The sequence below is a fragment of the Nocardia neocaledoniensis genome, assembly GCF_003182135.1.
Lineage (GTDB): Bacteria > Actinomycetota > Actinomycetes > Mycobacteriales > Mycobacteriaceae > Nocardia > Nocardia neocaledoniensis.
The window spans coordinates 1-50,708 of record NZ_QGTL01000022.1; the positions used below are offsets into that span (position 1 = coordinate 1).

The window sequence follows — 50,708 nt, forward strand, 5'->3', positions numbered from 1 at the left end:
GAGGGCGCTGATCAGTGACGGGATCGCGGTCAAGGCCATGGTCCCGGCCATCAGCGCGCTGGGTAGCACCTGCGCGACCAGATCGGAGTCGATGAGCGGTGCCGACGGACCCGGATCGGGTGGGGCGAGGGCCCTGCCTTGATCGGTCGGGACAGGACCAGGTGGCGGAGCGGAGACTGTTTCGGGTGCGGGAGCGCCATCCGGCGGCGACTGAGTAGGCGGGGTACCTGGAATATGCGCGGGGGGCGTTGCACCCGAACTGGGTGTGACGCCAGGAGTTTCCTTCGCCTTGGCGTCCTTGTCGGACCGGGAGCCCTGTGCGGGGTCTGGACCGCCCGACGTCGGATGGGCCGACTGTTGGTCCAGTGGACCGAACCGGCGTGGCGCCTGTTGCTGCTGGCGCTCGGACCACGGGGTCGAACGTGTGCTCGCAGGGTGACTGGGCGCGAGCTCGTCATGATCTTCGCTGGCCACAGCCGGCATAGCTTCCGGCACGCTCATTGCTGAGCGCCTGACTGCCGTGCGCGGTGTGCGGTGGCGATGCATCTCATATTCGAGATCATCGCGGGGTGCGTTGCGGGTGCCCTCCCATCGTTGGGAATCCTCGATACTGGGATCGAAACAGGAGGTGGTCTGGCGATCGGTCTTCTTTCGATAACCGATCCGAGCCACGACCATCAATGGCACCGGGCGGCCCCATCCAAGAGCGACCGCCCGACGGAATTCAGGTGAGGCGGGAACCGGATGGGCCTTTTCGGGGTGCCGTGGAAAGATGTCGTCACCGGCGTCGCAAGCGGCGTTGCTTTTGCCGCCGGAGGCCCGGTCCTTTCAGGGATCGTCGGTGGAGCGGTCAATGGGGTTTGGACCGGAATCGAGACAGGCGATTGGGGGAAGGGTCTGGAGTCGGGACTGATTGCCGGCGCGGCAGGAATGATTCCGGGCGGGATCCTCGGTGGGGCAACCTCCGGCTTGTGGAAAGGTGGGGTGCGGGCTCTCGGGAAATCGTTCGAGAATGTTCCGGGTTTGGTGGCCAAGCGGGGGTTCGGAGGACCACTGGACCGTCTAGTGGCCGCCCGTGCGCAGATGACTAGGCCAGCGATCGGTGCCGTCGCCGCGGGCGTTGGTTCAGCCACTGCGGGTGCAATGTGGGACGCTTGGAAACCTACGCTGAACTACATCCCGACGAAGGTGATCCCCTATGCCTGAGTCGGAACAGGCCCTCAACAGTGCCACGGCATCCAAGGTAGTTCTCCAGAACATGGAGATGCCCGACATGGCCGCCGAGGGCTATCCCGACCAATACAGATTCGATCCTGCGATCGAGAAGTTCCACCTCGAGCTGCCCGAGAGGATGATGGCGTTCTTCAAGTGCTTCGGCGCCGGCGATGGCACAGAGCCACCGGCTGGCGCGATCGTTCCTCAGATCAGCCCTGACGTCGCTGCCGGAATTCCTCAATATACGGCGTTGGTGTCGGCGTTGAGGAAGTCCTTTGATGAATTGCACGCGACCGGTGCAAAGCTTGTGCCACTCCTGCGCGAGGCGGAGGTATTGCGAGAGCAGGGGCAGCGCGCGATCGATGGCCTAGTCGCGTCTGTGAATGCCGCCGCGCGAATGCCCCCGAAGGACCTGCTGTCGGAGAACGAACACATCATGGGCTATGTCACCGCCGCCATCGATGGCGCTGAAACAGAGATCCGAAAGCGCACAGACGGATTCAGAGGTGTGGGGAAGGAGATCGACGCACAGACCAAAGCAATCGAAGACGCGGTGAAGAAGCAGCGAGAGGTGGACGAGAAGCAGCTCAGCCCGCCAGAGATTCCAAAACCGAAAGATGAGATCAGGGATATCCCGACGCCGATCACTGCGCCGATGCCGCTATTCGACGAGGATGTTCTCGACACCGATCGTGACGACCCCGCCCCGTCGAAATCTCGCCTCAGTTCTGAACTGTCCAGCGCGATCGACAGCCTGAAGAACTCTGCCCAGGCGCCCGCGCCGGCCGCCATGCCGAACGCAGGTATGGGCATGGGCACGGGGTCGGGCATGGGGTCAGGCATGGACATGATGAGTTCGATGCTGCCGCAGATCATGCGGCAGCAGTATGACCGCAGCCTCGCGGATGACGGAATGAACGACCGTCCACGCGACATCGAACGACCTCGGCAGCAGCAGGATTCGCTTCCGGCGCCGACACCGATCATGCCGCCGACGGCAGCAACGGCCACTCAGCCTTCCCCAACAGCCGCGCCGCAGACTTCCTCGCCGTCAGCCTCCCACCCGGCGACGGCCGTGCAATCTCCGACCGGCGAGACGAACCAGCCACCAGCGACGCCAGCGCGCACCGTGGCCTCGGACGGCAGCGTCCTGTACACCTTCCCCGACGGACGAACACAGAAGGTGTCCGAGATGGTCGCGCAGGTCCTCGACGCGGCCTTCTCGAATGCCAGCAGCACGAACGCGCAGGAAGCGTTCGGTAAGACCGAGGCGAAGTGGACCGACAGGAAGAAGATCGGTAGGCCAGTCGATCCGTTCGAACTGATGACCGGCGATGTGGCGATCTGGGACCGCCGGACCGCGGTCGTCGTGGTGTTCGGCTCGGACGAGGGGGGAACTCTCGAGGTGATCGTGCACGGTGAACTGAAGGAGTTCGCCGCGGAGATGTCTGATTCGGCGGGCGAGTTCGGGCAGTTCTCCGGATTCGCTCACCCGAACGGCATCGAGCTGAGATCCAGACGCGGCGCGGACACCGCCACCGGAGGTACTACGCCGGGTGACCAGTCGACGGCACAGCCGAGCGCGGCACTGGCCGCGCCGGTCGGCTGATAAGACGGAAAGTGAGTACTGGAGACAACGATGGTGCTGCAGGTCGAACCGCATGAGCTCGTCGGCATCGCCCGGCAGATCGCGGACTCAGGGGTGGGGGTCGGCCGGGCGATTCCCAGCGGCCGGGTGGTGCCCGCGGGTTCCGACCCGATCTCCGCCACGGTGGTGCCCGCCCTGAACTCGGAAGCGGCGACGCTGTTCAATCGCGTCATCCGGACGATCGAGGACATTCAGCAGACCGGGCGGAAGGTAGGGCTCGCCGCTGAGGAATTCAGCGCCGCCGATCAACGCGGTGGGCGGATCATCGGTGGCAGTGGCCGCGGCGACCACGTCATGAACCCAGTCACCGAGATTCTGCTGCCGGACCCGCGGCGCGAGCCGCACGTCGTGACCTTGCCGGACAACGGAGCCGTCGACTCCCTGACTCTGGCCAAACAGTTCCGCGCGGGCGTCGGCCCTGCTCCGGCAAGAGGATTCGCGGAGTCGGTGCGTGCATACGGAAACGCTGTGATACCCGCAGCCACAATGGGTCTGTCGCGACTGTCGGGCGCGCTGCAGCAGTGGACGCCGGCCGGGAAGGACGCGGCAGCCGAAGTCGGTAGGCATCAACGTGCGCTGGAAGGGATTGGCGCGGAGCTGCGGAGGTTGGCGGATCGCATCGACGCCTACGCCGAGTCGTTCCGGACGGCCAAGGCCAAACACCCCACTCCGGAGGAGATCGTCGCCGCGAGAAAGGAACTCGTCGCCGCGCTGCGCTCGAAGAATCCGATCAGGACGCAGCAGGCCCTCGCGGCGCTCGAAGACCAGAGTGCCCGTTCCACGGACGCGCTGACCGGATACGCCGCAGCCACCGCGCCCGACGCGAAGCCGTCATCCGGTGCGGCCCCGAGTTCCGGGGGCGGTGGCGGGCAGAACTCCGACACCAGTGCGCTGACATCCATGCTGCCCTCGCTGATGAGCGCGCTGTCTTCGGCGGTCGAACAGATGCAGTCAGCGGCTGTGGACGACGAGGACTACGGACTGGACGAGTACACCGATGACTACGGGTACGGTGATGATGTCGGGATGGCGGGCGGCGCCGGGATGCCTCTCGGGACGGACATCCCACCAATGGACGGTGGCGGGGGATCGGGGTCGGCCGATCCAGGGGCGCAGCCCGTCCCGGTCGGCGCCATGCCGACCGCGAGTCCTGTCGGTACGGCGTCGACTGGAACGTCCCTGCCGCGCACGCCGGTTGTCGAGGCGCTCGGGGCGTCGGCTACCGGTTCCGGTGCGGCGCGCTCTGCGGGTACCCCGATGATGCCGTATATGCCGATGGCGCCCGGTGTCGGTGGTCCGGGTGGGGCGGGTGGTGGCGGTGACCGCAACCGCATCGTTGCCTGGCACCCCGATCGACTGATGTATGTCGACGACACACCCCACACCGATCTGGTCATCGGCGAACGCCCGACGATCGCGCCGACCGTGACACCGCCGACCCCGGCCAATCCGGCCCCGATTCCCCCCGGAGGTACGTCGTGACCGATATTCACCCCGATGTTCAGGCAGCGCTTGATGCGGCGCGCGACGTCAGACACCGGATCGCGGATCTGCGCGAGCGCATCGATGGCATTCGGGCGCGCCGTCCATCGCCCAGCGGCCTCGTCATTCCCGAGGTCGACGCCATGGGACGGCTGATCAGCCTGTACATCGCTCCGGGCACAGCCGACCGGTTCTCCGGTCCGGAGTTGGTGGCGGAGATCATGGCGGCCGTCCGTGAGAGCAGCGCCGACGCCGGACGGCAATACCAGGCGCTGATGGACGCGACGATGAATTCGGCGGCGGGAGAGCTGGTTCCGCCGAGTGCTCGAAAGGCAGGCGCGTGACCGAAGAAGGCGCCGCGCAGGTCACCGTCGAGGAGACCTTGCGCTGGCTGCATGAGGAGGGCTTGGTGCGTTTGGCCGGGTTGTCCGGCCGGATGGCCGACGCCTTCGCCGCGTACACCATCGATGTCGGCACCGGTTCGGTATCCGCGCACCCCGCGGTCGGGGTCGGCCTCGCCTCGGAGGTCATCACGCTCACAGCCGACGACCTGCCGAACCCGGTCGGATCGCCGAAACGACTTGTCGCAGTCGGTATTACCGACAGCCAGGCGGTACTCGTCGTCGACCTCGCGGTTGCCAATTCAGTCTCGATCAACGCCGACCGGCCGGTGAAAACGGTGCGGTCTTGGGCACTGCAGTTGTTGCTGAACAGCGAAGTAACGATCACGACCAATTCCGCCGACCTGGCGATCGACGCGAGTCCGCGCCTACGGCACAGCTTCATTCCCGGTGGTGGTGCCGCAGTCGTGAAGGTCGAAGACGGCAGGCCACCGATATCCTCCGTGGCCCTGAATGCCTCTGACGACAGGCCCGACCACCTGGACGCTGCCCTCGACGGTACCGGCGAGATGTATCTCGGCGCCCGATATTGGCGCCTACGTCGGGTGCTGTCGATCGAGGACGACGTGTGGGATGCGCTGGTGGACAGACTCGTGGCCACCGGCCCGCACCTGACCGAATCCGCAGAATCCCCGGGAGACTCCTGATGACCCAGCCGAGCCTGAGCGACGACGAAGAGTACGCACACGGTCCAGAGAAGGACGAGAACCCCTCGGTGTTCGAGGTGTTCCACCCCGACCACACTCTCGGGGTCGCCTGTGACCGCGACGGCGAGATCGTCGGCATGTATATCGCCGACGAAGCGCGGGAGAACGGTGAAACGTGGTTGTCGGCCGAGATCCTGCGGCTCACCCGACTTGCCCACCTCAAATCACGAGCGGGCCTGCGCAAGGAGATGGAGCGCCAGGGCACCAGCCGCTCGACGATAGATTCCTTCGACTTGCCGACCGACGCGTCCTACCAGGAAACCGAGGATCTGGAGTTCGGGAGGACGGCCCGTGACCGGAATCGATGATGGTCCATCGCGCGGAGTTCCGCCGACATTGGACATGGACGAGCCGCTCGACGTGATCGCGGCGGCCCTCGTCTACACCGACACCGCCGGCGCCTTGACCCGGCGGGTTCGTGAAATCATGGAGACACTGATTCCGCCGGTACACGGCTCGGAGTCAGGTCTGGACAAGGTCGCCACCGCCGAGCTGGAACGGATCAGGATAGCTCTGGGGCACGCGGTCACCGTGCGCGAGAGGCGGATTCAGGAGACGTTCGACGCGATCGTCGCCGCCGTCACCGAGCTAGATGACGCCGATTCCGCAGGCGGTTCCGCGATCCGGCGGGCCGGGGCGGACTGACCGGGCGTGGAAGCGGAGCGGGACAGCGCCTACTGGGACGAGATCGTTGCCGGCCACTGGCCGCAGATCTCGTCGGCGGACTGGAATGCGCTGGCGCGCGCCGCGGAGAACGGGGCCGCGGGCCTGGACATCACCGCCGTCGGTGGCAGGCGTCGAGCGTTCGAGAACACGATGCGATCCGGGCTGATGGTCAATGGAGGAGCGAATTCGCTGCAGGGACACGATTTGTCGGGCTTCGGTGAGGCGCTGTCAGCCACTGCGGTTGCCCTCACCGCCATCGCTGACCTGGTGGACCGCACCCAGCACCGCATTCTGGATGTCGTCGACGACGCGACCGCGACGGCCACGACGCTCTCGCGCGAGACGCACGTCGACAGGTCAGACAACGGCATGCTCGGGCGAGTCGACGAGGCGCTCCGTTTCGCTCGATCGGAGGTCGAGGCAATAGCCGACGAATCTGTGCGAGCCGCACGGGAGATCGTGACTCCGCTCGTCGACATGATCACGGACCGGTTGGCCGGGGCCGCTGGACCGAACCCCACAGACAGCGGATCGGCAGGCCCACGGGAAAGCATCCTGCGGACTGGCCTCGACCGTGTTCCGGCCGATGAACGTCTGCAACAACGCCCACTGAGCGACGCCTCGGACACGTACTCGGAGGCAACCGCCGTAGCGCCGACCGATCGCGGGGCGTCGGAGGGGGCGTCGAACATCCGCGGCCTGGCCGCGAGCGCACCAGGAGTCCCGGCGCCGATGGGCCCCGGGCAGACGCCGATCGGCGCTCCCGGTGACGCCACAGGGGCGGACCTGCGCGATGCCATCACCGCGTCCGGCGATCGCACAGTGACGCGCGACAGCGGTGAGGCCAGAGAACACACGCCGCTTGCGGACCGCGCGGTCCACGACGGCGTGCCCGCGACAGGGGGATCGCCTACTCCGACGGGACGGGCGCAGCAACAGTCGGCGGTCGAGGCCCGAGAACCGGATGTAGAGCCGGCATCGGGGCCGGTTGCTTGGCCCATGCCCGCGTCCGGCACCGCGATGTCTTCGATCTCGCGGGCGTCAGCCACCACCACGTCCGCGGTCGGCAGCGAGCCGGGACACAAGGCCGCGGTGGTCGACGCCCGCCGAGTATCGGCGCGGACCTCGGCGACCACCGAAGCTCACGGACCGGCCACCACACCCGCGGGTCGCCCGGTGCTCCCCGCCACCGAATCAGTGCATAAGCCCACACCCGCGGGTCGAGCAGAAACCCGGACTCCACCGGAATCGGCCGACTCGGGTAACAGGGCACTGCGTGAGGTTGTCGGGTCGGCCATGGCCGCGGCAGCACCCCCCGCCTTCGAACTCGGCCGCCGAGTGGACGGGGACCTCGCCCTCGCGCAGACGCTCCTCGGGCGGGTATTGCTGGCCTCCCAGGACACCATCGGAGTGGACACGGCCGTGGCGATCCTGCGCTCGCAAGGCGGTGTCAGTGCGTTCGTGACGACGAACGAGGGACGGGGCTGGCTTCCCCGGGGCTTGTCTGTACCGCACGCGATGTCCTCGCCGTGGTTGTGGGACATCCCCGAAGCCGATGCGTGGGAAGGGTTGGCCGATCCAGCGCGAGTTCTGGCCGAATTCGGCATCGCCTGGGGCCGGCGGATCGGTGCGGCGACAACGGCCATCGCCTCCACCACCGAGGTTTCCGCGGAACTGGGTCGGCAACTGCCCGATACCGCGATCTCCGGAACCGAGTGTCTCGCGCCGGAAGCGGTGCAGCCGATGGGCACCGGATTCGTGGACCGGCTCGGCATAGCGGGTTCGCCTGAACTCAACGAGAAGGCCGACACGACACCGGTCTCCGCGATCGCGTCACGACGGCTGCAGCTGGTGGTGTCCGGACACGACAAGGTGCGCGACGCCGGGCTGGGCTGGGCGGAGTCCTTCGATTCGGCGGAGGTGCGTCGACAGATCCTGACCACCATTCGAGGGAACCAGACGGTCGATGCCGACTGCTGGCACCAGCTGCGCGAGGCCGACGAACTCGTGGCCGCCTCGGTGCTGATGATCAGAAGAGAAGTGAACGGCGTCGCACTGGGAGACCTGCGCCCCGCGAACAGAAATGACGCGACGCTGAAGGCGCTGCGCGGCATGGGTTTCGAACGGCGATGCAACGAATTGGTGTTGGAGCTCGAAAACAATCCAACTCGCCAGTCCTTGCGTGAAACCTTCTATTCCTACGCACAGATCTTTACGCACCCGGCGGCCGCGGGGATCTCCGCGACCTTCCCCAAGGGTGGGAACAGGTGACAATGATCTGGTCGGCGAGGGAAGGACTGAGCGGATATGCCGGGCGCTATGGACATCGATCTCGACGTATTGCGGGAGAAGGCCGATCAGCATGAGCGGGTTGCCCGGGACACCCGAGAATGGGCGAAACCTCCGACAGAATGGCTGGCGAAATTCCGGGACGCCTTCGGAACCATTGCCGCGCCAGTCGAGAAGGCGCTCAACGACTACTACAACGCCCGTCAACTGGCCGGTGAGAAACTGGCCAAGGAACACGACGACACCGCAGAGGCATTGCGCACTGCGGTACAGGAATTCGAAACTGCCGACAATACGGGTGGATCGGCGATTCGGCAGGCAGGCAACGGAGTGGAGGGGACTCCGTTGGCCCCGACGCAGCAGGGGCCGGTAGCCGGCCCGGCGTGGCCTGGCAACACGACATCGGACCCAGCGGACCCCGCGGCACAGGCCGTCGCTCCCACGAGCAGCGCCGCGCCAACTGTGACGGCGGGTGCTGGTCCCGGTGGGCCGGAAGACGTTGCTCCGGAAACAATCCCCGAAGGCACCGAGGCCGGGGCGCAGCCTGACGCCGCGGTCGAGGGAGTTGCACCGCTGGGACCGGGTTCGGGTATGCCTCCGGCATCGGCATCAGAGGTGGGCGCGCCCCTGGTTTCTGCGGCTGCACCGATGGTCGGCGCCGGACCGATGGCATCGACCTCCTCCGAGACACCGGCAGGCAGAGGAAACGACCAGACACCGGGTAGCACGACGGGCGGCCCGGTTCCACTCACTCCGTTCGCGGCCGCTATCGCCGCCGCGAAAGATCGAGCCGCTGCGGCAGATCCCGCGGCGGCGGACGCATCCGAGTCCGGTGACCTGCTGCTGGCCCGAACACTGCTCGCCGGGGTTTTGGCCGCGGTCGACTCACCCGCCGGGACGGTGTGGGCGGCGTCTGTCATGCGTGGCCCGGCCGGCATCGGAGTGTTCCTCACCTCGAACGAGGGGCGCGGGTGGTTGCCCGCCGGGCTGTACCTTCCGCGCGAAGTCTCCACACCGTGGCAGTGGGACGAATTGCTTGCCGGGACACCCGCGGCCGGCTCGCCGTGGGAAGGCATCGGTGATCCCGCCTGGGTGCTGGCCGAGTTCGGCTCGGCGTGGGGGATGAAGTCCTCTTCGGCGATGTCGGCGCTGGTTTCTTCCGGAGTTATCGACGCGGACCTGCGCGCGAGATTCGGCGACGTCGCCATGCAGGACAGGGTTGTCGCCTCGCGGGATGTCGACCTGCGGGTGCCGACCGCGGACACGGTCGACCGGCTCGCGCTGGCCGGTCCCCTCCCGGCGATCGAATTCGCGGCCGCCGTCCCCGATACGCAGATCCGGTCGCGAATCGTCGACCTGGTAGTGGAAGCCGAAAGCGAACTGGCAGGGCAGGCAGGACTGACTCCCGATATCGGTGCGGTCCGCTCTCTGCGGCAGGCGATCGTCGGCGACTTCCGTCTGGGTGTCCCGGTTCCGGAGGCGACCTGGGCTCGCCTCCGAGAACTGGACGCGAGAATCGCAGGCGCGGCGGGTTCAGGACCCAGAGATATCGATGCGCCGGAGGCCGGGCGAGAGCGGGCGAGCGGTGACGTGGCGCAGCTGCGTTCGGTCAGTTCCGAGCGCAGATGCAACGAGATGGTCCTGCTCCTGGCGAACGACCCGACGAGGCAGGTATTCCGCGATGTGGTGTTCGCGCACGCACAGGTCGTCGAGCATCCCCGATTCGGCGCCGTGGAGGCTCAGGTATCGGCCCCGGCTTCGCAACCTGGTCGCGCGACAGTCCCTGGCGCGCAACGCAGCAATGTCACTGCAGCACCTGACGTCGCGCCGCCCCAGCTCGGTGCGTGACCCGGATGGCCCCGACCACCACCACACAACCGGACGCTGCGCCGAAAGTCGATGCGGGCACCCAGACCAACGGCCTGGCGGCCGGTGCGTCCCTTGGTATCGGCCAGAAGCTCGAGTCGCAGAACGGCCAGTACTCGCTGCGAATCGACAACGGAAACCTAGTCCTGACCGGACCCGGCGGCACCGCCTGGCAGTCCGGCACGAACAACGACAAGGGAGCGATCGTCCACGCCGCCTTCGGCAAGGACGGCTCGCTCGACCTGAAGGCCAACGCCTATTACCAGGCGCTCAGTGTCTGGTCCACGGAACAGAAGCTGCCGGGGGCCGCCCGCCTGCAATTGAACAACGACGGCAGCCTCGTTGTCCTGGACGAGAAGAACGCTGTCCTCGGATCAATCGCGAAAGCCCCTGTGCGGGCGCCGTTGTCGATCCAGTTGCACCGCCCGTTGGGGGCGTCGGCGATGCTGCGCGCGGTCATCGACATGGTCGAGGAACGCCTGCGCGTCGCCGCGTCCCCGGAGGTGCTGGGCACCGGCGCCACCACCAAGGTAGTGAACCTGGACCAGTTGCTGACCAACGAAGGTCTCGCCGACACCAAGAACGTCTCCACGATGGTCACCAGCTACAACGGGAAGCTGGATCGGCTCCAACGCGTGAAGGACACACTGCACGCGATGACCACAGCCGTCGACGCCTCGACCGCCGAGGTCTCGGAACGACGAAAGCAAACACTCGACAAGATCGAGAAGATCGTCAGCGATCTCAACGACAAACTCTGGGAACCGAATCGCGTCTCCACCGCTACGACCGGGGGCGACGGCAAGTACGCCGATATCAGCTATGACGAACGAGGAGAACTGCGCTCGGCGAAACTGCGCCCACACACGGAGGAGGCCTTGCTGAGGACCTTGTTCGATGCGGTCGGCGCTGTCGAAACCGAGATCAAAGCGATGGTGGCGGCAGCGGACAACAGCGGGCAGAAAATCGGCCAGAACGTTCCTCACTACGAGAACGAACGCCCCCGAACCGACTCCGGTGTAGCCCCGGCAATCGAAACTACCGACTACTCGCCACTTTTCACGGATCTGCTCGGAGAAACCGCAGCCGACGACGACCGCGACACCGATCCGGCCGCACCCCGCGGCGGGGATTCCGGAGTGCTCACGCTACTGAACTCGGCGATCCGTGATCTGAAGGCCGGCGGCACAGCGAAGGCGGCTGGGACCAGCGCGCCCGGCGGCGGGCAGTCCGCAGGCGGCGGGAGTAATCCGTTGGCCGCGATGTCGCAGATGTTGCCACTGCTCATGTCCAGCATGATGATGAACAACTCGGCGAACTCGCGTGACAAGAAGCGGAAGCAATCCGACGAGCCGGACGAGACCAGACCAGAGCCAGCGCCCGCGCCGGAGCCGCAGGCCCAGGCGTCGGCAGTGCCCGCGCCAGGTGGTGGGCCGGAAGCGGCTCTCCCGCCACCGTCCGCGGTCACCGCCACCCCGGCTCGGCCCGCGACCATGGTCGATCTGAAGCTCGCTGGCCTCCGTTCCCAAGAGGTGAGCTCGGTGGTCGCCGAAGCGGTGCAGAAGGAACTGAACAACCCGAACGGCAGCGACGCCAAGACGGCGTATCAGGGCACCGCAGGCCAGGCCGACACTTGGACACAAGCGGACGGGTCGCAATTGCGCACCGGCGACATCGTCGAGTGGCGGAACGGAACCGGGCTTCTGGTTGTCTCGGAGAACGGCGTCCAGGTGATCGTCGACGGTCAATTGACACCGCTCGAACAAGATGGCCAGCCGAAGGACGGCCGCGGGAGATTCGGCGAATTCATGGCGTTCCGGCACCCCGGTGGTGCCGATTCCGCCCCCGCCCCCGTGATCGACCCGAGCGGCGCGCCACCGCCCATCCCTGCGCCCGTTCCCGCCGGAACTACGGCGGCCCGGCCCGTGCCCGGCAGCCGGACGACCTAGAAGGCGCGACAGCGATGGACACGAGCGAGGCGGCCAGATGACAGCACTGACTGGCGAGTTATCCGGTGCACTTGACCAGCTGCTCGGGCTGTACGGCGGGGGTTCTCCCGAGCCAGCGCATACACCAACGGCGCTGCGGCCGGTGGCAGCCGAGGCGGGAACGCGGTCCGGCGCGGCGCCAGCCGCTTACCAAGACGCGGAGGGAAAGCGGGCGGCGGTGATCGAATCCTTGGTCGGGAAGGACACCACGGTCGGTAAGGCGGTCCAGGACTCAGTGGACACCACGATCGCCGGACGAAACCGGTTGAAGGACCACATCGCGAATTTCCACGCGCAAGTCAAGGCCATCACCTCACTGGGTGACCTGCGGTTCGGTGGCCCGGCACTGCTCGACGCCGCGCAATCGGCCCTGTCGAGCGCGACGAAGCAGGTCGACAGCGATACCGGAGCCGCGCGGCAACAGGCCGCGCGCATCGTCCCGCCCGCCCAGCGCGCCCGCGGGGGATCCCGCCAGAGAAGCGCACGCCGCACCCGACAGGGATACCGGAGTTCCCGCGCCCGGTTTCGCCGCCATGCCGCGATCCGCTCCGACGGCACGAAGGGAAGCAATGCGGTGAGCATCGCCAGCCAGTGGCTGGGAACGCCGTACATCTGGGGTGGCGGCAACGCGAACGGACCGACGGGCGGCGGATTCGATTGCTCCGGCCTCACCCAATACGCCGTCGCGCAGGCGTCTGGGGGAGAGGTGCAGTTGCCACGGACCACCTACGAACAGATCTACAGCGGGGTCCGGGTGGCGCCCGGCGACGTGCGCCCGGGCGATCTCGTCTTTCCCGCCGAATCATTCAGCCACCGTGGCCCCGAACATGTGCAGCTCGCCGCGGGCAACGGCCTCGTTATCGAGGCACCGCACAGCAACGCGTCGGTCAGATGGAGCCAGATGCCCGACAGGGCGGTCGTCGTCAGGGTGTTGTGAGTAGTCACCGCAGAACAGGTCCAGGTCCGTGGCGATAGAGATCCCGTCGGAAGTCGCCTTCTTCCTCAACATGATCGGGGTCCCGTACCCCGACATCAACGAGGACCATGTGCGTGCGCTCGGCGACCATGTGCGCACTTTCGCCACGGACGTCGAGAACACTCACGCGGCGGCGTCCGGTGCGATCAAAGACATGAACTCGGTCTATTCCGGTGTCTCCTATGACGCCTTGGCCTACTCGTGGGCGGCGATGAGCGCGTCGAACATGGCGGATCTGCAGACCGCCTGCACGGTGGTCGGCAACGCGCTGGACGTCGCCGCGACGGTGATCACCGCGGTGAAGGTCGCAGTGCTGGCCGAACTCGCGGCCCTGGCGACAACGTTCGCAATCACGATGTTCACGCCGGGCCTGGCGGTGACGGGACCGGCGGTCGCCGCGGTCGCGCGCAGGCTGTGCACCGGGATGGAGGAGATGATCATCGGCTACATCGCCGCGGAGGTACTGGAACGGGCGATCGCACCGCTAGAGGACACGATCGACCGGATGATCAGGGGCGTCACGTCCGCCGCCGCCCACGACCTGCTCGGTATTCCTCCGCCGGACCTCAACGCCGTGAAGCCGTTGCACATCGAGCCGGACAAGGTCCTGGGCTACGCCCAACAACTCGACGACTACGCCGACGACATCCTCGGCCACGCCGACACATTCGCGAAGAACGTGGCGGCGCTCGACTTCACGACATCGGTGCCGGATTTCCCGGACCCGCCTGGGTCAGTCGCGCCACCCGGCCACAGCGCGCACTCGCCGGGGTTGCCGGCTGTACCGCCAGCAGGTCCCACCTTCGACGTGGACTCACGCGCTCCGTCGAGCCTCCTGTCATCTCCCTGTGAACTGCCGGAGGATAATACATGGACCGCGGACAGCGGCCTCACGGGAGGCGGCGCGAGATCTGCAGGAGCTGGCTCGGTCATCTCTTCCGGGTACGGGATGAACGATTTGGACGTGCGTCCTTCGGCGACCGGCGCTTCGCTGGCACCGCCACTGGACAGTCCTGTAGTGCAACCAGATTCAAACACGCGAGCAGAGCCATCGACAGCGCATTCACCGGCGACCGGATCGCCACTCGAACACACGCGTCCGGGGCCCGCCGAGGTAGCTCCGGCAGAGATCCCCCCTACCACGGCGAGCATCGCGGGCACGGGGGCCTCCATGGAGGGGGCGGCGCCTGCGGCTCGCTTCCCCGTGACGGGGTCCGCCGGTCAGTGGGGTGGCATGCCGAGTGACCCAATGGCTTCTGGTGCCGCGCCCACATCTTCCCCATGGGGCCGCCGAAAGGAGTCCGAAACACCGGCGACTCCATGGCGCAGCGCCCGCAGCGCCCCGGCGCGTCCGGCACCGGAGAAGCGACCGGAACCGTCGAGTTCGTCGACGAACCCCGACACGAGTCCGGCGGCCGGCTCCGGCGACACTCCGTGGTCCACGGATGCGGTCGCTGCACGTCCGCCTCTTGTGTCGGCTCGAGCGACTGACAAGCCGCCGGTGGTCGACGGCCGGGTTGCCGGCGATGCCGCGGCGAAGGGTCAGGTATAGCGCCGCACCTTGCCCCCGACGAGGGACGCTCGCGAGTGCGGGCCCGCGAGCTCGAGGTAGGGGCAATCGTTGACGGAGTCCCGCAGAGCCACGGTGTGATCGTCCGGAGCGACCCACAGCAGCCGCGCATCCCGAAGCCAGGGACGCAGATCGAAATCGAGTTCGGCGGTGGGGGACTCGTGACTGTTCCAGCCCAACCATTCGCCGTCTCGTCGAACGGGGTAGCAGCCCATTCCCCACGTGTTCTCGAGCGGAACTTCCGGCGGGAGCGAGCCGAAGTATGTGACCGCCCACCCGGTGTGCGGTCCGATCGCTACCTGGGTGAGGACCGCGCGCACCTCGGACTCGCGGAGGAGACGAGGGATCACGTAGGGGACGCCAGGCCCTGGTCGGCGTCGTCGTTCCGTGTGCGGGATCGGTTCATCCAGGCGCATGGCGCCCGTCATGGCCAACCAAGTGGGCGGAAGCTTGGGAGTCAGGCGGATCGGTCTGTCGTATTCCCAGAACCAGCCGTCCAAACCGACGACGTCCATGGGGTAGTGAACGACCGAGTCGGTATCGGGGCACCGCGCCACAGCGACCGGGCGGAGGAGGTCGCGGTAGCGGGCGTGTAGTGCGCTTTGTTCGGTTTCCGCAGCCAGCGCGGCATCCGAGTCGCCGCGTTGGTGGGCTGCTCGGATTGTGGTGTGCAGGCCGGCCTCGGCGTCGAGGATCCGACGGCGGACCGACACGAGATCAAGATTGTCTGTCATAGCCCAGCGTCCCCCGTCGTCTTTGAGTGTTGATAGACGGTCAAATTCGGACGGGCCACCGCTGCGGCGTCGCTCGCGTCGGTGAGGATCGGCGATGTGTGCGGTGCGAATTGGACCAAAGGCTCGCGTCCAGATGCATGGTCGTCGGCGATGGTCTGGAATATTTGCTGGTCGAATTGCGTCGACGGTTGCCAGTACATGTGGGGACCATGTTGCACGCCCATGTCGGCTCGTCGCATCTCCTCAAGGATAGGCCAGAACTCGTGTTCGTGAAGTATGGTGCCGTCCGTGTGCCGGATGTCGAAAAGGTCGTGGTCGCAGGTGAGGGGGCGAAGGATGTCGCGATCATCTCGCAGGTGGACGACGCCGTCGCGGATTGCGTAGTCCCCAGTTGCCACCAGCCGATTCATCTCGGGTCGTAGGATGTGAAATTCATTGCGCCGCATATCAAAGCGTTCGTGCAGCGCGGTTGAATCGACGCCGCTGGGAAGCCGCGTCGGCATGGTGGGTTCGAAGTGCCCGATCAAACCGACGTGGTCGGAGGAGGCACCCAGCGCGGTGTCGAGTTGGTTGATGCTTTTCGCTTTGATGCTAGTCGGTTTGGGTAGGGCACCGACCTCCAGCCAGTGCACAGTTGCTGGGTTGGCGGGTCTGACGTCGATGACGATGGCGTACCGGTCCGCGAATGACTGGAATCTCCGTTGGTTGGCCTCTGGAATGCCGAAGCGGGTTGCGATGCCGGTTGTGGAAATCGGCCCCGTGTTGCCGAGGTCTTTGCCGACATCTGTGACCATGTTGCGCCCGCGTAGTTCTGCTGCGCTCGCTTCTGACGTTGTCTGACGCAGCGCACCTGTCATCTCACTGGTCGTGGCCTTGTAGCCGTGGGTGGATTCCCGGATCGCGTTGACGATTCGCTCTGATCGGTCGCGGAAAGCCCGCGCTATCCACACAGTTCACCCCTTCATGCGACTGGTCGGCGCTTGCCGACGCCGGTACCACTGCGGCGCAGCAGTTCCACAGCGTGAGGTGAAGCAGCTTCGCGGCGGCCTCACGGTCTGCAAGCGCGTCGACCGCCGCGAAGTGCCGGTTACCGGGATGAGGACCGGAACCATCACGGACGGTACACACACATTGTGTGCCATGCAACTATGTGCACATAACCAACGGTATGAAGCGTGTCGTTGTATTCCACTGCGCCAGTGCGAGATTGGCACAGCATGATCAGGCTCCCCAGCGCCGGGAATAGTGCCCATTGGTCCGGGGTCGTGGGCTCTATGGTTTCGGCCGAAGCTGGATCGGTGGAAGGAGCCCGAGTGCCGGGAGCAGGAAACGCATTCGATGCCGGCACGCGCGGTACTGGGATGACTCCCGGTGAAATGCGCGACCATGGAGGGCACGGCATCGCGTGATGGTTCATGGGAGCTCCCAGCCGAGCATTCAGAGGGGTTCACACTGGCTCCGCACCCGGTTCGGCACCAGCGTGCGGACTCGCATCCTGGCCATCGCGCTGATTCCGAGCGTGGTGCTGCTGGGGACCGGGGCGGTCACAGTCACTCTGATCGGGTCGCGCGCACAGTCGGTCAAGGAATGGGCTGGCTACCGGGGCACAGTCATCGACCCCCTACTGGGGTTTGTGACGTCGGTTCAGGCCGAGCGCCTCGCCAGTCTCATCGAGTCGACGCCCGAGCCCGCCGACAGCCGCGATCTGCGGGCCAATCGTGCCGACACCGATCGGGCGATCGTGGAAGCCGCGCGAATCGCGTCGGTGGCGCAGGGCATGGATTCCGGTACGAACGCCGAATTCACTCGGGCTCTGAACGATCTCGTCGGTCGGCTGCCTGCTGTTCGAGAGTCGATCGACAGCCACCTGGCGACCATCGGCGAGGTGGACGGGTTTTTCACCGAACTCATCGCCACCGTATTGGGTGCCGGTGAGGCCACGGCGCGGTTCAAATCGTCGGACACCACGACAATGGACGCGGAGCTGACAGCCATCGAGCTGGTCAGGGCCGCCGAGAGCCGTTCCAGGGTGGTCGGCTTGGTCGCCGCGGGCGCGACGGCGGGTCCGATCCCGGTGGGTCAGCAGCGCGAACTCGCCCAGCACATCGGTGCCTACCGCACCCAGCTCGGCCTGGTCGAAGCCCGACTGTCCCCGAACGTGCTGACCGGCGTGCGCGCACTGACCGGCGGCACCGAGTGGCGAACCGGGACCGCCGGCGAGGATTCGATGTCAGAGCACGGCACGCTGACGATGCCCGTCGAGGCCTGGCTGGCGGCTGAACGGGCAGTGGACACTCGCCTGACCGCGGCGGTGCGCGACCAGTTCCGTGTGGCTGTGGACGCCACCGGCGCAGCCGCGGACCGAATGATCAACCGCCTTCTCATCGTCTCGCTGGTCATGCTGGTCGTGGCCGTCTTCGCGGTATCGGTGTCGCTGGTACTGGCCAACCGGCTGGTGCGTCGCCTTCGCCGGTTGCGTTCGGCCAGCCTGGATCTCGCGAATGCTCGATTGCCAGAACTCCTCGGTCGCATCCACCACGGCGAACAGATAGACGCCGCTAACGAAACCGCATCGGTCGACCACGGGCGCGACGAGATCGGCGAGGTGGCGGCGGCGTTCGCCATCGCCCAGCGCACCGCGATCGAAGCTGCGATCAGCGAGGCGCGGACGCGCAATGGCTTCAACAAAGTGTTTCTCGACATCGCCTTCCGCAGTCAGGCGCTGGTCCGTCGGCAACTCGACGTCCTCGATGTCGCCGAGGCCCGCCAGAACGATCCCGAGGATCTGGAACTGCTTTTTCAGCTCGATCACCTGGCGACCCGTGCGCGCCGGAACTCCGAAAGTCTGCTGATCCTCGGCGGCCGCGCACCTGGTCGCCGGTGGCGCGACGCGGTGGCGCTCGAGGAGATCGCGCGGAGCGCGGTGTCCGAGACCGAGGGCTACGCCAGGGTCAGCGCGGTACGGTTGCCCGCCGTGCGCGTGCGCGGGACGGCGGTGGCCGACATCATCCACTTGCTGGCCGAGCTGATCGACAATGCGACCGCTTTCTCGCCGCCGGACGCACCGGTCGCGGTGCACGGCAACAAGGTCGGCCGGGGAGTGGTCGTCGAGATCGATGACCAAGGTCTCGGTGTCTCGGGCGAGGAACGCGCACGGCTGAACGCCATGCTCGCCGAGCCGCCGCAGTTCCATGAGATGGCGCTGGCAGGACATCGCCATCTCGGCTTGTTCGTGGTGAGCAGCCTGGCCGCCCGCCACGGCATCTCGGTCACGCTGCAGGATTCCCCGTACGGGGGAGTGAAAGCCATCGTCCTCGTGCCGTGGGGAGTGCTCGACGCTGATGCCGACCACCCTGCCGCACTCGAACCGGTTCCCCCGCGCGATGTTGTCCATCGTGTGCCCCGCGCGGTGTCGCCCCCGGGGGTTTCGCTTCCCCACCCGCACCCGGTGTCGGTGTTGCCGGGCCCGGTTGGAAGTCCTGACGTCGGTCGCACCGCCTCGCCGCGGGCCGAGGTCGATTCCCGGCCTGCGCTGCCGAAGCGAGATCGGCTCACGCATCTGTCGCCACAGCTCAGTGTCGATGTCGGCGAGATCGACACTGACGCGCCGCGCACCGAACCGGCGGCGCGGGTCCGCGCGCCGGAAACGGTGCGGGCGGCGATGAGCTCGCTGCAACACGGTACGCGCCGGGCCCGGGCCCGATCCACCCATCTCCAACCGTAGAACGGTCGAAACATGAACGAAGACATGAGAGCTCAGTCGCCAGCGAGGACGCTGGACTGGTTGCTCACCGGTCTGGTGACCACGACCTCGGGTGCCGAACGCGCGGTCGTATTGTCGGCGGACGGGCTGGCGTTGGCGGCCTCCGCCGGAATGGAGCGAGAGGACGCCGAGCATCTCGCCGCCATGGCTTCTGCCCTGCACAGCTTGGCACGAGGGGTGGGCACACGATTCGGCAAGGGCGCGTTGCATCAGACCGTGGTCGAGCTCGACCACGGCTATCTGCTGGTCACCGAGGCAGGATTCGGTGCTTGCCTGGCCTTGCTGGCCGGCGCGGACGCGGATCTGGGGTTGATCGCCTACGAGATGAACGTGATCGTCGGCCAGGTGCGCGATCACCTGTCCGCCTCACCGAGAACGTCGATGTCGACGCGAGTGCCGTGAGTACGTGGTCTGACGGGCGGGGGCACGAGGAAGACGACGATCCGGGGCCACTGGTTCGCCCGTTCGCACTGACCCGCGGTCGTGCGGGCCGGGAATTGCAGGACCTGGACATCCTGACGCTGGTGATCTCGGTCGGCTACGACTCCGACGTCCACAAACTCGATCGTGAGTACGCCGAGATCTTTCAGCTGTGCCGGCATCGGCCTCTGTCGATCGTCGAACTCTCCGCTCACCTGAACCTGTTGCTGGCCGCGGTGAAAGTGCTGGTCAGTGACCTCATTGGCGCCGGCTACGTGATCTTCCGATCTCCCCCGAGGGCCGACGCGGCCCCCGACCCCGAATTACTGCAGGCGGTACTGGATGGCATACGGAATCTCTGAACGCCCCGGCGGGGGTGTCATGTCGGCAGAGCTGGCGGTGAAAGTTCTGGTGGCGGGCGGATTCGGGGTCGGCAAGACGACGATGGTCGAGGCGATCAGCGAGATCACGCCACTGCGCACCGAGGAACAGCTCACCGAACTGAGCAACTCGGTAGACGACCTGCGCGGCATCGAGGGCAAACGAACCACCACTGTGGCACTGGATTTCGGGCGGATCACCATCAACCCGCGCGTGATCCTGTATCTGTTCGGCACTCCCGGCCAAGACCGTTTCTGGTTTCTGTGGCCGGAGCTCTCCCGCGGTGCGCTCGGCGCGGTGGTGCTGGTCGACACCCGGAGGCTGGCCGACAGTTTCGCCGCGGTGGACTATTTCGAGTCGAGAAGGATCCCGTTCGTTGTCGCGGTCAACTGCTTCGACGGTGCGGATCGATACTCGCCCACCGAGATCAGTGCCGCACTGGGGGTCCCCACGCATGTCCCGGTCTTGTTGTGTGACGCGCGGGAGCGTGAGTCGTGCAAAGAGGTGCTGGTCTGCCTTTTCGAGTACATCACGACTGGTTCCCCCGCGGTTCGGCCGCGATTGCGCTGATGGTGGTGGCTCCCCACTGGCGGGAAGAGTGCGCCGGTGAGGTCGATCGCGGCGGCCTACGGTTGCCGCCAAGGATGGATCGGTGGAAGGAGTCCGAGTGTCGGCAGCCGAGGATGCGTTCGACGCCGGGGTGCAGAGTCTCGGGTTGATTCCCGGTGGTGTCCGCAATCCCGAGCATGCGGGCGCCGCGTTCCGGGCGGCGACAGATCTGGATCCGGACATGTGTGATGCCTGGCTCGGGCGGGCGATGTGCGGCGAGGTCAGCACAGAGGTCATCTACGGCGCCTATCGCTCCGTGCACAATCTCTACCGGGACCAGCAACGAGCAGGCCTGCCGGACCGCGCGCTCTGGTGTCAGTTCGAGATCGGGATCTTCGGGCTGCGGGTGGCGATGGCTGACCGCGAGCAGATAGCCATCGCTCAGGCATGTTCGTACGCCGCCAGCGGGGAATGGCAGGAGGCCGCGGACATCCTCGACGAAGTCAGAGCCGACGACGTCGCCGAATTCGTACGAATGTCACTGTTCTACCGCACACAGCGCTGGACGGACGTGCTCGACGCCAGAAGCGCGAACCCGGGCCTGGCGGACGGGCTACTCGACATCGCCGCCGAACTGATGGCCGCGACCGCGCTGGCGCACCTCGGCCGATTCGGCGAGGCCCGGCCCCGAGCGCAGCACATCGTCGAAGACAGCGCGACGGGCAGCCAGTCCTTCCTCTGGGCCGACGCGCACTACCTGCTCGGAATGCTGATGCGCCACAACGGCGAGTCCGAGGCGGCGGACAACGTTCTGAAAGGCCTGCAAGGTTCGGCGCTCTGGCCGGAACGCCCCGAATGGCATCGAGCACTGCGGGACCAAGATTTTCGCCTCGCGGTGACCTCGTCGGCGGTGATCGGATCACGGACGAACCCGTGGGACCCCGCCTCCGGCGATGATCCCGTCGAAGGGGCAGCCGCGGCGGCGAAGGCAGACCGGGACGCATTGCTGGCCGAGGCGTCCGAACTGCTGCAGGCGCAGATCGGGATGCAGTCGGTCAAGGAGCAGGTCGACCGATTGAAGTCCGGCGTGCTGATGGACCAGGTGCGCGCCACCCGTGGCCTCGCAGTGGACTCCCGCTCCCAGCACCTGATCTTCTCCGGGCCGCCGGGAACCGGCAAGACGACCATCGCCCGCGTCATCGCGAAGATCTTCGCCGGTCTCGGCGTCGTCGAGAACGCCGATGTCATCGAAGTCTCGCGTAATGACATGGTCGGTACCCACCTGGGCCACACCGCGCCGAAGACCAACGCCCTGATCGATTCCGCGCTGGGCGGGGTGCTGTTCATCGACGAGGCCTACACGCTGATCCAGGAGGGGCTATCCGGTGGCGACGCGTTCGGCAAGGAGGCCGTCGACACCCTCCTGGCCAGGATGGAGAACGACCGCGACAAACTGGTCGTCATCATCGCCGGCTACGAGGACCAGATCGACAGGTTCCTCGCTTCCAATGACGGTCTCGCCTCACGGTTCACCAAGCGGATCAGGTTCGCCAGCTACGACGCGAGCGAACTGGTGCAGATCGCGGATCACATCGCCGAGCGGAAGGACTCGATTCTCTCGGAATCGGCGCGCGCGGCGCTCGAGGTTCGTTGCGCGGAACTGGCGGGCACGAGCGTGAACGGACGTCGCCGGATCGATCTGGCGGGCAATGGCAGGTTCATCCGCAACGTGCTCGAAGCCGCGGAGGCCGAACGGGACTACCGCTTCACCCGCCTCGCCGTCGATGTCGCGTCGATGACAGACGAGGAATTGATGACGATCGACGGAGACGACATCACCACGGCGCTGGACGCCCTCGCCCCCGTCGTCCGAGGCTGACAACGTCGGCGTCGGACCGGTTCACTAGGAGGCATTGCGGTGGCGCGCTTTCGGGTGGTGACCAAGCACCAGGTGTCGGGGTGGCGTTTCCTGTTCAGGCGAATCGAGCACGCCCTGGTCCGCCGCGACCCGTCGATGATCGACGACCCGCAGCGTGGCAGGTCGACAGCGCTCACGGTCGGAGTGGCGATCGTGTGCATCGTCATCGCCGGAGCCGCGGTGATGGCGTTCCTCAAGCCGGCGAAGAAGGCCGGCGATTCGAAGATATTGGCGGACAAGGAAACCGGCGCGCTGTATGTGCGCATCGGCCCGCGGCTCCACCCCGCGCTGAACCTGACCTCCGCGCGGCTCATCATCGGCAGCCCCGACAAACCGGCGCAGGTGACCCGCGACGAACTCGCGAAGTTTCCCCGCGGCGGTTGGGTGGGGATACCCGGTGCACCCGGTGCGATCGTCGATACCGCGGAACAGGATTCTTCCTGGACGGTGTGCGATGCGGCGAGCGGCGGAGCGGCCGCGCCGGTCGATCCGCGGACGGGCCTCCCGACCGTGGCGTTGTCGGCCGTTCGGACCACCGTCATCGGTGGCGCCCTGACCATCGATGGAGCAGACATCCGCCGCCAGGCCGAGGGTGAGGCTCGGTTGATGCGCGACGACCGCACCACCTGGCTGGTGTACACCGACGGTGATCGGGGCGCCGTTCGCGCGGAGATAGATCTGTCTGACACCGCGGTCGTCCTCTCGCTCGGCATCGATTCGGCCGCACCGGTCCTGGCCGTATCGCGGGGACTGATCAATGCGCTCCCCGAGGCTCCGCCGCTGCGGGCGCCTGCTATCCCTGGGGCGGGGGAGATCGTGACGTTGTCCTCGGGATTGACGACCAAGGTCGGAGCGGTGGTGGCCACCTCGGTTCCCGGGCAGGAGATCGCACAGTTCATCGTCACCCGTAGTGGCCTGATCCGGGCATCCACGGTCGTCGCTTCGATGGTGCGCAACGCGGAACAGGACGGGGCCGCGACAACGGCTACGGTCAGTCCGGCGGTCGTCGCCACGAATCTGCGGCCGGGGTCCTTGCCTGGCACCGACTCGTTTCCTTCGCGACCCGTCCACATCGCCGAGCCGGGCCCGGCGGAAGTGACCTGTATGCACTGGTCACGATCGAGCGGAGACCCGCGGGCCGCCACCGAACTCCTGACCGGTACCCGGCTGCCGCTGACCGTCCAGGAACGCCAGCGCACCGTGGACCTGGTCACGTCCGGGGCGTCGGAAGGGACCACGGCGACCGCCGCCTACCTCCCCCGAGACACCGGACGTTTCGTTCAGGTGACCGGCGTCGACCAGGACTCGCCCCTGCGGACCTCACTCTTCTGGATCTCCGACAGCGGTGTCAGGTACGGCGTCGTCGCCGAGCTCGGCAGGTCCTCACCCGACCCGACCCTGACCGCCCTCGCGCTTCGCGAACCCGTACTCGCACCCTGGAATGTGATCTCGCTGTTCGCGGTTGGGCCATCGCTGTCGCAGGACGACGCGAAGATCGCGCACGACGGGATCCCCGCAGACAAGGCAGGAGTCGGGTTCGGGGGTGGTCAGCCGTGACGGTGACCCGCCGATTCGTGCGTCCGCCCAGGATGGAGCGAGGACCCAAGGCTCCCGCGGTGACCGAGTTGCGCCTGCAACCACCGACCGAGCTGCCCAAACCGGTACCTCCGTCCCGGCTCAAGATGATCATGCCCGTCGTGATGGTCGCCGCCATGGGCGGCATGATGGTCATGATGTTCCGCAGCGGCGGCGGCATGTCGCCGATGTCGCTGTTCTTTCCGCTGATGATGCTGGTGTCGATGTTCGGCATGATGGGTGGCGCGTTCAGCGGGAACAGCAACGGCGGTGCCGCCGGGCTGAACGAGGAACGCAAGGACTACCTGCGCAGTATCGCCGACAACCGAAACACCGTGCGGACAGCGGAGACCGAGCTGCACGACTATCTCCGCTACACCCACCCCGGCCCCAGCGAGATCGGCAGGCTCGTCGGCGGCAAACGCATGTGGGAGGTGCAGGTCGCCGGACCGAACTTCCTGCGGGTGCGCGTGGGCCGTGGCCGGATCGCGAACCAGGTGAGGGTCATCGTCCCGGAAGCAGCGCCGACTTCTGACCTGGATCCCGTCGGCGTCGTGGAACTGGCCAGATTCGCCAAGGCGTATTCGACCGTCGGCGGAATGCCGGTCGCGATCAATCTGCTCTCGACACCGCAAGTTGGGATCGACGGCGACGAGGCCGCGGTCGCGGGCCTCGTGCGCGCCATGATCGCGGAGATCGCAGTGCTGCACGGACCAGACCAAGTCGCGGTCGCCGCCGTCCTCGGCGAACCCGACGCCCCGGAGTGGAGTTGGCTGAAGTGGTTGCCCCACACCCAGCATCCGAGTGACACCGACGCGGTCGGGTCGAGCAGGATGGTGTACCGCACCGTGGGAGAACTACGGTCCAAAGCATTGGCCGCGCTCAATCGTGGTCCGTTCTCGGCGAATTCGCAGCCGAGTATGGATCGCGCGCACTACGTCCTCATCGTCGGACCGGGCGGGTCGGTCGGCGCGCGGGACATCTCGGGCATCGACGGGTGCACCTGGTTGCGTCTGGGTCCGGCCGGGCAGGGCATGCCGCGCGCGCTCCGCTTCAGCGTGGACCAGGACCGCGGACTCGACGAACTCACGGCCAGAGGTTCCCGCAGGGTCGGGGTCGCGGACCACATGTCGGTCGCGGCGATAGTCGCCGTGGCACGCTCGCTCGCCCCGTACCGGCTCTCGACGGTCGTCGAGGCCGTCGCCGCCGAACAAGCGACCGGCGGGACGACCTGGGAAAGCCTGGTCGGGATAGACGATCCGGGCGACATCGTGGTCGCCCGGCACTGGCCACCCCGGCGAGACAGTGATCGGGCCAGGCTGAGTATTCCGTTCGGCCACGATCCGGCCGGCGGACCGGTGTTCCTCGACATCAAGGAACCCGCAGAGGAGGGCATGGGCCCGCACGGCATGTGCGTCGGCGCCACTGGGTCCGGCAAGTCGGAATTTTTACGCACCCTTGTTCTTTCGGCCGTCGCCACTCATCCGCCCGACCTGCTGAACCTGCTGCTCGTCGACTTCAAAGGCGGGGCGACCTTCCTGGGGTTCGACCGGCTTTCCCATGTGACCGCCGTCGTCACCAACATGGAGGAGGAGGCTGATCTGGTCACCCGCATGGAGGATGTCATCAACGGCGAGATGGCACGCCGCCAGCGGATCCTGCGCGACGCGGGCAACTTCGCGAACGTCGCGGACTACGAGCGGGCCCGCGAACAGGGGGCGGCACTGGCACCCCTGCCGACGTTGCTGATCATCCTCGACGAGTTCGCCGAACTCCTCGAACAGCACCCGAGTTTCAGCAAGCTGTTCGTGGCGATCGGTCGCCTCGGCCGTTCGTTGCGGATTCATCTGCTGCTGTCCTCGCAGAAGGTTCCGGCGAGCCGGATGGGGGAGCTCGAGGCACATCTGTCCTATCGGATCGCCCTGCGTACCAACCAGACCAGTGATTCGCGCGACGCCATAGGTACCGCCGATGCCTATCACCTGCCGAAGAAGCCGGGAGTCGGCTACCTCCGTGTGGGCGCCGGCGATCTGCAACGCTTTCAAGCGGCGTATGTGGGGGAGCCGTATCGGCCACCGGTGTTCGCCACCGCGGGCTCGACGCGGACACGACGACAGTCCGGTTCCTACCGCGCTCCGCAGCGTTTCACGACTGAGCGGGTGCGCGATGTCAGGCCCGTGCCCGAGGCCGCGCCGACACCCGTGGCCCCAGACGCGGACGATTCCGTTGACACGGTCCCGGTGATGGAAACTGTGCTGCAGCAACTGGCCGGACACGGTACGCCCGCCCACAAAATGTGGCTGCCGCCCCTGAACGTCTCGCCCAGCCTCGACCAATTCGCGTCAGCGGCGACACCAGGATCGCTGCGGCTGCCGGTCGCGCTGGTCGACACACCACGCCAGCAGCGCCAGGACGTGTGGTCGATCGATGTCTCCGGTGCAGGTGGGCACGTCGCCGTTGTGGGTGGTCCGCAATCCGGAAAGTCGACCGCGCTGCAGACGATGGTGCTGTCCGCTGCTCTCACCCACACGCCGGACCAGGTCCAGTTCTATTGCCTCGACTTTTCGGGGGGGCTGAGCGGGCTACGGTCACTCGCTCACGTCGGCTCGGTGGCCTCGGCGCGCGACGTGGATCGCCTGCGCCGCACGTTCGCTCTGCTCACCGGCTTGCTGGCGAGGCGGCAGGCATTGTTCGCTGAGCTGGGTATCGACTCGATGCGGGAGTTCCGGCGAAGGCGTGCTGTCCCCAGAGATGCGGCAGAGCTCGTGGCGCACGGCGACGAGCATGGGGACGTGTTCGTTGTGGTCGACGGCTGGGACATCGGGTTCAGTGTGACCGGCCCCTACTACGACGAGTACATGCCAGTGATGGAATCCATTGCGGTGCAAGGGCTCAACTATGGCATTCACCTCGTGTTGAGCAGTTCCCGGTGGGTGGCGGTGCGCCCGGCGATCAAGGACATGGTGCAGAGCAGAATGGAGATGCGGCTCGGCGATCTGTCCGATACGACCTTCAGCGCCCATCGCCATGTCGTTGCCGCCGTCCCGAGTGATCGACCGGGCCGATGCATTTCCGGTGAGGGGCTGCACATGCTGGTGGCGTTGCCGCGAGTGGACGGCAGCGGCGCCAGCGAAACTGCCGCCGAAGGACTCGCCGCGGCCATCACACAGATCAACGCATCCTGCGCAGGTCGGCGGGCACCCGAGGTCAGGTTGCTGCCGACCCGGATCACCCTGGACCAGCTGCGCGCTGGTCGGCCGACACCGACGACGCTGGCCGAGCGACTTCGAGTGCCCTTCGGGGTCCGCGAATCCGACCTCGGACCCGCGGTGGTCGACTTCGGCGTCACCACGCACCTGATCGTGCTCGGCTCCTCGGGTTGCGGGAAGTCGACGGTGCTCGCGGCATTGCTGGCGTCGATCCGGGCGCAGTTCACTCCAGAGGAGGCCCGGGTGCTGCTCGTCGACTATCGGCGCCGGCACATGGACGCCATTGCACCGGAACAGTCGATCGGATATCTGACCAGCGAACGAGATGTGCTCGAGGGGATTCCAGGGTTCGTCGGCAAGCTGCAGAGCCGACGGGCGCCCGACGATGTGACCGCCCGACAGCTCAAAGACCGGTCATGGTGGAACGGACCGGAGATATTTGTCGTCATCGACGACTACCACATGGTGGCTCAGCGCGGTGCCCCGAACCCACTCGATGCGCTCAAAGGAGTGATCGTCGACGGCCGCGACACCGGTCTGCATGTCATCATCGCGCGCAACATCGCGCAAGCGGATGGCGCGATGTACGACTCGGTGCTCGGGCAGATCAAGAATCTCAACTCGTCAGGTCTGATCATGGATGGTACGAAAATGGACGGGATCCTGGTCGGCGATGTAAAAGCCACGAAACAGCCAGTTGGACGCGGGATTCTGGTGGAGCCCCTGCTCTCCCGGCAGGACCTCGTGCAATCCGCGTGGATACCGGCGGACTGACTTTTGCGACCGTCATCCGATTTCGTTCCCACCATTGGGAATGAAATAGCCTCAGTCGTATCACGACCGATGCGGGGATGTCCCGCTACCAGAGGAGTTTCCATGATGCTCGATGTCACTCCCGAACAACTGCCCGTCATCGGTGCGCAATTGGGTACCACGCATGCTGGACTCAGCGCCACGGCCGGTTCGGCCAACGGTGCCGTCGTCCCCAATCTCGCCGCAATGAACTCCGCGGACCCGATTCAGACCTTTTGCTCGACCATTCTCACTGCCTACAACTCCACATTCTTCGCCGGCACCACTGACGGCATCGGACAGCTGATGCTGGGTGCGCAGGCCCTTGCTCCCGCGAGCGCGGCGTTCGTGGCGACTGATGTGCAATCCGGGGTCACCGTGGCCAGCGTGGGCCGCAACCGGGCGATCTAGGCCGCGGAGCATCGGACAGAAGGCCCAGGGCAATGTCTGGCATCCCTTTCGATTTCGGAGCGGTACCGCCGGAGGTCAACTCAGCTCGGCTCACCCTTGGGCCGGGACCGGCACCGACGATGGCGATCTCGGCGGCCTACGCAGCGGTCGCCGAGGCGCTGGCCGCTGCGGCAGTCGGTTCCGACGGCTCCATGAGTGCGATGGCGCCCGCGTGGCAAGGATTTTCGGGCGAAAGGGCGCAGGGAGCATTCCGCAACCACGCGCGCTGGCTGCGCGAGCAGTCCGTCGTCGCAGCCAAAGCGGCGTCCGGTACAGCCGCAGTGGCGGCGGCGTGCGCGGCGGCATTTGCCACGATGCCGCCACTCCCGGTCATTCTCGCCAACCGGGCGACATCGGTGACGCTGGCGGCAACGAACATCGCGGCACAGAACACACCGGCTCTCGCGGCGAACGAGGCGGCCTACCTCGCACTGTGGGCCGCAGCGGCGACGACGATGTATCGGTACGCCGGTGCGGCCATCAGCGCCACAGGCACGCTGACTCCGCCGATCCCAGCGCCGAGAATCATGTCGGGGGCGCTGGGCGCGGGCCCTGCAGAGGGGACGGCCCCGGTGAGCCCTTCAGTGGCACCCAGCGCTCCGCCACCAGCAGGGGTCGACGCGGCGACAGCGCCGATGAGTAACGCACTCGCATCCGGAACAGACCCCAGCGCGGCAGCGGATGCGGTCGGCGCCGCACACGAGGTCGCACCGTCGACCGTGTCGGAAGCGCAGAGCGGACTGGCGGATGTCGAACGAGCGATGCAAAGCATGTCGGATTCACTGCCTGGGACCGCGGAAGGTGAGTCGGCGATGCCGACAGAGCACGGCTTTTATGGAACCTCGCCGTACTCACCCACGCTTGGAGCCCTCAACGCCGGGCTGGGGTTCGGAGCATTGGGCCTCGGCGCAATAGGTTTGACAACTGGAGGGCTACGGGCGATGCCCGGCGCGACAACCGGCTTCCGAATGCCTGGAACTTGGAGTCCCGCACAGGCGGCCGCCTCGAGCGTGGTACCGACGGGACCAGCCACCGTGCCGGCCGCCACCGCGCCCCAGCGCGGAGTTGTCGCACCGCGCGCGCAGATGAGACGTCGTCGTGATCGCGAAGATGAAGCCGCGTCGAAGGTGTACGCGCCGGACCACCTCGGTGAGGTTCCGGATCTCGAGCCTGCGCCGGTTGTCGGAGTCATCGAGTACGACGAAACAGCTGACCGGGAAGACGCAGCCTGAGTATTCGGCTCGCGCCCATCAACACCATCGATGTCCCGCATCGGGGATCGATCGAAGTCATGGAGGAAGGAACCATCATGAGTATCACATTCACCGGCGATCCGCAGGCGATGCAGGGCTGCGCCAACAGCACGGCGTCATGCCTGAGCGAGCTCGAAGGCCACCTGAGGGGGATCATCGGGGTACAGGGCGGCTTGCAGACGGCTGTTGTGAGCCAGGGGACCGGGGCTGCCATCAATACGAAGCTCGGTGATGCCCACCGCGCGGGGACGACTCTCGGCGGAACGCTGCAGGAGATCATCACGGCGCTGGGCGATTTCGGCGTCAAAGCCGATACCCAAGACCTCGAGGGAGGTGCACGCATCAACTCGGTGGCAGGCGCCGACGGGCAATTCGACGGGGGATCTGCTGCGGGTGTGTCGACTAGCAAGGTCGACACCACCTCGTGGTGACCCAGCACGCCCACAACCCCAGTGAAATCACTCGAAAGGAGTACAAGACATGAGGTATGACTACGGCGAGGTCGACACCCAGACCATGCAGCTGCAGAGCATCGTGCGCGGAATGGAAACGAACCTCCAGAACATCAATACGCTGAAGCGGCAGCTTCTCGCGGACTTCGCGGGCGCCGGCGCCGATGGATATACCGAGATCACGGCCAAGCTGGATGCCAATATGGCACAGTACAACGCCACCCTCCAGCAGCTGAAGGCCGCGATCTCCACCACCGCCGGCACCGACGGCTTGATGCGCGACACCGACGTCAACCAGGGAAATCGGTTCTTGAGCATCGGCTGAACTCTGAAGGTCTCGTGCCCAGGGAGATGGCGATCCGCCTCGTCTCGACCCCTGAGCGGGGCGGAGGCATGAATGACGACTGAACCGGTGGCGGTGGACCTCACCGTCGATGCCGCTCTGGTGTTGAAGGATCTGGCCGGAATCGACTCCTACCCAACGGTTCTGGCCTTGATGCCCAACATCTACCGCATCGACGACAGAGCGAGGGTGCGCGCGGCCGTCCGGCCGGCGCTCGCGGAAGCGGGCATCGCCGACGGCGACCGCGTGCACCCGGTCATCGTGCGGTGGCTCGAGTGCCTGCACCGGCCGGATATCGAAATGGTCGTGCGAGTGCTGGACACCGGGCTCGGTGCGACTCCCGCGGGAATGCTCCGGATGTCGTTGGTTCGCAGTGAAACCCACCACGTGCTGGCGGCCCGCTGTGACGACGCGGTCGTCATCCAGTCGGTGTTCCAGCCGGAGCCGGGCATCGACGGCATCGTCGAAGCGCTCAACGCGTCCTTGGGGCCGGCACCGGTGCTCCGGTTCGACCCCGTGCGAATGCCGCTCGCGGAATTGGCCACAGTCCCTTCGGATCCGGCCTCGCGGCGAGAGGCGCTGCTTTCCGCCGGCGCTGTCCCGCACACCGCGGGTGTGTTGAGTCGGGTGCTCGACGAGGTCGTGCGGCGGGCGGAGATATTGATCGTCGAACACCATGATGGAGGCTCGGTCGAAACCGAGGTGTGCCTCAGCGTGCTGGACACGCTGTCCGGCCGGATGGTGGTCACACCGCGGGCCGCGATGGACGGCGAGATCTGGTCCACGTACTCACCCGGGGACCCGGCTGCCCTGCGTGCCGGAATCTCCGCATTGATCGAACTGCTGCCTGGTCGCAGTTGGTTCGCAACGAGCCGGGCGGAGTGAACGCCAGGCCGTCTCGTCGAGAGGTGACAGAGGATGGATCACACGAGTGCCGAAAGCGACAACGCCGCATCCACGCGTTCGCGCGGCGGCTACGACGCGTTCTTCGAGGCGTCCACAGCTGACACGGGAAGCCCCGTCACGGCACCTACGCCGGCTCCCACGGTCGCTGTGGAGCACCGGGCGGTCGGCGAGGAGAACAGATCGAGCACTCACCGACCGCATCACGCCGCGCCGTCCGTCGCAGCCGACAACACCGGGAACGGTGTTGTGACCGTGGCTCCGCCCACGGTCACAACGGGAGCAACCGCCGACGGTCACGGCTCAGGGGCCCGCAATCCATCACAGACCCACCACGCCGCACCGGTAGGCGCGCACGCGGCCGTTCCCTCCGCGCAGGTGGGCACCTGGGCTCACGAACCACCTCGGTCCCACGGCGAACCGGTGGCCCGCGCGATCGAACGACGGCAGATTCCACAGACGGCAGAGCGATCGCCCGACGTCTCCGTTCCCCGGATCGAGGTCTTGCCTGCGGCGCTTTCTTCGGCCGACCTGCTCGCCGAGATCGGAGCGACGAAACGGGCACAGCTGCAGGCGCGAAGCGGCGTTCGCGGGGCGCTCAACAAGGTTGGATTCCACTTCGGGCTGTCGCCGGCCGAACAGCGAACAGAGGAGCGGCTCAGCCGGATTCGTCGTCAGCTCACCTCTGCCTACCAGATCGCGGTGGTGAGCGTGAAAGGAGGCGTCGGTCGCACGACGACCGCGACGACGTTGGGCTCGACCTTCGCGGACCTGCGTCCCGATCGCGTGGTGGCGGTCGACGCGAACCCTGACTTCGGCGACATGGCGACCCGCGCGCGGCGCCACCCCTACGGACTGACGCTGCGCGACCTCGCGGCGGCCTCCGAGGCCGAGGCGTTTTCCTCGGTGCTCAGCTACATGGCGATCAACTCCGCCGACCTCGCCGTGCTCGCCTCACCCTGGACGACGGAGGCGACGTCGGCCCTGTCCGGGGCGGAATACACCGCGGCCGCGACGATCCTGCGACGGCATTTCAATTTGCTCATCGTCGACTGCGGCACCGGAGTGCTCGACAGTGCCGCCCATGCCGTGCTCCATTCGAGCGACGCGGTGGTGGTCGTCACGCCCGCGACCGTCGGTGGGGTCACCGGAGCGGTCGCGACCCTGAATTGGATGGCGACACACGGGTTTCAGCATCTGGTCGCCAAGTCGATCGTCGGGATCGTGCACCTGCAGCCGGCGAAACCGACTGTCGATGTCGCGGCGATCGAGGATTTGTTCACCACCGCGCAGCGCCCCACCTGTGTGCTGCCCTTCGACGCGCACCTCGCGGAGGGTGGTGAGATCGACCTGCGTCTACTCGAGAAGGAAACGGCCCTGGCCTTCGAAGAACTCGCTGCGATGCTCGCGGACGATTTCGGCGGGCCCGGGGTCGTCGACCGGACCGCAGCGGCGGGAGGATGGCGATGACCTCCGGACTCACCAACTCCACGGTGGCGCCCGGGGCTGACGTCGCCACTGTGCGCATCGCCGTCCTCGTGTCCACCTTCCAGGTCGATGTCGTGGTACCGACGAAGTTCACCATCGAGACGTTCATCGACGACCTCCTCGTGGTGCTCGCTGCCGCGATCGAAGACCAGGACATCGACCTGCGTCCGCCACGGGGCCAGTGGAGCTTGGCTCGACCCGGGAGCGGACCGATCCCACGATGGAACACTCTGGGTGACCACGATATCGTCGACGGCACGGTGCTGATGCTGACGGTCGCCGAGTCGTCGGAGACCTTCACGCCGGTGGTCGAGGACATCACAGACGCACTTGCGCTGATCAACGAACGTGAGTTCGCCGAATTCGATTCCCACACCGCGTCAGTCGTCGGCCTTGCTCTGCTGGGCACGGCTGCGTCGACGGTGGCGGCCATGTCGATCATGTGGTGGACCGAGGCCGAGTCGCCGTGGTGGTGTGGAATTCCGAGTCTCGTGCTCGGTATCGGGTGTCTGATCGCAGGGGTCGTCGGGCGGAGGTTTCAGGTTTCCGGCCGCACGAGTCTGGCGCTAGGGCTGTCCTGTGTCCCGCTGCTCTTCGCGGGCGCCGCACTCCTGGTCCCCGCCGCGGACCAATCACCGAAGTTCGCGGCGGCGCAGGTCGCGGCGGGTGCTCTGGTGGCTGCGGTCGGTGCCGTCACCTTCCTTCGTTCCACCGGGCTCGGGACCGGGTCGATGATCGCGGTCGGGGTCGTCGGAGCGTTGACCGCGGTGACCGCATTGCCGCTGATGTATTTCGACGTGACGGTGCGCCAAGCCTCCGGCTTCCTGTTGTTCGCCGGTCTCTTGTTGCTGACCGGTGCTCCTCGGATCGCGGTGGTGATCGCCAGGATCCGGCCGCCGGACCTGCCCGACCCCGGCAACGACGTCTCCTCAGCCACCCTGACCGACATCTTCGATGCAGAGGCGGCCGCGGCCGGTGATTCGGCACATGACCAACCCGACCGAAACACAGCGCGCGGCATCGAAAACAAAGCGAGAGTGGCGGTGGCCAGTCTGCGCGGGCTTATCGTCGCCGCATGCGCGGTGCTCGTGGCCGGCGCCGTGCTGACCAACAGCGTGAGCCCCGGTGGAATCCGCGAGATCGTCGTCGCCACGGCGACCGCAGGCATCCTGGCCATGCGGTCGCGGTGGTTCCCCGACCGGGTACAGGCCACCTCGCTTGTGCTGTCCGCCGCCGTGATCGCGGTCGGGGTCGGGTTCGTCTTGCTCTCGGCCTACCGGAGCCCGATGGCGGACGTGGCAATCATGGCCGCGATCGCCGCGGCGGGATGCGCAGGGTGGGCCGGCTGCAGCAGACTGCCCGACCGTCGGCTGTCGCCGGTGACCCGTCGCGTGATCGACCTCATCGAGTACCTGTTGATCCTGTCGGTGCCGGTCATCGCCTTCTGGATCATGGACGTTTACACCGCGATGCGGGAGATCTGATGCGAATCGGCGTTTTCGTGGCGGTGATATTGATTCTGGCGACGGGACTGCTCGCCACCGCGCCGGCCGCCGCAGTGGATCCGCCCGAGGTGGTCGTCGGCGTGGTGCCGGCCGACCTGCCCCCGGGGCCGGAGACACCGATGAAGCAGGACAAGGGATGTCTGGCCGCGGGAGTGCTCCCGCACTCCGACATGACCAGGACCCCGCCCGCTGACCTGGCGCTCGGGCTCGGTCGGGCACGGGAACTGAGCCGGGGAGCTGGAGTCAAGGTCGCGGTGATCGACACGGGTGTGGAGCCGAACCGGCGGCTGCCCAACGTTGTCGGCGGCGGCGACTTCGTGACGGCCGGTGGCGACGGACTCTCCGACTGCGACGCACACGGCACCCTCATCGCGGGAATCATCGCTGCGGCTCCCGATCCGCAAGACCCCTTCGTCGGAGTGGCGCCGGATGCGGAGATCATCTCGATCAGGCTTCGTTCGGGCGCCTTCTCCGCCGAGCGTCCGCCACGCGACCCCGCCGAGCAGACCGCCATCGAAATCCGTACGCTGGCCAGAGCGATCACCCATGCCGCGAATCTCGGTGCCGGAGTGATCGTGGTGTCGATCCCGATCTGCCTGCCCGCCGGCCAGCAGCCCGACCAATCCGCGGTAGCCGACGCGCTCGGATACGCGGTCCATGTCCGCGGCTCACTCGTCGTAGCCGGAGCCGGACAGGCGGGCAGCGGGTGCGAGCAAAACCCGGACATCGACCCGGCCGCGCCGCGCGATCCCCGGAATTGGCGTGCTGTGCGCACCATCTCGACTCCGGGCTGGTATCACTCGGCGGTATTGACAGTCGGGTACACGGGCGCGACGGGGTCCCCCGCTGACAACTCCCTTCGGGGTCCTTGGGTTTCGGTGGCCGCGCCCGGCGTAGGTATCGAATCGCTCGGTCCGGGCGACTCCGGCCTGGTGAACGGTGTCGGCGCGCCCGGAAACCTCGTACCGGTCGGTGGGGCCTCGTTTGCCGCGGCATACGTGGCCGGGGTCGCCGCGCTGCTTCGTTCGCGATTCCCGCACGAGACGTCGGGCCAGATCATCGCCCGACTGCGGCTGACAGCGCACGCGTCGGCACGGGGTGTCGACAACGCGGTCGGTGCCGGTCTGATCGATCCCCTCGGGGCCCTTGCCTACCGTTCACCACCCGAGCCCGCGGCTGGCACCTACCAGGCGTCGAGATTCGTCATGCCCGCTGCGCCGAAGCGTCGAGACCCGCTACCGGGAGTCGTTGCCTCCGTGGTGATGGGGGTCGCGGTCCTCCTCGGCGCGGCGGGCATCGGTGCACGCGCGATGGTGAGGACGCGGCGGTGATCCATCCGAGGATTCGGATCGCCACGACCGAGCGGGTGCCGTTCGCGCTGCTCGTGATCGTCGGCAGCGTGGTCGTTGTCGCGTTGCTCGGCCGGATGCCGTTGTGGGGGATAGTGGCCGCTGCCGTGGTCGCGACTGTCGCGGTGACGGTGCAGGTGGGACGTCGCACCGGTGTTCGGTGGCTGATCGACCGGATCGCCTACCGGTGCGGGCGGACACACAGAGCGCGCGAACTGGCCGCGGCGGCCTCGATCGAGGACGTGGAGGTCGCCGCAGGTGTGTGTGGGGTGCGCGAGGACGGCACCGTGCTGGTCTCGATGGTCCAGCTTTCCCCGAACCTCGATCTCCCCACGGTGGTATCGAGCGGAGGCCTCTACACCGAAGACGCCGTTTCGTTGTCCACTCTGCGACCGCTGCTCGACCATTTCGGGATCGGTGTCGACGTCGACATCGTCGCGACGGGGCGGCGGGTACGTCCGGCGGGCACGTACAGCATGCTCTACGACCAGCTGATCGGATCCACCCCCGCCGTCGGAGAACGCTTGACCTGGTTGGTGATACGGCTCGACACGGCGCGCAATCTCGCGGCGCTGAAGCGGCGAGGTCCCGTCGCCGAGGCGGGCCCGCGGGCATTGGCCTCGGCAGCGCACCGGATCGCGCGCAGGCTGCGTGAGGCGGGGATCACTGCCCATCCGTTGCCGGCCACAGCGTTGCGTGAGGCCATCAGACACCTCCACGCGGGCGTCGAGCTGGACGATCTGCAGGAGACCTGGCACACCATCGAGTCCTCGGTCGCTGGTCGGACAATGACCAGTTTTCTGATCGACTGGGATCGTTTCACCGACGGTGACCTCGATGAATGCTGGTCGATGAGTCCTGGCCGAACAACCTTGGTTGTCAGCCTGTCCGGCGCGAGCGATCGAACCCATGCTCTCGTCCGGTTCGTCGGACCCGCGATCGGCAAGGCGCAGCCGGACTTCCTGCGCGCACTGACCGGCCGCCAGTTCGAGGCCCTGCTGGCCTCACTGCCGACAGCGACCTCTGTGGCGAAACTCGCCGACGGCGAGCCGGCGAACGGTGGCGTCGCGCGCGGTGCGCCTGTGGATCTCACGGTGGCCATCGGCCCGACCGGGCAGATCCTCGGCGCGATCAACGGTCAGCCGCAGCACAGCCTCGCCATGGTCCTGTTCGACCCCGCGCACTTCAACACGCGGCACCGCTCGATCGATGTCAGGGCCGCGCTACCCATCGCTCAGCAGATCGTGCTCCGGGCCATGGTGGTCGGTGCGGATGTCGAGGTGCACACCTCCCGACCGGACAGCTGGCGGCGACTGATCGACGCGGTGGCCGACGCACGTTCGATTCGCCTGGTCGACGACGGGCAGATCGGCACGACATCCGGGTCGGAGGTCCGCTGCGCCCCGACCATCGCGGTGTTCGACCAAATGGCACCGACAACCGTTGACGCGCCCACCACGGTGACGATCGAGGAGCCCGGAGGGGCTCGTCGCCGAACGGCGGACATCACCATCGATCAGGTGAGCGCGACCGCCGTGGATGTCGCGATTCCGATGCGGACGGTCCGCGTGGATCTCATCGAGCCACGGGGAGAAACACGGTACCTGGAATCGAGCAACGGGCAGGCGCACTGATATTCGGTGGCTCGCCGTCCTGTGCGCAGTTCTCCTATTCCCGATATCGGTAAGGTCGTGGTGTGGAAAAGGACTCACAATCCGAGCACGCTGCCGCCGCCGCGCCAGAAAGCGTGCATGCGCTCACGCCCAGGCAAGCGGCGGCAGCGATCTTCTCGCGGCGACTATCCGAACTGATATCGGAGTCGATGGTCTCGACCGCGGATGGTGCGACCAGGTCATTGACGTTGTATTCACTCGCGCAGCACCTGGAGATGACGTATCCGGACGTCCCCATTTCACAATCAGGTCTCTACCGCCTGATCCACGGCGATTCGATTCCCAGACTCGATCTGGTGATTGCGTTGGCGCGGGTTTTCGAGGTGCCTCCCGAGTTCTTCGTGACGGAACCGGAAGGGCGTTGAGGCCGACCAGATGTTCCCACTGCTGGGAATGCGAGAGCGGGTGGTACCTGTTCACTCGGTAGTATTCGGACATGCCCGAGGACCCACCGGATATATTTCTTCATCAGCGAGGGGTGGTTCTCGAGGCATTGCTGTCCGATCCGGAATTGGACATCCCGGACTCGGCCAGCGGGCCGGATGGGACCGAAGCTAGGTCGGTCCCATCCGCGCTCAACCCGTCGGCGGCGCCTGCGGCAGGCACCGGCACACCCCGCGCCAGCGCGCGAATTCTCGCGCTGCTCAACGGAGAAGACGAACAAGCTCCGGACAGGCAATCCGCCGTGCGATTCCCGGAAGGCGAACACGTCGTCGATCCCCGGCGGGAATCCGCGCCCGCCGCTCCCAGTGAGGAACCGCAGCCGCAACGGCCCGCGCGCAACTCGCCATCATCGATCGGACAGCGGGCGGTCGCGGCCCTGCGCCGACCACGCGTGGCGATGACAGTCGGTGCCGTGGTGATCGTGATGCTCATGCTGGTGATGTTCATGGGGGGCGAGGAACCGGACGATGCGTCCAATGACCACCTGCTGGTCATCTCCCCTCCCGCGGCCGCCACAACGACATCGACGAGCACTACGGCCGTGGCATCGGAGATCGAGGTGAAGTCGGCACAGTCGAAATGCCCACCCGGCAGCACCTCGGGAATGGATGCCTTCGCTGGGGAATCAGGCAAGGCGTGGTCCTGTGTCCGCGCGTTCAAGGTCGACGGACAAGTGTTGTCCATCGACCTCGGCACAGTCCGCGAGATCGACTCCATCGGCATCGTCCCTGGATGGGACAGCGTGAGTCCGGACGGCGAGGACCAATGGTCGAAGTATCGCACCGTGAGCCGCGTTTCCTATCAGTTCGACGACGCCGACACCTCGCTGTACACCCAGCAGACGATGGACCAGCGCACGCTGGTCGTCACCAAGTTCACGCCGCCGATCCGCGCGTCCAAGATCGTGCTCACCGTCCTCGAGTCGAAGGGGGACTCGTCGTTGAACACCACGGCGATCTCCGCGATCACGATCCGGGGGCGGTAACGGCGTGTCCGAACTGGTGTGCCGATACTGCGGACACCCGAATCCGGCGGACAGACGGCGCTGCGAACATTGCGGTGCGCCGCTGACACCGGAATCGAGCGGCGGCCCGGCCGGCTCGGGTCTGGCGCGGGCCGCGGAGACCGCGGTGGCGGAGGTGATGGCCCCGGGTGAGCGTGCGATCGGGGTGGTCCGTTGGCTGATCCGTCTTGCCGCGGTGGCTGTTTCGATCGGCCTGGCGTTTCTCGGAGTGCGTTCCTGCTCGTTCTTTCCGCAGTCGAGCGAAGACCACTCCGTCTACTCCGCGCTGCCGGAGCCGCTGCGGTCGGCCGCGGTCTGCCGGCCGCTCACGGATGCGACGCCGATCCAGAAATGCACCATCGAGGCGGATCACGCCTTGTTGTTCGGCGGGCTGGCCGGTGGCCGCGCGCTGACGTTTTACGCGGACCGCGCCGACTCGACGCGTGGCGCGGACACTGTCCAACGCTGGCGGCGCTCGGGCGGAACCGTGCTGCGTGACGGCCCGCGCGAGTTCCTCGCCATCGGAGCTTCGGGCGACGTGCTGTATCGCAACACAACTTCCGGGCTGCAGATCGAGACAGGAACCTTCGCGAACCACAGGGCCGCGAAGACATTTCTCGCTCGGTCCGGGCTCGTGAACTGACCGGGTGTTGCGTCCGAGAGGGAGCGACAGCTCTCACAGTCGATAGGAAACCAGTGGTACTCAATCAGCACCCCACATCACCCTCGCGGCGGCCCCACGGCGACCCGGGCGATCCGGAAGCCGCCTACTTCCGCTGGCTGCGGCCGGGTGCCGCGGCGACCGCGGATCGGGCTCAAAGGATCTTCCGCAACCACCGCGCGCTCGCGACGGTCCGTGCGCCCGGGGCATCGCTCATCCGGGTATATCGTCCGGCCGACGGGTGCGGACTGGGCACGGCGGTCCAGATCGTCATCGACGACATGCCATTGCTGGTCAACTCCGTCTCCGCCGCACTACGTCACCTCGGCGTGGCCGTCGGCGAACTGGTCCATCCGGTGTTCGACGTCGACCGTGACGAGACGGGGCGGCTGCGATCGTCGACGTCGCTGCGTGGCGGCAACGCGGTGGCCGCGTCCGGCAACACGGTACGCGAGTCGTGGATGCACGTGCAGCTCGCCGCGGAGGTCGGAGACGATCTCGCGGAAACCATCTCGTCGACTCTCTCGCGATTGCTCGCCGACCTGAGCCGTGTCGCTGACGACACCCACAAGATCATCGAAAGGATGCACACCGTCGGCGACAAGCTCGCCCAGGCGGACCGCCGTCTCGGTGACCAGGAATCGGGGGAGTGCGCACGACTGCTCCATTGGCTCACCGACGGGCACTTCACCCTCCTCGGATACGGCTATTACCAGGCTCATCGCACCGTCGATGACGAAGCGGGCGCGGAGGTATGGCAACTCCCGGACACGGGGCTGGGCGTGCTGGCCAACGCGCGCGCCGCGGAGCTCACGGTCCCGGTCTTCGGCGCGAAGCGGCCGACGTTGCGGATGGGCAGTGGATCGCTCGACGCGGTGCTGCCCGGTGCGCGCGACCTCTACTTCATCAGCGTCGCCGACGCCGCGCCGGGCGACCGATCCGACGCGGTCATCGGCAACGACACCGTCGCACTGGTCAAAGGCGAGCACGTCTTCGTCGGCACGTTCACCGTGACCGGCCTGCACGAGGACATCCTCGACATCCCTGTCATCTCGCGGCGAGCGCTGCAGGTCATCGAATGGTCGGGAGTCGAACTCGATTCGTACTCCGGGCAGGCGATGCTCGAGATGATGCAGTCCTTCCCGCGCGTAGAACTGTTCTCCACCGATGCTCGTCGGCTCTACGACACCGTGTCCGATGTGATGAATCTGGGTCTGCGACGCCAGATCCGGCTGTTCCTGCGGCACGATGAGCGGTCCGGGGCTGTCTACTGTCTCGTGTACATGCCGCGTGACAGGTACTCCTCCGAGGCCAGGCAACGGATGAGCGACATCCTTCGCGGCGAGTTCCAGGCTGACCGCGTGTCGTACTCCTCGAGGGCGAGCGAATCCGAGCTCGCGGTGCTCTATTTCACTGTCCATCGAGGGTCCACGTCCGGGCCGGTCGATGTCTCCGAGCTGCGCCGCGAGCGAATCCAGGATCTGCTGTTCGCGGCGACGGTGAGCTGGATCGATCAATTGCTTGCCGCGGCGGACGCTTCCGACATCACCTCTTCAGTGGTGAAGGCTTACATCGATGCCTTCCCAGCGGGGTACCAGCAGGACCACTCGCCGGCGCGTGCGCTCGCCGATCTCCGCAGGCTCGAGCGGTTGCGAGACGGCTCCATCGATGTAAATCTGTTCCGGCGCCCGGACTCCCCGATCGGGGAGTGGCGCTTGAGTTTGTTCGTCACCGATGCGAGCACATCCCTGAGTCGGGTTCTTCCGGTCCTGCACAGCCTCGGAGTCGAGGTCCTGGATGAGCGTCCCTACCGAATCCGCCGCGGGGATGGCGTGACCCGATGGCTGTTCGAGTTCCGGCTGCACGTGCCCGGGTCGGTGCTACAGGCGGCACTCGACCCGGATCTGGACGCTGGCTTGATCGACGACGGCACCGGCGCGGCGCCGGAGGCCGGGTTGCGTCGTCGCTTTCCCGAGGCGTTCGAGGCGATGTGGTTCGGACGGTGTGACGTGGATCCGTTGAACGAGCTCGTGGTGCGCGCGGGCCTCGACTGGCGCCAAGTGACGATCTTGCGTGCCTACGCGAAGTATTTGAAGCAGGGAGGATTCGCCTACACTTCCAAGACCATCGCCCGCGTGCTGCTCGCGAACCCCGCAGCCGCCAAGTCCTGCGTCGAACTGTTCACCGCCTATTTCGATCCAGACAGGGCGCGCCCCAAATCCGATGCGGCAGCGACGAGCATCGTCGAGCGCTTGCAATCCGACATCGACGAGGTCCTCAGTTTGGAGACTGACCGGATTCTGCGTGCGTTTTTGACCCTGATCACGGCGACAGTCCGGACGAACTACTTCCGGCGCCACAACGCGGGTGGGGCCCCGTCCTGCCTGTCGCTGAAACTCGAACCCCGACGAATCGACGAACTCCCTTGGCCGAGGCCGCATTTCGAGATCTTCGTGTATGCGCCGTGGGTAGAGGGCGTACATCTGCGTTTCGGTTCAGTCGCTCGCGGGGGCCTGCGCTGGTCGGACCGGCAGGAAGACTACCGGACCGAGATCCTGGGGCTGGTGAAAGCGCAGGCGGTCAAGAACTCGGTCATTGTTCCAGTCGGCGCCAAAGGCGGCTTCGTGGTGAAACGGCCTCCGGTTGCGACCGGTGACGCGGGAGCGGACCGGGCAGCGCTGTCGGCCGAAAGCATCCGGTGCTACCGGGCGTTCATCGCGGGAATGCTCGACATCACCGACAACATCGATCGCGGCACCGGCGCGGTGGTGCCGCCGGCACGAGTGGTCCGCAGAGACGGCGATGACACCTACCTGGTGGTGGCCGCTGACAAGGGGACCGCCACGTTCTCCGACATCGCCAACGAGGTCGCGGCAGACTACGACTTCTGGTTGGGCGACGCGTTTGCGTCGGGCGGCTCGGCCGGATACGACCACAAGCAGATGGGAATTACGGCCCGCGGAGCGTGGGAAAGCGTGAAGCGTCACTTCCGGGAGATGGACGTCGACGTACAGACCGAAGACTTCACCGTCGCCGGAATCGGGGACATGAGTGGCGACGTCTTCGGAAACGGCATGCTGCTGTCCGAACACATCAGGCTCGTGGCCGCGTTCGACCACCGGCACATCTTCCTGGATCCCGAGCCCGATGCCGCCAGGTCGTTCCAGGAACGGCTCCGGGTCTTCGGACTGCCACGCTCGTCGTGGGCCGACTACGACCGATCGGTGATCAGCGCCGGTGGCGGCGTGTTCGATCGGTCGGCCAAGTCGGTGGTGGTGAGTCCACAGATCCGGGCCGCGCTCGGCATCGAATCCGAGGCCGAGTCGATGGCGCCCGCTGAGCTGATCCGTGCGATCCTGACGGCTCCGGTTGATCTGCTCTGGAACGGGGGAATCGGCACCTATATCAAGGCGAGTGACGAATCGGATGCCGCCGCCGGCGACAAAGCGAACGACGCCGTGCGGATCGACGCGAAGTGCTTGCGTGCCAAGGTGATCGGCGAGGGAGGCAACCTCGGTGCCACGGCCCGCGGACGAATCGAGTACAGCCGGAACGGCGGCCGGATCAACACCGACGCCCTGGACAACTCGGCCGGGGTCGACTGCTCGGATCACGAAGTGAACATCAAGGTGTTGCTCGATATGGCGATCTCGACCGGCGATCTGGCGCCGCAAGACCGCAACCCACTGCTGGCATCGATGACCACGGAAGTGGGCGACCTGGTGTTGGCCGACAACATCGCGCAGAACGTGCAGCTGGGGTTGTCCCGGTCCACGGCCGGTGACATGGTCGGCGTACACCGGAGGCTGCTGACCAGCCTCGAGCAGTACCGGGGCCTCGACCGGGACATAGAGGGCCTGCCCACCGATACGGAACTCGCGCAGCGGGCCGAGGCAGGCACCGGGTTGAGCTCGCCTGAACTGGCGACGCTGATGGCGCACGTCAAGCTCGCACTCAAGGCCGACCTGCTCGCCGGCGACCTTCCTGACAGTCCCGCGTTCGCCGCGGTGCTGCCGGAGTACTTCCCTGAGCCGCTGCGGCGGTCGTACATGGCAGCGATCCGCAAACATCCCCTGCGTCGCGAGATCATCGCGACAGTACTCGTCAACGAGATGGTCGACGACGGTGGCATCACCTTCGCGTTTCAGCTGGGCGAGGAATCGGGGGCGAGCACCGAGGACGCGGTCCGTGCATTCGCCGCCGCGGTGGAGATCCTCGACCTGCGTCAGGTGCGCCGCCGAATCCGTGCGGCCGCGATGCCCACCTCGGCGCGGGACGCGCTCGAGCTCGAGCTGAATCGTACGTTGGACCGCGCGGCCCGGTGGTTGTTGACGAATCGTCCGCAGCCGATCGCGGTGGGCTCGGAGATCACCCGCTATCGGGACAAGGTGGCTGCGCTGGCTACCTTCGCTTCCGGTGCCGGGACAGACGGTCGGCCGGAGTTGCCCGCCCGCCCACTGGTACCCGGGGCGCCCGAGGACCTCGAACGCGAAGTGTCCGAACTCGTTCGGCTGTGTCCCTTGCTCGACGTGATCGACGTGGCCGATATCGCCGACCGCGATCCGGCCGAAGCAGCGAGCCTGTATGCCGCGATGAACGACCACTTCGAGATCGACCGTCTCGTGGCCGCAGTCGGAGATCTCGAACGCGGAGACCGTTGGCGAACGCTCGCCCGCCTCGCGGTCCGCGACGATCTCCACGATTCACTCAGAATGCTGACACTGGACGTGCTGACGGCCACGGAGCCCGAGGACACCGTGGCCGAGAAGATCCTGTTCTGGCAGTCGATCAACCGGTCGCGACTGCACCGGGTGACATCGACCATGCGCGAGATCTTCGACTACGGACAGCTCAACTTGGCGACGCTGTCCGTCGCGGCGCGTCAGGTGCGAAGCATGGTGCGAGGCAGTGATTCCGGGGCAGGCCCGGCACCTGCAACCGCTGAGTGATCCGATCTGCGGTGGCCGGCGACTGAACAAAGGTCAGTCACCGGCCACCAGGCGGGCGCCACACTCGGCGCAGAAGTTGGACGAGGGAGGCGCCGCGACACCGCAACGAGCGCACTCACGACGGTGCTGCACCGCGGCCGCCGCACCGCAGCAGCCGCAGAATCCAGCGTCTGCGGGTGTGGCGGCGCCGCACGCCGGGCAGGCCGAGGAAGGTCTGCCTCTCGGCCGATCGCGGCTGGCTCCCGACGCTGCGGTCCCGTTCATGGCGTTGAGCCCGAGCGCGGTGCCCAGAAGATCGCTCGGGCCGGTCTGTCCGCCGCCAGCGAGTCCCGCACTCGCGCCGAGCGCGAGCTCGCCCGCGGCGTAGCGTTCGAAATCGCCCGTCAACTGGATGTATCTGATGTCCTTGGCCAGCCGCTTGACCCTGGCGGCATCGGCGGGATCGAGCGAGATGTCGAAGTTGCCCATCCGCGATACCTGCAGGCCGTAGTCGAAGAGTGCGATGTTGGACTGCCGGATGACGGCCGCTTCGATCTCCAGCAGGTGCGCCGACAGTCCGACGATCGGCCAGTCGCCGTTCGCCACTCGACGGGTGACCGCGATCTTCATCGCTTTGACGAGTTGCTCCGACGACCACCGCTGTAACAGTTCCGGGTCGGAGAGGTCCGCGGTGCCGGCCAGGACCGTCAGCAGGGCCGTCGGATCGCGGACGGTCAGTGCGAACTCGCCGAACACTCGCAGGCTGACGACCTGGTGGGTTACCGGATCGGCGACATCGGCCAGTCGCCCGCCGAACCGCACGCCCGGAAACTCCCGTGAGGATACGAAATACAGCTCCGCGCGGTAGAAGTTGCCGCCGGACAGACGGTCGATGACTGCGCCGAGCACCGGGAGCTCATCGGTGTCTATCCGGTGGCGGCCGGGGCCGAGCTCGGTGAGGACCTGCCCGGACTTGACGAAGAGCGCCGTTTGGTCGGCGTTCACGATGACCCGCGAGTACTTCCGAATGTTGAGATCCGGCCACTTGTAGACGAGCTCGTGCTTGTTGCTGTCGGGGACCGCGATGAACTCGCGTTCGAGCCACTTCACGCTGCTGCGCACCTCCGATCGATTCACAACGATCTGACCTATTGAACGTGCCACTATCTAACGGTACATTGGACAGTGATATGATTGGCGTCACGTGAAAGGCCACCTCATGACATCAACTCGCCCCGCCGCGGGGCCGGACGCGCCGAAGAGTGCGTCGTTCGAGGAAGATGCGGGCTACCACAAGTCGTTGCGTCCGCGACAGATCCAGATGATCGCCATCGGCGGAGCCATCGGGACCGGATTGTTCCTCGGCGCCGGCGGGCGGCTCGCCCATGCGGGACCGGGACTGTTCTTGGTCTACGGAATCTGCGGCGTCTTCGTGTTCTTCGTGTTGCGGGCGCTCGGCGAACTGGTCCTGCATCGTCCGTCCTCGGGGTCGTTCGTTTCCTACGCGCGGGAGTTCTATGGCGAGAAGCTGGCGTTCGCCGTCGGTTGGATGTATTTCTTCCACTGGTGTATGACCGGCATCGTAGACATCACCGCCATTGCGGCCTATGCCCACTATTGGGGAGCCTTCGAGGTGGTACCGCAGTGGGTGATCGCCTTGATTGCATTGCTTCTGGTGCTCGCCGTGAACATGATCTCGGTCCGGTGGTTCGGTGAGCTGGAATTCTGGGCGGCGCTCATCAAAGTGGTGACGCTGGTCGGCTTCCTGATCATCGGAACGGTGTTTCTCGCCGCCCGCTACGACATCGACGGCGCCTCGACCGGTCCCAGCGTGATCACCGACAGCGGTGGCCTCTTCCCGACAGGTATGCTGCCGTTGATCCTGGTCACCACGGGTGTCGTTTTCGCCTACTCGGGCGTGGAACTCGTCGGCACAGCAGCCGGTGAGACCGAGAATCCAGAAAAGATCATGCCGCGGGCGATCAATTCGATCATCGCGCGGATCGCGCTGTTCTATGTCGGATCGCTCGTGCTGCTGGCGTTGCTGCTGCCGTACACGGTATTCCGTGCCGGTGAGAGTCCCTTCGTGACGTTCTTCTCGCGGATCGGTATCGACGGCGCTGGATCCGTGGTGAATATGGTCGTGATGACGGCTGCCTTTTCCAGCCTGAATGCCGGTTTGTACTCGACCGGTCGGGTATTGCGTTCTATGGCGATGAACGGCAGCGCGCCGGGGATCGCTTCGCGAATGTCGAGCCGCGGTGTGCCCTACATCGGGATTCTGGCGACGGGGGCCATCGCGCTCATCGGTGTCGGTCTCAATGCCGTCGTTCCCGAGCAGGCGTTCGAAATCGTGCTGAACCTGTCGGCGCTGGGGACGCTGAGCACATGGGCGGCCATCGTGTTGTGCCAGCTGAAGCTGTGGGACATGTCGCGAAAGGGGCTGACGCGTCGTCCGGACTTCCAGTTGATCGGATCGCCGTACACCGGCATCGCGACGTTGCTGTTCCTCGTCGGCGTCGTTGTCGTGATGGCGTGCAGTGACGATCCCGTCCAGCGTGGCGCGGTGATCGCCGCGGTGCTGGTGGTCGTACCCGCTTTCACCGGTGGTTGGTTTCTGGTGCGGTCCAAGGTGTTGCGGATCGCCGAGACGCGCTCCGGGATCACGGGACAGTTCCCCGTCATCGCGGAACGTCCACGCCGTGCGGTTCAGGTCATCGACGAGTCGCGCCCGCGAGACGAGTGAATCGACAGCCCTCGTCCCCGACGACGCGATCGGGGCGGGGGCTGTTCCCACCGCAGGGAAGGGAGAACGGGTGAAGAGTCACTCGGCGATCAGAATTGCGCTCGAACTGAGCGGAAGTTCTGAAAGGTTCGCATGTCCGAGCATCCTGCCGCGCCCGACCGTCCGTTCGCCCATCCATGGGCCTTCGCGCGCAGGCGCAGCGTCGACATCACCTGGCGAGCGTCGCACCCGTGGGCGAGTCGGCACGGAGCGGCTGCGCCGATGGGTGGTCCCGTTGAGCGCTCGACATCCGGGGCAGACGTTGCCGGGTCGACGGATCCGGGGTCCGCGGAGTCTTGGCGATCCGCTCTCGATTTCACCCTCGGGTCGAGTCTGTTGGGGGAGTTCGAATCGGGTCCGGCGACCGCGCGCTCGGGCCGTTCCCGCCCCAGCGGGCGAAGAATCTGTGACGGCCTCGTGGCGATGCCTGCCGTGACACCGGTCGATCCACGAAGCGTGGTCCTGGACAACCCGGAAGTGCCGGAGCGCAAGCGGTTCTGCTGGAAGTGTCACCTCCCGGTCGGGCGGGGCACCGCGAACGGACCGGGATCGGTGGTCGGTCGATGCGAACGATGCCAGTCGCCGTTCAACTTCCGGCCCGCCCTCGAGGCCGGAGAGATCGTCGCCGACCAGTACGAGGTCCAGGGGTGTCTGGCCCGCGGCGGCCTCGGCTGGCTCTACCTCGCGATCGACCGGAACGTGAGTGATCGGTGGGTGGTCCTCAAGGGGCTGCGGAACCCATTGGACTTCGAAGCCCATGTCGTCGCCCTCGCCGAGCGGCAATTTCTGTCGGAAGTGGCGTTCCCGGGAATCGTCAAGATCTACAACTTCGTGAAGCGCCGATCCGTGGGTGACGTGCAGGACGGCTACATCGTGATGGAGTACGTGGCCGGACGATCGTTGAAGAAGATGCTCGACGACCTTGCCCCGCACCGACTTCCGATCCCTGACGCGATCGCCTACGTCATGGAGATTCTCCCCGCGCTCGACTATCTCCACTCTTTCGGGCTCGCCTACAACGACCTCAAACCCGACAACATCATGGTCAGCGAGGACGAGGTGAAGCTCATCGATCTCGGTGCCGTGGCCGCGATGGACTCGTTCGGCGGCATTTACGGCACTCCTGGTTTCCAGGCGCCGGAGATCACCGAAACGGGTCCGTCGGTGGCATCGGACATCTTCACGGTCGGCCGTACCTTGGCCGACTTGGTCATGCTGCCCCGGGTCGGCGGGAATCCGGGCGAACTGCCCGACCTCGACGATATTCCGGAACTGCAGGAACACCCCGCCCTGTACCGCGTGTTGCGGCGCGCGACCGATCCAGACCCGGCCCGGCGGTTTCCCTCCGCCTACTCGATGCACTCCCAGCTAGCCGGTGTGCTGCGGATGACCTTGTCGATAGCCAGCGGGGACGAACATCCACACGCCTCAGTCGAATTCGGTGCGATGCGCGGCCCGTTCGGCATCGAGGAGCTGATCGGTCGCACTGACGGCATCGTCGATGGGGAGCACCGGCAGCTGGCCTTTCGCGCATCGAACGTGGTCGCGTCCCTGCCGGTGCCGCTGATCAGTGTCGGCGACCCGAGCGCGGAGCTGCTGGCCTCCCTCGCGCACATCGAAGCGTCGCACGCGCTCGACGAGTTGCGCCGCGCCGCCGATCGGATCATCGCCGGAGCTGTCGCGGAGCCGGCGACCTTCGAGTTGGAGGGCACCTTGACGGCGGTGCGCGCTTACCTCGATCTCGGGGATGTCGCGGCGGCCCGCGACAGGCTTACCGACCTTCGGCACCGTTTCGTAGCGGACTGGCGGGTGAGCTGGTATTCGGCGGTCGCCGGGTTGCTGGACGGTCGATGGGGCGAGGCACACGAGAACTTCGATCTCGTGCACGGAATGCTCCCCGGCGAACTCGCACCGCTGATGGCGCTTGCGGCCACCGCGGAATTCGCGCTGGCAGAGCCGGGTGGCGGTGAATCCGATACGGTGCGATGGCGACAATTGGCGACCGAGTGCTACGGCACGGTGTGGCGAACGAACCATGGCGTCGTCAGTGCAGCGTTCGGGTTGGCCAGGCAGCTCGCGGCGAACGGCAAGGCGCTGGAGGCCGTCTCGGTGCTGGACGAGGTGCCGGTCGCCTCCCGGCACCACTCCATCGCCCATATGACGGGTTGTCTGCTGCTTGTGTCACGGCCTGTCGCCGAGATCACCGAAGCCGATCTCGAGGAGGCCGGACGCAGGCTCAGGGCGGTGCCCGATGATCCGCGCGCCCTGCAGATGCGGGTCGTGATCGTCGGCGCGGCGCTCGAGTGGGTGCGCGCCGGTGGATGCCCGGCGGCGGGAAACGCGGAGTTGCTGGGATATCCCGCAACAGAACGGGGACTCCAGGTGGGATTGGAAGCGAGCCTCCGCTCGCTGGCCCGCGCCGCGCCGACTCGGCAACATCGTTATCGCCTGATCGACCTCGCAAACTATGTTCGGCCACGAACCTTGTTCTAGCGGGATTACCGGGCAGGCGGTCGATGCCCGGACTCGCAGATCCGTGTCAACACCACCGCGACGACACCGACAAGGGGGATGAGCCATACCCAGTTCCCGGTGACAGCAACGACCATCGCTGCCGCTGTCGTCGCCACGAGGACCGCGGCACGGCGCAAGCCAGTCCGGCGCGGTAGCGGCTGTGGAGCCGGGGGAGTGGCGCGAGGCAAATCCGCGAATAATTCGGCGAGCTGCACACGATCGGTCGCGGCAGCCACTGCCGCGCACCGGCACTCGAATTCTGTTGGCCCCAGTCGTCCGGAGCCGAGGTGCTCGGTCAGCTCGGTCATGGCTCGCAGGCGGTCGGTGTCGCTCGGCCGCCGGCCCGGTTCAAGAGTCATGGTGGCGACGGTATTAGGCGATCGCCCCGCGCGATCGGGACCACTCTCACAGGCGGGAAGCTCCAGACGGGGCGCCTATCTGTGCACGACGTCAGGCGAGAAGTGATTCCCGACCCCCCGCAAAGGCGGTATTCAGTTGGGTCGGACCGCCCGTGCCGTACGCGCCTGAGACTGACCCCTTTCTCCCCGACAAGAAAGTGAAATCCCATGTCCCTGTCACGACTCCGTAGCCGCGGCATCGGCGCCGCCGCCGGCGCCCTGATCGCGCTCACCGCGCTCGTCGGCTGCGGAACCGATTCCGCCCCGGCCGAATCGGCCAATTCCGCCGCCGACTCGGCGAGCTTCCCGCGCACGCTCGACACCGTGATGGGCCAGGTGACCATCCCGAAGGCGCCCCAGCGCGTGGTCGTGCTCGACACCGCCGAACTCGACTCGACCACCCTGCTCGG

At 66.5% G+C, this 50,708-nt stretch carries 37 protein-coding genes and 1 pseudogene; 34 read left to right on the top strand and 4 right to left on the bottom strand.

The annotated features are described in order from the left end of the window. Positions 1–1,198 precede the first annotated feature (1,198 nt). From DFR69_RS33220 to DFR69_RS34265, 11 genes are all read left to right on the top strand, one after another. Positions 1,199–2,824 (top strand): RAD23 family protein, encoded by a 1,626-nt coding sequence (locus DFR69_RS33220; protein WP_110041663.1) that lies wholly within the window; start codon positions 1,199–1,201, stop codon positions 2,822–2,824. A 165-nt stretch (positions 2,825–2,989) separates the two neighbouring features. Beyond that, entirely contained in the window at positions 2,990–4,345 is a 1,356-nt protein-coding gene (locus DFR69_RS33225) for a hypothetical protein (RefSeq protein WP_146229487.1), read from the top strand. Then, positions 4,342–4,689 (top strand): YbaB/EbfC family nucleoid-associated protein, encoded by a 348-nt coding sequence (locus DFR69_RS33230; RefSeq protein WP_110041665.1) that lies wholly within the window; start codon positions 4,342–4,344, stop codon positions 4,687–4,689. The genes DFR69_RS33225 and DFR69_RS33230 overlap by 4 nt, the downstream gene beginning before the upstream one ends. Then, the gene (locus DFR69_RS33235) at positions 4,686–5,393 is read left to right on the top strand and encodes a hypothetical protein (RefSeq protein ID WP_186817368.1); all 708 of its coding nucleotides are present in this window, start codon (positions 4,686–4,688) and stop codon (positions 5,391–5,393) included. Before DFR69_RS33230 ends, DFR69_RS33235 begins: the two co-directional genes overlap by 4 nt. Next, positions 5,393–5,761 (top strand): hypothetical protein, encoded by a 369-nt coding sequence (locus DFR69_RS33240; protein WP_110041666.1) that lies wholly within the window; start codon positions 5,393–5,395, stop codon positions 5,759–5,761. The genes DFR69_RS33235 and DFR69_RS33240 overlap by 1 nt, the downstream gene beginning before the upstream one ends. Beyond that, on the top strand, positions 5,745–6,098 hold the full coding sequence (locus tag DFR69_RS33245) for a hypothetical protein (RefSeq protein ID WP_146229488.1): 354 nt from the start codon (positions 5,745–5,747) through the stop codon (positions 6,096–6,098). The genes DFR69_RS33240 and DFR69_RS33245 overlap by 17 nt, the downstream gene beginning before the upstream one ends. A 6-nt stretch (positions 6,099–6,104) precedes the next feature. Next, positions 6,105–8,390, top strand: coding sequence for a hypothetical protein (locus DFR69_RS34260; protein WP_146229489.1), 2,286 nt, complete (start codon positions 6,105–6,107; stop codon positions 8,388–8,390). 48 nt (positions 8,391–8,438) lie between these two features. After that, entirely contained in the window at positions 8,439–10,256 is a 1,818-nt protein-coding gene (locus DFR69_RS33255; RefSeq protein WP_167456498.1) for a type VII secretion target, read from the top strand. A 5-nt stretch (positions 10,257–10,261) separates the two neighbouring features. Next, entirely contained in the window at positions 10,262–12,223 is a 1,962-nt protein-coding gene (locus DFR69_RS33260; protein ID WP_110041670.1) for a hypothetical protein, read from the top strand. Positions 12,224–12,260: 37 nt separating this feature from the next. Then, a complete protein-coding gene (locus DFR69_RS33265) occupies positions 12,261–13,199 on the top strand; it encodes a C40 family peptidase (RefSeq protein WP_110041671.1) in 939 nt (312 codons plus the stop codon). Positions 13,200–13,227: 28 nt separating this feature from the next. Beyond that, positions 13,228–14,790, top strand: coding sequence for a WXG100-like domain-containing protein (locus DFR69_RS34265; RefSeq protein ID WP_146229490.1), 1,563 nt, complete (start codon positions 13,228–13,230; stop codon positions 14,788–14,790). Here the strand turns inward: DFR69_RS34265 and DFR69_RS34270 are convergent. Continuing rightward, complete coding sequence (locus DFR69_RS34270; protein WP_146229491.1) at positions 14,781–15,542, bottom strand: hypothetical protein; 762 nt, start codon at positions 15,540–15,542, stop codon at positions 14,781–14,783. The two genes, DFR69_RS34265 and DFR69_RS34270, sit on opposite strands and share 10 nt — an antisense overlap. After that, a complete protein-coding gene (locus tag DFR69_RS33280; protein ID WP_146229492.1) occupies positions 15,539–16,492 on the bottom strand; it encodes a hypothetical protein in 954 nt (317 codons plus the stop codon). The genes DFR69_RS34270 and DFR69_RS33280 overlap by 4 nt, the downstream gene beginning before the upstream one ends. A 530-nt stretch (positions 16,493–17,022) precedes the next feature. Here DFR69_RS33280 and DFR69_RS33285 point away from each other — a divergent pair. The 20 genes from DFR69_RS33285 to DFR69_RS33380 all read left to right on the top strand — a co-directional run bounded on the left by DFR69_RS33285 (position 17,023) and on the right by DFR69_RS33380 (position 44,622). Next, positions 17,023–19,266, top strand: a complete 2,244-nt coding sequence (locus DFR69_RS33285) for a sensor histidine kinase (RefSeq protein WP_167456499.1) — start codon at positions 17,023–17,025, stop codon at positions 19,264–19,266. A 12-nt stretch (positions 19,267–19,278) separates the two neighbouring features. Next, on the top strand, positions 19,279–19,707 hold the full coding sequence (locus DFR69_RS33290) for a roadblock/LC7 domain-containing protein (RefSeq protein WP_110041676.1): 429 nt from the start codon (positions 19,279–19,281) through the stop codon (positions 19,705–19,707). Between the two features lie 95 nt (positions 19,708–19,802). Further along, positions 19,803–20,087, top strand: coding sequence for a DUF742 domain-containing protein (locus DFR69_RS33295; protein ID WP_244198586.1), 285 nt, complete (start codon positions 19,803–19,805; stop codon positions 20,085–20,087). 19 nt (positions 20,088–20,106) lie between these two features. Next, the gene (locus tag DFR69_RS33300) at positions 20,107–20,676 is read left to right on the top strand and encodes a GTP-binding protein (RefSeq protein ID WP_244198587.1); all 570 of its coding nucleotides are present in this window, start codon (positions 20,107–20,109) and stop codon (positions 20,674–20,676) included. 97 nt (positions 20,677–20,773) lie between these two features. Continuing rightward, on the top strand, positions 20,774–22,534 hold the full coding sequence (eccA, locus tag DFR69_RS33305) for a type VII secretion AAA-ATPase EccA (protein WP_110041679.1): 1,761 nt from the start codon (positions 20,774–20,776) through the stop codon (positions 22,532–22,534). A gap of 39 nt (positions 22,535–22,573) precedes the next feature. Continuing rightward, on the top strand, positions 22,574–24,130 hold the full coding sequence (gene eccB / locus DFR69_RS33310; protein ID WP_110041680.1) for a type VII secretion protein EccB: 1,557 nt from the start codon (positions 22,574–22,576) through the stop codon (positions 24,128–24,130). 59 nt (positions 24,131–24,189) lie between these two features. Beyond that, the gene (gene eccCa, locus DFR69_RS33315) at positions 24,190–28,131 is read left to right on the top strand and encodes a type VII secretion protein EccCa (protein ID WP_244198588.1); all 3,942 of its coding nucleotides are present in this window, start codon (positions 24,190–24,192) and stop codon (positions 28,129–28,131) included. 102 nt (positions 28,132–28,233) lie between these two features. Beyond that, positions 28,234–28,560: a hypothetical protein gene (locus tag DFR69_RS33320; protein ID WP_110041682.1), complete on the top strand. Its 327-nt coding sequence runs from the start codon at positions 28,234–28,236 to the stop codon at positions 28,558–28,560. A gap of 32 nt (positions 28,561–28,592) precedes the next feature. Continuing rightward, positions 28,593–29,831, top strand: a complete 1,239-nt coding sequence (locus tag DFR69_RS33325) for a PPE domain-containing protein (RefSeq protein WP_110041683.1) — start codon at positions 28,593–28,595, stop codon at positions 29,829–29,831. A 77-nt stretch (positions 29,832–29,908) separates the two neighbouring features. Then, positions 29,909–30,283 carry a hypothetical protein gene (locus tag DFR69_RS33330; RefSeq protein WP_146229494.1) on the top strand — a complete coding sequence of 125 codons (375 nt, stop codon included), beginning with the start codon at positions 29,909–29,911 and terminating at the stop codon, positions 30,281–30,283. 49 nt (positions 30,284–30,332) lie between these two features. Further along, positions 30,333–30,629, top strand: a complete 297-nt coding sequence (locus DFR69_RS33335) for a WXG100 family type VII secretion target (RefSeq protein ID WP_110041685.1) — start codon at positions 30,333–30,335, stop codon at positions 30,627–30,629. Between the two features lie 87 nt (positions 30,630–30,716). After that, a complete protein-coding gene (locus DFR69_RS33340) occupies positions 30,717–31,532 on the top strand; it encodes an ESX secretion-associated protein EspG (RefSeq protein WP_244198590.1) in 816 nt (271 codons plus the stop codon). Positions 31,533–31,973: 441 nt separating this feature from the next. Beyond that, positions 31,974–33,020: a MinD/ParA family ATP-binding protein gene (locus DFR69_RS33345; RefSeq protein ID WP_244198591.1), complete on the top strand. Its 1,047-nt coding sequence runs from the start codon at positions 31,974–31,976 to the stop codon at positions 33,018–33,020. Continuing rightward, on the top strand, positions 33,017–34,522 hold the full coding sequence (gene eccD, locus DFR69_RS33350; RefSeq protein WP_244198592.1) for a type VII secretion integral membrane protein EccD: 1,506 nt from the start codon (positions 33,017–33,019) through the stop codon (positions 34,520–34,522). Before DFR69_RS33345 ends, eccD begins: the two co-directional genes overlap by 4 nt. Then, complete coding sequence (gene mycP / locus DFR69_RS33355) at positions 34,522–35,874, top strand: type VII secretion-associated serine protease mycosin (protein ID WP_110041689.1); 1,353 nt, start codon at positions 34,522–34,524, stop codon at positions 35,872–35,874. Before eccD ends, mycP begins: the two co-directional genes overlap by 1 nt. After that, the gene (gene eccE / locus DFR69_RS33360) at positions 35,871–37,526 is read left to right on the top strand and encodes a type VII secretion protein EccE (RefSeq protein WP_110041690.1); all 1,656 of its coding nucleotides are present in this window, start codon (positions 35,871–35,873) and stop codon (positions 37,524–37,526) included. Before mycP ends, eccE begins: the two co-directional genes overlap by 4 nt. A 62-nt stretch (positions 37,527–37,588) precedes the next feature. After that, the gene (locus DFR69_RS33365) at positions 37,589–37,930 is read left to right on the top strand and encodes a helix-turn-helix domain-containing protein (protein WP_110041691.1); all 342 of its coding nucleotides are present in this window, start codon (positions 37,589–37,591) and stop codon (positions 37,928–37,930) included. 71 nt (positions 37,931–38,001) lie between these two features. Continuing rightward, on the top strand, positions 38,002–38,994 hold the full coding sequence (locus DFR69_RS34275; RefSeq protein WP_146229496.1) for a discoidin domain-containing protein: 993 nt from the start codon (positions 38,002–38,004) through the stop codon (positions 38,992–38,994). 4 nt (positions 38,995–38,998) lie between these two features. Further along, positions 38,999–39,655, top strand: coding sequence for a zinc ribbon domain-containing protein (locus DFR69_RS33375; RefSeq protein WP_110041693.1), 657 nt, complete (start codon positions 38,999–39,001; stop codon positions 39,653–39,655). Between the two features lie 53 nt (positions 39,656–39,708). After that, on the top strand, positions 39,709–44,622 hold the full coding sequence (locus tag DFR69_RS33380) for an NAD-glutamate dehydrogenase (protein WP_110041694.1): 4,914 nt from the start codon (positions 39,709–39,711) through the stop codon (positions 44,620–44,622). A gap of 33 nt (positions 44,623–44,655) precedes the next feature. Here the strand turns inward: DFR69_RS33380 and DFR69_RS33385 are convergent, their stop codons facing one another. After that, the gene (locus tag DFR69_RS33385; RefSeq protein WP_110041695.1) at positions 44,656–45,711 is read right to left on the bottom strand and encodes an SPFH domain-containing protein; all 1,056 of its coding nucleotides are present in this window, start codon (positions 45,709–45,711) and stop codon (positions 44,656–44,658) included. A gap of 109 nt (positions 45,712–45,820) precedes the next feature. Here DFR69_RS33385 and DFR69_RS33390 point away from each other — a divergent pair, with 109 nt between their 5' ends. Together DFR69_RS33390 and DFR69_RS33395 are read left to right on the top strand one after the other, a co-directional pair. After that, positions 45,821–47,347, top strand: a complete 1,527-nt coding sequence (locus DFR69_RS33390) for an amino acid permease (protein WP_110041696.1) — start codon at positions 45,821–45,823, stop codon at positions 47,345–47,347. Positions 47,348–47,608: 261 nt separating this feature from the next. Beyond that, positions 47,609–49,879, top strand: coding sequence for a serine/threonine-protein kinase (locus DFR69_RS33395; RefSeq protein ID WP_261774470.1), 2,271 nt, complete (start codon positions 47,609–47,611; stop codon positions 49,877–49,879). A gap of 5 nt (positions 49,880–49,884) precedes the next feature. On the opposite strand, the gene DFR69_RS35825 is transcribed toward DFR69_RS33395, so the two are convergent. Then, positions 49,885–50,259: a DUF1707 SHOCT-like domain-containing protein gene (locus DFR69_RS35825; protein WP_110041698.1), complete on the bottom strand. Its 375-nt coding sequence runs from the start codon at positions 50,257–50,259 to the stop codon at positions 49,885–49,887. A 207-nt stretch (positions 50,260–50,466) separates the two neighbouring features. On the opposite strand from DFR69_RS35825, the pseudogene DFR69_RS33405 reads away from it, so the two are divergent. Continuing rightward, positions 50,467–50,708 (top strand): annotated as a pseudogene (locus DFR69_RS33405) (ABC transporter substrate-binding protein); the annotation flags it as partial.

Excerpts from the sequence above, each read along its gene's own strand:
- DFR69_RS33255 (WP_167456498.1), top strand. The coding sequence starts at position 8,439 with ATGGACATCGATCTCGACGTATTGCGGGAGAAGGCCGATCAGCATGAG.
- eccD (WP_244198592.1), top strand. The coding sequence starts at position 33,017 with ATGACCTCCGGACTCACCAACTCCACGGTGGCGCCCGGGGCTGACGTC.
- mycP (WP_110041689.1), top strand. The coding sequence starts at position 34,522 with ATGCGAATCGGCGTTTTCGTGGCGGTGATATTGATTCTGGCGACGGGA.
- DFR69_RS33395 (WP_261774470.1), top strand. The coding sequence starts at position 47,609 with ATGGGTGGTCCCGTTGAGCGCTCGACATCCGGGGCAGACGTTGCCGGG.
- DFR69_RS33220 (WP_110041663.1), top strand. The coding sequence starts at position 1,199 with ATGCCTGAGTCGGAACAGGCCCTCAACAGTGCCACGGCATCCAAGGTA.
- DFR69_RS33290 (WP_110041676.1), top strand. The coding sequence starts at position 19,279 with ATGAACGAAGACATGAGAGCTCAGTCGCCAGCGAGGACGCTGGACTGG.
- DFR69_RS33335 (WP_110041685.1), top strand. The coding sequence starts at position 30,333 with ATGAGGTATGACTACGGCGAGGTCGACACCCAGACCATGCAGCTGCAG.
- DFR69_RS33300 (WP_244198587.1), top strand. The coding sequence starts at position 20,107 with ATGTCGGCAGAGCTGGCGGTGAAAGTTCTGGTGGCGGGCGGATTCGGG.
- DFR69_RS33325 (WP_110041683.1), top strand. The coding sequence starts at position 28,593 with ATGTCTGGCATCCCTTTCGATTTCGGAGCGGTACCGCCGGAGGTCAAC.
- DFR69_RS33240 (WP_110041666.1), top strand. The coding sequence starts at position 5,393 with ATGACCCAGCCGAGCCTGAGCGACGACGAAGAGTACGCACACGGTCCA.
- DFR69_RS33260 (WP_110041670.1), top strand. The coding sequence starts at position 10,262 with ATGGCCCCGACCACCACCACACAACCGGACGCTGCGCCGAAAGTCGAT.
- DFR69_RS33390 (WP_110041696.1), top strand. The coding sequence starts at position 45,821 with ATGACATCAACTCGCCCCGCCGCGGGGCCGGACGCGCCGAAGAGTGCG.
- DFR69_RS34270 (WP_146229491.1), bottom strand. The coding sequence starts at position 15,542 with ATGACAGACAATCTTGATCTCGTGTCGGTCCGCCGTCGGATCCTCGAC.
- DFR69_RS34275 (WP_146229496.1), top strand. The coding sequence starts at position 38,002 with ATGCCCGAGGACCCACCGGATATATTTCTTCATCAGCGAGGGGTGGTT.
- DFR69_RS33265 (WP_110041671.1), top strand. The coding sequence starts at position 12,261 with ATGACAGCACTGACTGGCGAGTTATCCGGTGCACTTGACCAGCTGCTC.
- DFR69_RS33330 (WP_146229494.1), top strand. The coding sequence starts at position 29,909 with ATGAGTATCACATTCACCGGCGATCCGCAGGCGATGCAGGGCTGCGCC.
- DFR69_RS35825 (WP_110041698.1), bottom strand. The coding sequence starts at position 50,259 with ATGACTCTTGAACCGGGCCGGCGGCCGAGCGACACCGACCGCCTGCGA.
- DFR69_RS33320 (WP_110041682.1), top strand. The coding sequence starts at position 28,234 with ATGATGCTCGATGTCACTCCCGAACAACTGCCCGTCATCGGTGCGCAA.